Origin of the sequence: Janthinobacterium sp. BJB301, assembly GCF_002735685.1 — a bacterium.
Taxonomy (GTDB): domain Bacteria; phylum Pseudomonadota; class Gammaproteobacteria; order Burkholderiales; family Burkholderiaceae_D; genus Janthinobacterium; species Janthinobacterium lividum.
In genome coordinates, this window is the sequence record NZ_PDZJ01000003.1 from 170,387 (window position 1) to 226,282 (window position 55,896).

A 55,896-nucleotide genomic window follows, 5' to 3' on the forward strand; every position below is an offset into this window, starting at 1 on the left:
GCCTGGCGGGCGGACCGTGCCACTCGTCGCTGATCCACGTGCCGTTTCCCGTGGCCCGCAAGCTGCTTGCCGTGCAGGCGCGCTCGGGCGAACGCACGCTGGACATCCGCGTCACGGAAGACCGGCAGCGCTATGTGCCGCCGCTGCATGACGTGAACTGGGACGACAATACCCTGCTGACCCTGACCTACGCCGACGATGGCAAAATGGCCGGAGCCGCCCCGGCTGCGCCCTTGCAGGCGGCGCAGCGCCAGTAAGGCGTGCCCGGAAATCTAGGTCAATTATTTCCACATGGATTTTTATATTTACTGAAAGAAACAAAAAAGTATGCTCTAATATCGCCTCTTAAATGAAAAGCAATTATTTCCAGGCTGGCTCCCGCCAGGGAAATATGCGATGGGGATAGTTCGATATGATGATGGAACACACGGGCACGGCGCCCAAGCGCGTGCCGCGCAATGACTGGAAGAAAGAATGCCGGCAATTGCAGGGACAAGTGGCGCAGCTGGAAGAACGGTTGAAGCGCCAGAGCGCCGACAGCTATGGCTTGCAAGTGCTGTATGACCAGCTGGTCAATGAAATCAAGCACCACCGCGACATGTCGCAGCTCGACAGCTTCGACGCGGATAAATCATCGCTCGTCTACACGCAAGCCTGGCGCCGCTTCATGGCTGGCGACGCGCTCGACTACCAGACGCACCGCCACACGAATTCCCGCAGCCGGCCCACCTTGCTGTAGTAACCCCGCACCCTTACAGCTCCGCCAGCGCCTTCACGTGCGCGGCCACGCTGCGGCCCAGGGACGACAGGTTGTAGCCCCCTTCCAGGCAGCTGACGATGCGGCCCTTGCCATACTGCCTGGCCACGGCCATCATTTGCTGCGTCATCCACGTGTAGTCGGCCTCCACCAGGCCCATGCCGCCCACGTCGTCTTCGCGGTGGGCATCGAAACCGGCGGAAATGAAAATCATCTGCGGTTGCTGCCGGTGCAGCGCGGGCAGCCAATGGTCGAGTACCAGCTGGCGCACGGCATCGCCTTTCGAGCGGGCCGGCACGGGCACGTTGACGCGCGTGTCCGTATACGATTCCACGTCGCTGTACGGATAGAACGGGTGCTGGAAAAAGCTGACCATCAGGATGCGCGGGTCGTGCGCCACGGACTCGGCCGTGCCATTGCCATGGTGCACATCGAAGTCGACGATGGCGACCCGTTCCAGCCCGCGCACGTCGAGCGCATGCTTGGCGGCGATGGCGATATTATTGAACAGGCAAAAACCCATGGGTTCGCTGGGACGCGCATGGTGACCAGGCGGGCGGATCGCGCAAAAGGCGTTGCTGATCTCGCCGTCGATGACGGCATCGGTGGCTGCCACGGCCGAGCCAGCTGCCGCCAGCGCCGCGTCGTAGCTGTGCGCGTTGAGCAGGGTGTCGCCATCGAGCGGGTAATAGTCGCCCGCCGGCGGCACGTTGTCGCGCACGAGGCCGATGGCCGTGGCGCTGTGGTTGCGCTCGATATCGGACAATTGCGCGCGCACGCCGTCGCGGTGCTCGACCAGGTCGCTGATATGCGCCAGGATCAATTGATCGTTGATGGCCTGCAAGCGGGCCGGCGATTCGGGATGCCAGTCGCCCATTTCATGGCGCTGGCAATCGGGATGGGTATAAATGGCTGTGCTCATGCGCTGTACTGGTTACCTCTGTCTCTGTCCATTCTCTGTGCATACTGGAACACTGCATGGCATTCCTGTTCGCCCTGCGCGTTCTCGCATAAAATCACTGGCTGGTCTGTGCCGCCGCTGTACTAATCTACCACGTGCGCGGCACGGGCGGGCGGCACGGCTTGACCTGGCCAAAGCGATTGTAAATTAAATAATCCGTCTTACTGTGATAGAAATAGCATGTTTTCGAAAATACACCAGGCCGCACGGCAGATCGGCGAAGTTCTCGTCGGCAAACACTTGCAGATCCGCCAGACCCTCGCCTGCGTGCTGGCAGGCGGCCACCTGCTGATCGAAGACGTGCCCGGCGTGGGCAAGACGACCCTCGCCCACGCGCTGGCCATCTCGCTGGGCCTGCAATGGAAGCGCCAGCAATTTACCAGCGACCTGTTGCCTGCCGACGTGGCCGGCATGAGCGTGTATGACCGGGGCAGTGGCAGTTTCATCTTCCACCCTGGCCCCCTGTTTACCCAGGTGCTGCTGGCCGACGAGATCAACCGCGCCACGCCGAAGACGCAATCGGGCTTGCTCGAAGCGATGGAAGAGCGGCAAGTGAGTCTCGATGGCGTCACGCGCGCCCTGCCGCAGCCGTTTTTCGTCATCGCCACGCAGAACTGCGCGCACCAGCTGGGCACCTTCCCCCTGCCCGAGTCGCAGCTCGACCGTTTTCTCATGTGCGTCACCCTGGGCTACCCCGATGCGGCCGCCGAACGGGAACTGCTGCTGGGCGCCGACCGCCGCGCCATGCTGCAAACCTTGCCGGCCGTGATGAACGCGGAAGAATTGCTGCAGGCGCAAGCGAACCTGCGCGCCATCCACGCCTCGCCTGCCGTCGTCGACTACGTGCTGGCCCTCGTGCATGCCACCCGTGCGCCGGGCGTGTTTGCCGATGGCCTGAGCCCGCGCGCCGCGCTGGCCTTGCTGCAGGCGGCACGCGCCTGGGCCGCCTTGGCCGGACGCGACCACGTCACGCCCGACGATGTGCAAGCCGTACTCATTCCCGTCTGCGCCCACCGCCTGCATGCCGCGCAAGGGTCCACGGACAGCCGCAGCCTGCTGCAGCAATTGCTGCTGGCGACACCCGTCTGACAGCCGTGCGCCTGCGCGATATCCGATGGTTGCCGGCGCGCCCCTGGCTGGGCGCGCAGCGCGTGCACATCCGTCCCTCGCGCGCGGGCCTGGCCTTTGCCGCGCTGCTGCTGGCGCTGTGGATCGCCGCCGTCAATTACCATCTGGGCCTGGGCTACGCGCTGACGTATTTCGCGGCCGCCTGCGCCATCGCCGACATGCTGTTTGCCAGCCGCAACCTGGCGGGCCTGGCGCTGGCCGCCATGCCGGGCGAGCCCGTGTTCGCGGGCAGCCAGGCCATGTTCACCTTGCGCCTGATCAACCGCAGCACGCGCCCGCGCCATGCGATCCGGCTGGCCGTGATCAATTCCACTGCAGCGCCCGGCCAGGCAGATATCGCCGCCCACGGGGAAACGGCCGTCAGCATCGTCGTGGCGGCGCGGCAACGCGGCTGGCTCGATGCGCCCTCCATGCGCCTGTCCGGCAGTTTCCCGCTGGGCCTGTTTATTGCCTGGTGCCATTGGCAACCCGAAGCGCGCTTGCTCGTATATCCGCAGCCCGAGCAGAACGCGCCGCCGCTGCCCTTGCCGGCCGGCACGGTGCAACAGGCGCAGCAAACACAACAATCACGCTCGTCCGGCGGCGCCCTGGAACTGGCGGGCGTACACGCCTACCAGCCCGGCGATCCCTTGCACCGCCTGGCCTGGCGCCAGATCGCCCGGCATGACGGCGAGCATTTATTCAGCAAGCAATTCCAGCCTGCCGCCGACGCACAGATGGGCGCAGCCCGTGGCAGCATCGTGTTCGATCATGCCGCCCTGCATGCGCTGACGCCGGAAGCGCGCCTGTCGCGCCTGGCCGCCTGGGTGTTGCAGGCGGAACGCACGGGCTTGCCGTATGGTTTGCGCCTGGGCACGCTGACTCTGGCGCCTGCCTTGGGCGCCAGCCAGCGCGACGCCTGCCTGCGCGCGCTGGCCCTGCATGATATGCCGCACGATTTGCCACAGGATGAGGCCATGGCATGAGGCAATGGCTGGCCAACTTGCCGCGTGACAAGGCCGACATTCTGCTGCTGTTGCTGGCCGCCGCCATGGTGCTGGCGCCGCACGCGCTGCACCTGCCCCCGTGGCTGTCGGCCGCCGCTGCCGCGCCGCTGCTGTGGCGCGCCGTCATCACCGTGCGGGGCCGGCGCCAGCCGCAGCTGGCCATGCTCGCGCCGCTGGCTTTGCTGGGCATCGCCGCCGTCTACGCCAGCTATGGCACGCTGCTGGGACGCGATGCGGGCGTGGCCATGCTGGTCCTGCTGTTGGCCTTGAAATCGCTGGAAATGCATGGCCGGCGCGACATCTTCGTCTTTGTCTTCCTCGGTTTTTTCCTCCTGCTGGCAAACTTCTTTCATGCGCAAGGCATCCTCAGCGCCGCCTGGATGCTGGCCACCGTCATCGTCTTGCTGGCCTGCCTGCTGTCGGCCCAGTACGGCGCCATGCAGCCGCGCCTGGCGCAAAGGCTGGGCTTGCTGGGACGCATGCTGGCGCTGGCCATTCCCCTGTCGGCCGTGATGTTTCTTGCCGTGCCACGCATCGACGGCCCCCTGTGGGGGACGGCACAAGAAGGCGCGCAAGCGCGCACGGGCTTGTCCGACAGCATGCAGCCGGGCGCCATCGCCTCGCTGGCCCTGTCAAGCGAACCCGTCTTTACTGCCGATTTCAGCACAGCTATCCCGCCACAGGACCAGCTGTATTGGCGCGGCGTGGTGCTGGGCGACTACGATGGCGCCACCTGGACGCGCAGGGGCGCCGGCCGGCGCACGCCTGCCGGCGACAGCCGGATAGACATCGCGCTGGAAGGCCAGCCCAGCCAGTACGAAGTGACGTTGCAAGCGAGCGGCCAGCGGCGCATCTTCGCGCTCGACGTGCCGCGCAGCATTGAACGCTTGCCCGGCAATCCGTATGTCGTGTCGTCCGCGCTGGAAGTGCTGACCGTACAACCCATTACTTCGACCGTGCGTTACCGCGCCAGTTCCCAGCCCAGCTACCGGCTGCAGGCAGGCTTGTCGGTCGCGCAGCAACAGCCATGGCTGGCCTTGCCTGCTGGCAGCAATCCGCGCAGCGTGGCCTGGGCCCGCGCATTGCGCGGCCATGGCGCGCAGGCGCTGGCGCCCGCCGACGCCATCGCCGCCGTGTTGCAGCACTTCCGCCGTGCGCCCTTCCGCTACACCTTGCAGCCACCGCTGCTGGGCAAGCATGGCGTCGATGACTTCCTGTTCACCACGCAGGCGGGCTTTTGCGAACATTACGCCAGCAGCTTTGTCGTGCTGATGCGTGCCATGGGCATACCCGCGCGCGTCGTCACGGGCTACCAGGGCGGCCTGCGCAACGGGACAGGCAACAGCTTGAGCGTGCGCCAGTCAGACGCCCATGCCTGGAGCGAAGTGTGGCTGGCGGGCCGGGGCTGGGTGCGCATCGATCCCACCAGCGCCGTCGCGCCCCTGCGCACGGAGCGCAACCTTGATGCCGCCCTGCCGCCGGCCCCGTCGCCACTGACGGCATGGCGCGCCCTGGCAGGGCTCGATGGCGGCGCGCACGGGGCACTTGCCGCGTGGCGCCAGCAATGGCAGCAAGCCGAGCACGCCTGGAGCAGCTGGGTGCTCGACACCTCGCCGCAACGCCAGCGCGCCATCCTCAATGGCTTGAAAAACGTGCCAGCGAAAAAGCTGGCACTCGCTTGTGCCGTATTGGCCCTGCTGTGCGCCGTGGCGGGCGTACTGGTCTGGTGGCGGCAAGCCCGGCAAGGCGATCCGCTCGACATCCTGTACGCGCAATTTTGCCGCCAGCAGGCGCGGCGCGGCTACAGCCGTGCGCCGCATGAAGGCCCGCACGGTTATGCTGCCCGGCTGGCGGCGGGCAAGGCCACACAAGAGGCGCACGCCGCCATCGCACAGTTTCTGGCAATCTATGCCGCGATGAAGTATGGTAATGCCAACCCAGACGAACAACTCCGCGCGCGGCGCAGCTTGCGCCGCCTGTTAACCCAATGCCGATGAGACGCTCCTTGTTACCGATCAAAACCTCCGCCCTGTCCCTGCTCCTCTCCCTTCCCCTGTGCCTGTCCACCGCGCATGCTGGCGAAAACAGCAACATTTCCGCTGCCGACCGCGCCCGTGCCATGCGCGCAGCCAAGGCCCAGCCCGTCAAAAAGGTGGCTGGCAAGCCGGCGGCGAAGAAAGCACCGGCGAAATTCGACTTCGAAGGCGAATTTGTCGACTATGCCAATTGGAAAGAAGTACGCGCCTTCCTCGACGACATGTCCGCCAAGCACGGCTTTGACCGCGCCGAACTCGATACCCTGATCGGCAAGGTGCGCTATGTTGAGTCGACCGTGCAACTGATGAAGCCAGCCCCGCCGGGCAAGCCAAAGAACTGGCAAGCGTACAGCGCCCGCTTCATCGAGCCGGTGCGCATCAATGCGGGCGTGAAATTCTGGGAAGAGAACGCGGAAGCACTGGCGCGCGCCGAACGCGAATATGGCGTGCCGGCCGAGATCATCGTCGGCATCATCGGCGTGGAAACCGTGTACGGCCGCAATACGGGCCGCTTCCGCGTGCTCGACGCGCTGACCACCCTGGCGTTTTCCTATCCGGAAAGCCCGACGCGGGCCGCGCGCATGGAGTTTTTCAAGGGAGAACTGGAAAACGCGCTGCTGTACGCGCGCAAGGATGGCATCGATCCCTTGACCCTGCTCGGCTCGTATGCGGGCGCCATCGGCCTGCCCCAGTTCATGCCTAGCAGCATCATGAAATATGCGGTGGACTTCGATGGCGATAGTCACATCGACCTGCGCAATTCGACGGCCGACGCCATCGGCAGCGTTGCGCATTTCCTCGTCGAACACGGCTGGCGGCGCGACGATCCGGCCATCAGCACCTATCCCGTCGCCGTTTCGGCCAGCCGCGCGTGGGAAAAGTTCATCGGCCAAGGCTTGCAGGCGAAGTACCGGCTGGCGGAATTGCAGGAAGCTGGCGTGAGTGCCGCCCCGTCCACGCCCCAGAACATGTTGTTTGGCTTGATCGACTTGCAAAATGGTTCAGAAGCAACTGAGTATCACTTGGCAACCAATAACTTCTTTGCTATAACTCAGTACAACAGAAGTTATTTTTATGCCATGTCAGTGATTGACTTGGGCAAGGCCATCAGTCAAGTGCGCGCACGCTAACCGAAAGTCAGTGTAAAGTTATAATATTACTTGTAAGAAAGCGTAAGCGATATTGAAGCGACCAGAAAACAGGTCTATGGTAAGGGCCGATAACATGTGCCAGCCTTGCTCGCCAGCCTTTGTGCGGCACGGAATACGGAAATGGTTTTATACTTAACTTTTGTCAAAGTACAATTTTTGTTCTATCATAGAGCATAATAAAGAATAAATAGGTGTTGCAGCTAGACAACACCGATTCTGTACCAGGCAAGATTATCGGGCTTTCCCGCCTGAAATTGAATCCTGTTGTACAATTGTGTATATATCATGAAAAACTGTATCCCGGATCGTACCGTGTGTGAATTCGTTCCTTTTAGTAAAGAATGAACATGAACGCAGCAAGAGCGAGCTCCGAGTGTTTTTTACTTTGCAGTGCAACTACAGAAGGAACAATAACATCATGACAAACCAAGTCGGCATTGATATGAACAGCGATTCGGACTCCGACGATCTGCTTCAATACAACCCAAACAGATTGCTCGATACCCTGATCGAAAACCTGCGCCTGAAAAACGATGCAGCCCTGTCCCGCGCGCTGGAAGTAGCGCCACCAGTCATCAGCAAAATCCGCCACCACCGCCTGCCGGTCGGCGCATCGCTGCTGATCCGCATGCACGAAGTCAGCGACCTGAGCATCCGCGACCTGCGTTACCTGATGGGTGACCGCCGCAACAAATTCCGCATCAGCGACAAGCAATTCAAGCCAAAAGAAGGCGAAACGCCACAAGGCTGATCCTGCCAGTTTCGCAGGTTTTCCCTCCCCGCCATGGGGAGGGGGTATTTCCAGCAGTTCTCAGGCCGTTCTGGCCGATATCAATTCAATTACACCATTACGCAGGGAAAACACCTGTGGACAGATAGCGGTCGCCACGGTCGCAGACGACAAACACGATCGTCGCGTTTTCCACCGTTTGCGAGATGCGCAGCGCGATTTCGCAGGCGCCGGCTGCCGAGATGCCGCAGAACAAGCCCTCTTCCGCGGCCAGGCTGCGCGCCATGCGCTCGGCCACGCCCTGGCTCACGTATTCCACCTGGTCGACGCGCGACTTGTCGTAGATTTTCGGCAAGTACGCTTCCGGCCACTTGCGGATGCCGGGGATCTGCGAACCTTCCTCGGGCTGGGCGCCGATGATCTGGATGGCGGGATTCTGCTCTTTCAAATAGCGCGACACGCCCATGATGGTGCCCGTCGTGCCCATGGCGCTGACGAAGTGCGTGATCCGGCCTTCCGTGTCGCGCCAGATTTCCGGTCCCGTGCTTTCATAGTGGGCGCGCGAATTGTCTTCGTTGGCGAACTGGTCGAGGATCACGCCGCGGCCATCCTTCTGCATCTGCTCGGCCAGGTCGCGCGCATATTCCATGCCGCCCGTCCTCGGCGTCAATAAAATATCGGCGCCGTAGGCCGCCATGCTCTGGCGGCGCTCCACGCTGAGGTTATCCGGCATCAGCAATAGCATCTTGTAGCCGCGCAAGGCGGCGGCCATGGCCAGTGCGATGCCCGTATTGCCGCTGGTCGCCTCGATCAGGGTATCGCCCGGCTTGATGACGCCGCGCTCTTCGGCGCGCTTGAGCATGGACATGGCAGCGCGGTCCTTTACGGAGCCGGCCGGATTATTACCCTCCAGCTTGCCAAGGATGACGTTGTTGCGCGCAAGCGCATCGGCACCCGGCAAGCGCGTCAGCTGCACCAGCGGGGTATTGCCTATCGTATCTTCAAGTGTCTTGTAAGCCATCGTGTCTGTTTGAGTGGATTCAACAAAGACCCATTCTAATATGAGATGCTGGACGGTGTATCGCTCATCGGCGCCGGCATCCGGGCCCGCGGGCGCGTCCGGCTGCGCCGCCACATGCCGCATGACGCCTGCCGCGCCGCCATTTTCGGGCGTGCGCCAGGGATATTGCGGCAGGCGCGCGCCGCATGCGCTAGACTCGTCACTGTTAGTTATTTTTGTTATTTGCTTATTCAGTCTTCGAACGGACTCGCCATGGCCAGCAGCACACCCGAATTCATTCCCGAAACGACGCAGGACGATCCCGTCCAGTTCGCCACGCTCGACTTGCAGGGCCGCAGCCACCAGATCTCGCCCGTCTTCAATGCGCCCGAACTGCAGCGCTTGCAGCGCTATGGCACGCGGCAGCACTTTGCCGATGGCGATACGCTGTTCGAGGCGGGCAGCAGCAGTTTCGGCATGCTGGTGATACTGTCGGGGCGGGTCAGCATCAAGCGCCACGAGGTGCTGGGGCAGGCGTCGCAGCTGCGCGAAGTGGGTGTCGGCCACTTCATTGCCGAGGTGGCGCAATTGTCCGGCCGCCCTACCCTCGTCAACGGCAGCGCCGTGGGCGCGGTGGAATTGCTCGACATCAGTTCGGAATCCTTGCGCGCGCTGATCGTGGCCGAGGCGGAGATGGGCGAACGCATCGTGCGCGCCCTGATCCTGCGCCGCGTGGCGCTGATCGAGTCCAATTCGGGCGGCCCCGTGCTGGTGGGACCGCGCGGCAATGGCAATCTGTTCCATCTGCAAAGCTTTTTATCGAGCAATGGCCATCCGCACACAGTACTCGACCCGGCCACCGATGCGGCCGCCGCCGCGCTGGCCGAGCGCTACCAGCCCACGCCGCAGGAATGGCCGCTGGTGGTCTGTCCTGATGGCAAGATCATGAAGAATCCCGGCAATGCGGAACTGGGACGCTGCCTGGGCATGCTGCCCGATTTGTCCGGCGACAAAATTTTTGACGTGCTGGTGGTGGGCGCCGGTCCTGCCGGTCTGGCCACGGCCGTGTATGCGGCATCCGAAGGCTTGAGCGTGCTGGCGTTGGAACAGCGCGCGTATGGCGGCCAGGCGGGCGCCAGCGCGCGCATCGAAAATTACCTGGGCTTTCCCACCGGTATTTCCGGCCGTGCACTGGCAGGACGCGCCTACGTACAGGCGCAAAAATTCGGCGTCGAGATCGCCACTCCGGCCAGCGCCGCCAACTTGCTCTGCGACACCTGGCCGCTGCGCGTCAATCTGTGCGACGGCACGCAGGTGCGCGCCCGCACGGTGGTGCTGTCCTGCGGCGCGCGCTACCGCCGTCCCTCGCTGGCGAACCTGAAAACGTATGAGGGACGGGGCGTGTATTACTGGGCCTCGCCCATCGAAGCCAAGCTGTGCCGACAGGAAGAGATCATCCTGGTCGGCGGCGGCAATTCGGCCGGCCAGGCGGCCGTGTTTCTCTCCGGCCACGCCGCCAAGGTCCACATGGTGATCCGCGGCGAAGGGCTGGCGGCCAGCATGTCGAGCTACCTGATCGAGCGCATCGCCGCCACGCCCAACATCACCCTGCATACGCACACGGAAATCATCGCCCTCGAAGGCGACGACGATGGCTTGACGGAGGTGCGCTGGCGCAACAACCGTACGGGCGAGGAAGCCGATTGCGCCGTGCGCCGCGTGTTTCTCTTCGTCGGCGCCGATCCGAACACGGACTGGCTGCACGACTGCGCCGTGGCCGTCGATGAGCAGGGTTTCATCCGCACGGGCTTCGACGTCACGCGCGCCGAATGCCGCGCCCATGGCCACGGCCACGTGGTGTATCCCCCCGACTTGCCGGACCGGGCCGCGCTGGAAACGAGCGTGCCGGGCGTGTTCGCCATCGGCGACGTGCGGGCCGGCTCGACCAAGCGCGTGGCCGCCGCCGTCGGCGAAGGGGCGGCCGTGGTGTCGCAGATTCACGGCTTCCTGGCGCGGCTGCCGGCAGGCTCGGCCTGAAAATCGTGCATTGTAGAAACTGCTACAATCGGCTGTTGCCATCCAGCTGAAAGAGTCCGCATGCCCCACACCGCCAAGCTTTCCTCGCGCCGCAGCATGTCCGCGGCCCGCTGACGGTGCGCCGCATGTTCATCAAGTTGCTGCTGCTGGCCACCATGTTTGCCGTGCTCAGCATCGCCGCCCTGTACAGCTATGGGCGTTTCGCCGAGCGGTCGCTGGGCGCGCCTGGCACGGCCCTGCCGGTGGCGGCAGACGCCACCCTGCTCGACCGCGTGCTGGCGCCGCAACTGGCGCAACGCCCGGGCCACAGCGGCACGGCCCTGATCGACGACAATCTGGAAGCGTTCGCCCTGCGCGCACTGAGCGCGCGCGAAGCGGGACGCAGCCTCGACCTGCAGTACTACATCTGGCATAACGACGTCACGGGACGGTTGCTGGTGCGCGAACTGCTGCGCGCGGCCGACCGCGGCGTGCGCGTGCGCGTGTTGCTCGACGATATCAATGCGCGCGGCCAGGACGCCGCCATCCTCGCACTCGACAGCCACCCGCTGATCGACGTGCGCATCTTCAATCCGAGCCGCAACCGCGACGGCATCTGGCTGCGCGCCGTGGAAATGGCCTTGCGCGCCGTCAGCCTGAACCGGCGCATGCACAACAAGGCATGGATCGTCGATGGCAGGGTGGCCCTCGTCGGCGGGCGCAATATCGGCGATGAATACTTTGATGCCGCCGAGCAAGTCAATTTCCAGGATGCAGACTTGCTGCTGGTGGGACCCGCCGTGCAGCAGACGAGCGATATCTTCGACCGCTTCTGGAACAGCCGCGCCGTCATCCCCATCAGCGCCTTGCATGCTGGCAAGGACGCGGGCGCGCCGGAATTGCAGGCTGTGCGCGCCCGCCTCGACGCGCTCACGGGCGAACTGGGCGCCTCGCCCTACCTGCGGCAGCTGACGGATACGGGCCAGCTGCAAGCCCACCTCGACGGCCGGATACGCCTGCACTGGAGCGGGCAAGTGCAAGTGCTGTCGGACCCGCCGGAAAAAGCCGCGCCGGTGGCCAGTTTGCAACGCAGCGAACACTGGCTCATGCACAGTTTGCTGCCCCTGTTGACGGACGCGCGCGAAGAAGCGCTGCTGACCTCGCCTTATTTTGTGCCCGGCACGGCGCTGACGCAGACCCTGGGCGAAAAAGTCGCGGCCGGCGTCAAGGTCCAGGTACTGACCAACTCGCTGGCCGCCACCGACGTGGCCCTCGTGCATGCGGGTTATGCGCGCTACCGCCAGGAGCTGCTGGGCGGCGGCATCGAGCTGTATGAATTGAAGACCCTGCACCGCAAGCGCATCAGCCTGATGGGTTCGAGCCGCGCCAGCCTGCATACCAAGGCCGTGGTGGTCGACGGCCAGCGGGGCTTCGTCGGCTCCTTCAACCTCGATCCCCGCTCGGCCCAGCTGAATACGGAGATGGGCGTGCTGTTCAACGACGCCGCACTGGCGGCCGACATGCGCACGCTGTTCCTGCACTCGACGGCTAGCGACACCAGCTATCGTTTGCTCCTTGAGAACGGTGCCCTGCGCTGGTCCGACGCCACAGAAGAGCCAGCCAAGGTGTGGACGCACGACCCGGAAGCAGGCATCTGGCGCCGCATGCTGGTGTGCGTAATGCGCTGGCTGCCGATCGAGTCGCAGCTGTAGGCGCGCATGGCATGTAAAAACTTTAATCCTGGCAAGATTGCCATCTAAAAATATTTGTTGTTTTCAAAACATGTTAGATGCCGTTTTACCAAACGCTGCTATAATCGCTTCAACGAGACACCACCGCTGTCTCCGCAATACCTTTCTCGCCCTTCCGCGATTGAATCCAACGTTGGCCAAAAGCTCGCCGACAGACTGCAACACTACCCTGTCACTTTTGGAGCTTTATCATGCGTAAAACATCTATCTTGCTGGCGCTGGCCGCCGCTTCCCTGTGCGTCACTGCTGCCCAGGCCGCCACAACCAACCTGGTCAAGAATGGCGATTTCGAACTGACCAGCAATGGCACCTCGAAACAGCTGAACGAAGGCAGCTACGCCCGCGCGGACCGCACCTACCTGAGCGACTGGTCCAGCAAGGGCTATAACTTTGTCTTGAACGGTAACAACATCGACGACACCAACGCCGCGACGGCGCTGGCCTTGTGGGGCCCGAATTCGTATAGCGGCGCGGGACCGAAAAACGGCCTGGGTGTCAGCCCCACGGGCGGCAATGTGCTGGCTGCCGACTGGGATTATTTCCCTGGTCCCGTCACGCAGCTGGTCAGCGGTCTGGTGGCCGGCCATGCCTACACCCTGAGTTTTTCGTATGGCGCGGGCCAGCAAGTGGGCTTCCGCGGCGATAACCTCGTCAATTACTGGGACGTTGCGCTGGGCAGCAGCAAGCAGCAGACGGCATCGCTGGCCAACGTCAGCCAGGGCTTCACGGGCTGGCACCAGGCCAGCATGACCTTCACGGCCACGAACAGCAGCGAATTGCTGTCGTTCATGGCCAAGGGCAGCCCGACGGGCGCTCCACCGTTCATGCTGCTCGATGGCGTATCGCTGGTGTCGGCCGTGCCGGAACCATCGACCTGGGGCATGCTGATCGGTGGACTGGGCTTGCTAGGCTTCATGGCGCGCCGCCGCAAGGCTGTTGTTGCAGTCTGAGCCGCCAGCGCACATAACAGAATCCGGACCAGCCCAGCTTTGTCCGGATTTTTTTTGTTCTTACCTGATGGAATGAAATGAGCCTGCTGCACACCTTGCAAACCCACCTGCCCGGCATCGCCATCGATGTGCTGCGCCTGGTCCTGTGGCTGGTGCTCCTGGCCGTGATTTTCGTGCCGCTCGAGCGCTTCTTTGGCGAGCGTCACGCGGGGCGTGCCCGCACGGAACTGTTCAGCGACCTGGGCTTTTATTTCATCAGCAGTCTGCTGCCGGCCGCCTTGCTGGCCGCGCCGCTGGCCCTGATCGCCGTCGCTGGCCAGCGCTTGCTGCCGGATGCCATCCCCGCCGCCCTGTCTGCCCTGCCCCTGTGGGGCAAGATACTGCTGGGCTTGCTGATCGGCGAAGTCGGCACTTACTGGGGCCATCGGCTCAGCCATGAAATTCCATGGCTGTGGCGCTACCATGCCGTGCACCACAGCACGGAACAGCTGTATTTCCTCGCCAATACGCGCACCCATCCAGTCGACATGGTCGTCACGCGCCTGTTCGGCCTGACACCCCTGTATCTGCTGGGCCTGGCCGGCCCAAGTGCGGCAGGCAGCGCTGCCCCCGTACTGCTGTTGCTGATCGGCACCGTATGGGGCTTCTTCATCCACGCCAACCTGCGCTGGCGCTTCGGCCCGCTGGAATGGCTGGTGGCCACGCCCGCCTTCCACCACTGGCATCACAGCAAATTCGAGCACATCAACCGCAACTACGCCTCTACCTTACCCGTGCTGGACCGGCTGTTCGGCACATATCACTTGCCGCGCGCCTGGCCGGCCGCCTGCGGCATCGAGGCCGCCATGCCGCAGACGCTGGCGGGGCAACTGGCTGCGCCATTCAGGCGCACTGGCAAGCCGGAAGTCCAGGCTGCGGAATAAAAAAAACCCCGCGCGGCCGGTACCACGCGGGGTTTTCTTCTCGTGCTGCGCGGCACCACCACGCAACACGCTTCACAACGACACGCTTACTTTTTCTCGGCTTCGGCCTTCTTCGCGTCGGCAGCAGCCAGTTTGGCTTCCTTCTTCGCAGCCGCTTCCGCAGCCTTGGCTTCTTTCTTGGCGGCCGTTGCCGCTTTCTTCGCGGCAGCGGCTTCCTTCTTCGTTTCGGCAGCCGTTTTCACGGGGGCGGCATCGGCCGCCGCTGCAGCAGGAGCAACGGCTGCTGCAGGCACTACCTTGGCGGCGGCGGCTTCTTTTTTCGCGGCAGCGGCGGCGGCCTTGGCTTCTTTCTTGGCGGCAGCAGCTTCCTTCCTCGTTTCAGCAGCTGTCTTGGCTGGCGCCGCAGCGGTGTCGGTCGCAGCAGCTGGTTTCGGTGCGGCTTCTTTCGCTGCAACTTCCTTCACAGCAGCGTCCTTTTTTGCCGGGGCAGCTTTCGCCGCCGGAGCGGGCGCCGCTGGCGCGCCGGACTTGGCCTGGCCATTCACCTGCAAGCCCGCTTCCGACAGCTTCACGGAACTTTTCGGGCCGATGCCCTTCACGCGTGTTTCGAAATCAGCCCAATCCTTGAAGGCGCCGCCCTTGGCGCGTTCATCGATGATGGCTTTCGACGTGACGGGGCCGATGCCCTTGACGCTGTCGAGTGCCGCCTGATCCGCCTTGTTGACATCGACCTGGGCAAAGGCAAAGCCCATCGTCGCGATCAGGGTGGCGATGGCCAGCAGTATTTTTTTGAACATGGGTATCTCTCCGTAATGTGGTTTCAAGATGACTCGAACGCAAAGGAGGAACAGCGCCTTAACGGCTTTAACGGCTGTGGCGTGATACGGTTGACAAGACGGGACAGCGAAACGGTGGGGAAACCTGCGCCAGATCAAACAGACCGGCGCAGGTGATACAGCATATTTACTGCGGGAACAGCTCTTCTCGGGTGACGGTGGCCGTGCCCAGCTTGCCGACGACGATGCCACCGGCGCGGTTGGCCGTGCGCACGGCGTCGCCCAGGCTCATGCCGGCGCCCAGCATGGCCGCCATGGTGGCGATCACCGTGTCGCCGGCGCCCGAGACATCGAACACTTCGCGCGCATCGGTGGGCATGTGCACCACCTCATCGGCCGTGTACAGGCTCATGCCCTCTTCCGAGCGCGTCAGCAGCAAGGCGTCCAGGCCCAGTTGCGCGCGCATCTGCTGCGCGCGCTCCGTGAGTTGCTCTTCCGTGTTCCAGCTGCCGATCACGCGGCGCAGTTCAGACTTGTTCGGAGTGAGTACTGACGCACCAGAATAGCGGCTGAAATCATCGCCTTTCGGGTCGACCATGACGATCTTGCCGGCCTTTCTCGCCGCCTTGATCATCTCGGCCACGTTCACCAGGCTGCCTTTGGCGTAATCGGACAGGACCACCACATCGTAGTGCGGCAAGAGGGCATTAAACTGCGCCAGTTTGTCGCGCAGCACCGTATCGCTGGGCGCATCTTCGAAGTCGATGCGCAGCATCTGCTGCTGGCGGCCGATCACGCGCAGCTTGATGATGGTGGAAATGGCCGCATCGCGCTGCAGATAACTGTGGATGCCGCCGCCTTCGAGCAGGCGCTCGACCTGGCTGCCGGCCTCGTCGTCGCCCACCACGCCCAGCAAGCTCGTCTTCGCGCCCAGCGCGGCCGCGTTGCGCGCCACGTTGGCCGCGCCGCCCAGGCGCTCTTCGCGCTTCTCGATGCGCACGATGGGCACGGGCGCTTCCGGCGAAATGCGGCTGACATCGCCGAACCAGTAGCGGTCCAGCATCACATCGCCCACCACCAGCAGGCGTACCTGGGCCAATGCGGCCGGCGCCGTCAAGGCGACCACCTCTTGGGCGCTCATGCGCGCGTCAGGATCGAGCGACCGATCCCGTGGTATTCGATGCCATTCTCGGCCATGACGGCCGGCTCGAACAGGTTACGCCCGTCAAAGATCACGGCCTGCTTCAGGCGCGCCTTGATCTGCTCGAAATCGGGACTGCGGAAGGCTTTCCATTCGGTCACGATGACCAGCGCATCGGCGTCCTGCAGCGCATCCTTCGGACTGTCGGCAAAGCGCACCTTGGCCAGTTGCTCCGGCGTCAAGTCCAGTTGCAGCACGCGGCGCGCCTCGGCCATGGCGACGGGGTCATACACGGCCACGGTGGCGCCGCGTCCCAGCAAGTCCGCCAGCAGGACACGGGCCGACGCTTCGCGCATGTCGTCCGTATTCGGCTTGAAGGCCAGGCCCCACACGGCGAAATGCCGGCCCGTCAGGTCGGCGCCGAAGCGAGTGACCACTTTGCGGCCCAGCACCTGCTTCTGCTGGTCGTTGACGGCTTCGACGGCGCGCAGGATCAGCAGTTCCTGTCCATGGCCGCGCGCCGTGCGCTCGAGCGCCTGCACGTCTTTCGGGAAACAGGAACCGCCATAGCCGCAGCCGGCGTACAGGAAGCTGTGGCCGATGCGCGGGTCGGAACCGATGCCGTGGCGCACGGCCTCGATGTCGACGCCCACCTTGTCGGCCAGGTTCGCCAGTTCATTCATGAACGAGATGCGCGTGGCCAGCATGGCATTGGCCGCATACTTCGTGAATTCAGCCGAGCGCACATCCATCCAGTAGGTGCGCTCGTGGTTGCGGTTGAACGGCGCATACAGGCTTTTCAGCAATTCGCGCGCGCGCTCGCCGTCTGGCGTCGCATCGACACCGATGACGATGCGGTCGGGGCGCATGAAATCTTCGACGGCAGCGCCTTCCTTGAGGAATTCCGGGTTCGACGCCACCGAGAACGTGGCGGCCACGCCCCGTGCATCGAGTTCGCCCTGGATGGCGGCGCGCACTTTTTCGGCTGTGCCGACGGGCACGGTGGACTTGTCGACGATGACCTTGAAGTCCGTCATGTACTTGCCGATGCCGCGCGCGGCCGCCAGCACGTATTGCAGGTCGGCCGAGCCGTCTTCATCGGGCGGCGTGCCGACGGCGATGAATTGCATCACGCCGTGCGCGGCAGCAGCCTCGACGTCGGTGGAAAAGGTCATGCGGCCGGCGGCGCGGTTGCGCGCCACGACTTCTTCCAGGCCAGGTTCATGGATGGGGATGCCGCCGCTGTTGAGCAAGGCGACCTTCTGTGCGTCCAGGTCGAGGCAAAAGACGTCGTTGCCCAGCTCCGCCAGGCAGGCGCCGGTCACGAGGCCAACATAGCCGGTGCCGATAATGGTGATTTTCATGGATGTACCGTATGGATAAAAAGCAGGTCTTACATAGAAGTACACGCCACATTGCTCAGGGCAAGGTGACGTGTACGAATCAGTTCATGACATTGAGTTCTTCTGTGCGGCGTGGTGGGTAAGTCTCCCACTTGTTGCAGCCAGGGCAGTGCCAGTAGAACTGGCGCGCCTTGAAGCCGCAGTGGCTGCACTGGTAGCGGGCCAGCTTCTGCGTGTAGCCGTGCACGAGGTTTTTCACCATCGACAGCTCGGACCAGATGGCGGCCGGCGCATCCATCATGCGCGCTTCCAGCAGTTTATCCAGGCCCAGCAGGGTCGGCGTGCGGCGCAGCTCGGCGCTGACCAGCTGCTTCGCCGCTTCCACGCCGTCGAGCTCGATGACGGCCTTGAAGACGACTTCGATCAGGTCGATCGACGACGCCTCTTCCAGGTAGGAGCGCAGCAGGTTGACGCCTTCCTGCGCACGGCCGACCTTGGTATACCCGTCCATCAGGCGCTGCGCCACCAGGGCTACGTGCGGCACGCTTTGCTGCTCCACGCGGCGCCAGGTGGTCAGCGCGCCTTCCACGTCGCCGCGCGCCAGCAGCACGTCGCCCGTCAGGATGGTGGCACGCACGCTCTTGCGATCCGTCTGCAAGGCTTTTTCCAGCAGCGGCATGGCGTCGTCCGGCTTCATGTGCACGAGGGCGTCATGTGCCAGTTCGCAATAGAACTGGGCGATTTCCTTCTGGCGCGCGCCGGCGCCCGATTCCTGCAAGCCCACGGCCGCTTCGATGGCGCGCGGCCATTCCTTTTCGCGCTGGTAGATTTCCAGCAGCGCGCGGCGCGCCTGGGCCGCATATTGCGTGTCGACCAGGCTGTTGAAGGTTTCTTCGGCGCGGTCCAGCAAGCCTGCCTTCAGGTAATCCATGCCCAGCTCATAGGCGGCATGGCCCTGCTGTTCCAGCGGCAGGTCCGGGCGCGCCAGCAAATTCTGGTGCACGCGGATGGCGCGTTCCGTTTCGCCGCGGCGGCGGAACAGATTGCCCAGCGCAAAGTGCATATCGGCCGATTCCGGGTCCAGCTTGACGACTTCGATGAAGGCATCGATGGCCTTGTCATGCTGTTCATTGAGCAGGAAATTCAAGCCCTTGAAGTAATTGCGCGGCAGGCTGCGCGATTCGGACACCAGTTGATGAATGTCCACACGCGCGGCAATCCAGCCCAGCGCGAAAAACACCGGGATACCCAAGAGCCACCAGAGTTCAAAATCCATGCGATTGTTTTTATTCGAGTAAGAGAGATAGGAGCGATGGCGCCGCTTACTGCGCGCTCACGCTGTCCGGTTGCGGCTGGACATTGCTGGCCACGCCAACGGTCTGCAGCGCGGCAATGGTGGTTTTTTGCTTGGTCGCTTCGCGGCGGTGACGGAACACGGTCGGCGTCAGCGCCAGTACGCCCAGGCTGGCGCCGGCGACAAAAAAGCCCAGCAGCATCAAGACCAGGGGACCGCGAATTTCATAATTGAGGAAAACATGCAGGTCGACAACCTGCGCATTCTTCAGCGCAAAACTGAAGAACAGGACGAAAAGAACACAGCCAACGATGGTGGAGATGATTTTCATCGATAGGTCCAGAGTGAACAAAAAAAATGCCCGTGCCACATGACACAAACGTAGAGCGCTGATCAAACCGTAGCGAGCGTCAGCGAGGCTCGGCCCCCCCTTTGGTCCGAGAAGCGCAACCGTACTGAAGTACGGTGAGCATCGCAGGCCGCAAAGCGCGACGCGCAGTAGCTGATGTCAGGCATTCTCAGCATATTAACAAAAAAAAGCGGCATCCAAGGACGCCGCTTTCTATGTCGCCTTCCAGCAGACGATTAATCCTCGATAATCGGTTGCCCGACCATCGCGTCCACCCGCTCGCGCAACTGTTTGCCTGGCTTGAAGTGGGGTACCCGTTTTTCGGGAACCATCACCTTGTCGCCGGACTTCGGGTTGCGGCCGATGCGCGGGGGCCTGCTGTTCAGGGCAAAACTGCCAAAACCGCGGATCTCGATACGCTGACCGGTCGCCAGGGCGTTGGTCATCGCATCGAGAATGGTCTTGACGGCATACTCCGCATCTTTCGCCACCAGCTGAGAATAACGCTCAGCGAGGCGGTTGATCAGCTCGGACTTTGTCATCTGCCGTATCCGCAGTCTTAGTTCTTGTTATCGAACTTAGCTTTCAACAAGGCGCCCAGGCTGGTGGTGCCCGAAGCTGCGTTGTTGTCGGTAGCTGCCATTTTTTGCATAGCTTCCTGGGTTTCAACGTTGTCTTTCGCTTTGATCGACAGTTGGATACCACGGGCTTTGCGGTCGATGTTCAACACCATTGCTTCGACGGTGTCGCCGACTTTCAGGTGCGTACCAGCATCTTCAACGCGGTCGCGCGAGATTTCGGAAGCGCGCAGGTAGCCTTCAACTTCTTCGGACAGTTGGATCACGGCGCCTTTAGGCTCAACCGATTTAACGGTACCGGTTACCAGCGAGCCTTTGTCGTTCATGGCTGCGAAGTTGTTGAATGGGTCACCTTCCAGTTGCTTGACGCCCAGGGAAACGCGCTCGCGCTCAACGTCGATGGCCAGAACGATGGCTTCCAGTTCGTCACCTTTCTTGAAGCGACGCACGGCTTCTTCGCCGGTTTCGGTCCAGGACAGGTCGGACAGGTGCACCAGACCGTCGATGTTGCCGGCCAGGCCGATGAACACGCCGAAGTCGGTGATCGATTTGATCGCGCCGCGGACTTTGTCACCTTTCTTATGGGTAACACCGAAGTCGTCCCATGGATTGGCTTTGCACTGTTTCATGCCCAGCGAAATACGACGACGCTCTTCGTCGATTTCCAGAACCATTACTTCTACTTCGTCGCCCAGCTGGACAACTTTGTTAGGAGCAACGTTTTTGTTCGTCCAGTCCATTTCGGAAACGTGTACCAGACCTTCGATACCCTGTTCCACTTCAACGAACGCGCCGTAGTCGGTCAGGTTCGTTACTTTACCGAACAGACGGGTGCTTTGTGGGTAACGACGGGACAGACCGGTCCAAGGATCGTCGCCCAGTTGTTTCACGCCCAGCGAAACACGGTTTTTCTCTTGATCGTATTTCAGGACTTTGGCGGTGATTTCCTGGCCAACCGTCAGTACTTCCGACGGGTGACGTACACGGCGCCATGCCAGGTCGGTGATGTGCAGCAGGCCATCGATACCGCCCAGATCCACGAACGCGCCGTAGTCGGTGATATTTTTGACGACGCCGGTCACGACCGTGCCTTCTTTCAGCGTTTCCATCAGTTTCTGACGCTCTTCGCCCATCGAAGCTTCGATGACGGCGCGGCGGGACAGAACCACGTTGTTGCGCTTGCGATCCAGCTTGATCACTTTGAATTCGAGGGTTTTGCCTTCGAATGGGGTGGTGTCTTTGACAGGACGGGTATCAACCAGCGAGCCCGGCAGGAATGCGCGGATACCGTTGGTCAACACGGTCAGACCGCCTTTGACTTTACCATTGACGGTACCGACGACGATTTCGCCCGATTCCATCGCTTTTTCCAGAGCCAGCCACGAAGCCAGACGCTTGGCTTTATCGCGCGACAGGATGGTATCGCCGAAACCGTTTTCCAGCGATTCGATCGCCACGGAAACGAAGTCACCAACTTTGACTTCCAGTTCGCCGTGGTCGTTCTTGAATTCTTCGACAGGGATGAATGCTTCGGATTTGAGGCCAGCGTTCACGATCACGAAATTGTGGTCGAGGCGCACGACTTCAGCGGAAATAACTTCGCCGGAGCGCATATCTTGACGCGACAACGATTCCTCGAAGAGCGCAGCAAAACTTTCCATACCGGTAGATTCGTTAGTTGTAACAGTAGACATAGGGTTCACACAGGTTATCCAGCAGAGATCGCACAATGCGACTTAAACTGGGTTAGGTTTTTGACACACCCGGACAGGCCAGGAGCCGTCAACGGGCACCACATAGCATGCACTACACATCAATACACGCTATTTTGCTGCTTATTTTGCAACTGCGGCATACCATTTCAACACGGTTTCGACAGCTTCATCAGCTGTCATGGCCGAGGTATCGAGGACATGCGCCCCTTCCGCGGGGACCAGCGGCGCAATCGCACGGTGAGTATCACGTTCGTCCCGCGCCTGCAAATCCATCAGAAGGTCTTCCATATTAGCAGAAAAACCCTTGTCTATCAATTGCTTGTAGCGCCGTTGCGCGCGCGCCTCGACGCTGGCCGTCAGGAAGACCTTCAATTGCGCATGCGGGAAGATCACCGTGCCCATGTCGCGCCCGTCGGCCACCAGGCCCGGCGTCTTGCGAAAGCCCAGCTGCAAGCCCACGAGGGCATGGCGAACCGTTGGCAATACGGCAATCTTCGACGCCGTATTGCCCACCTCTTCGGCACGGATCTGCTCGGTGACGTTTTCATGCGCCAGCAGGATCTCGCCACCCGCAAAATGGCAAGGCAAGTGTTCGGCCAGCTTGGCCAGCGCGTGCTCGTCGCGCAAGTCCGTGCCGCGGCGCAGCGCGCTCAAGGCCGTCAGGCGGTACAGCGCGCCCGAGTCCAGGTAATGAAAGCCCAGCTTGTCGGCCACGCGGTGCGCCACCGTGCCCTTGCCGGAAGCGGTGGGGCCGTCGATGGCGATGACTGGGATGTGGGAGGTCGGCATAGTATGAGCAATCAATTAAATCAGGGTGTCTTTTGCAATCCCCGCAAACGCGGCGAAATACTCGGGGAAGGTCTTGGCCACGCATTTCGGGTCATTGATGCGCATCTCATTGCCGCGGCGCGCGGCGCCGTCCAGCGAGGCGAGCGAGAAGCACATGGCCATGCGGTGGTCGTCATACGTGTCGATGGTGGCGGCAAGAATCTCGGCCGGCGGCGTCACGCGCAGGTAATCGGCGCCCTCTTCCACTTCCGCGCCGAGTTTACGCAATTCCGTTGCCATGGCGGCCAGGCGGTCCGTTTCCTTGACCCTCCAGCTGGCGATATTGCGCAAAGTGCTGGTGCCGTCCGCGTACAGGGCGGCCACGGCGATCGTCATGGCCGCGTCGGGAATATGGTTGAAATCCATGTCGACGGCTTTCAATACGCCGTTCGAACGGGCTTCGATCCAGTTCTCGCCCATGGTGATGGTCGCGCCCATCTGCTGCAAGGCTTCGACGAAGCGCACGTCGCCCTGGATGCTGTCGCGCCCCACGCCTTCCACGCGCACGGGACCGCCGCCGATGGCGCCGGCCGCCAGGAAATACGAGGCCGACGACGCATCGCCTTCCACGTGGATGGTGCCCGGGCTTTGATATTGCTGGCCCGGTTGCACGGTGAACGACTGCCAGCCGTCATGCTCGACCGTCACGCCGAAACGGCGCATCAGGTTCAGCGTGATCTCGATGTACGGCTTCGAAATCAGCTCGCCCGTCACATCGATGGTGACAGCATGGTCGCGCGCCATCAGCGGCGCCACCATCAGGAGGGCCGTCAAAAACTGGCTCGACACGTTGCCGCGCACGGCGATGCGCTGCGCGTGGATGTGGCCACGGCGGATGCGCAGCGGCGGGAAGCCCTGCTCGCCCGTGTATTCGATCTGCGTGCCGACGGCGTTCAGCGCGTCGACCAGGTCGCCGATGGGGCGCTCGTGCATGCGCGATACGCCATGCAGGGTATAGTCGCCGCCGATCACGGCCAGCGCCGCCGTCAGCGGGCGGATCGCCGTGCCGGCGTTCCCCATGAACAGGTCCGCCTCGTGGTGCGGGAACACGCCGCCACAGCCGTCCACGTGGTGGATCTGATGCGCCGTGGCCGGATCGCCCGTCAGCTCGTCCTGCGTCCATTTCACGCCCAGCGACGTCAATGCCGTCAGCATGACGAAGGTGTCGTCGGAGGCGAGCAGGTCGACGATCTTCGTCGTGCCCTTGGCCAGCGCGGCCAGCAGCAACACGCGATTGGAAATGCTTTTCGAGCCGGGCAAGCGCACCGTGCCTTCGGCATGCATCACCGGCTTCAAATCGATATGGTGGGGGTAGTGCTTGGTCTGGGTCATGCTGGAATCCTTGAGTATTTATCGTGAGGGCAAGGCTGGCACTTCCGCCGTTTCAATCGCCTCGATCCATTGCTGCCGCGCGTGCTGGGCGTTCGCATACACGCCTTCGATGGCGGCGCCGTCATTCGCGGCCAGATGGGCGCGCAAGGTCGTCAACTGCGCCAGGTAGGCGTCCAGTTCGTGCAGCAGCGCCGGCTGGTTGGCCAGGCTGATGTCGCGCCACATTTCCGGCGATGAGCCAGCGATGCGCGTAAAGTCGCGAAAGCCGCTGGCCGCGTATTGGAACAGCAGGCCCGCGTGCGGTTTGTTGGCGATGTCGTCGACCAGCGCAAAGGCCAGCAAATGCGGCAGATGGCTGACGGCGGCAAACACCTTGTCATGCTCTTCGGGGCTCAAGGTATGCAGGATGGCGCCGCAGGCGCGCCACGCGGCCGCCACGCGCGCCACGTCGGCCGCGGCGTTTTCCGCCAGCGGCGTGAGCACCACTTTCTTGCCCTGATACAGATCGATGATGGCGGCGTCGGGGCCATTCGTCTCGCGCCCCGCGATCGGGTGGCCCGGCACGAATTGCCCGACTTTTCCACCCAGCGCCGCGCGCGCGGCCGCCACCACGTCGCTTTTCGTGCTGCCCGCATCGGTGACGATGGTGCCCGGCTGCAGGTGCGGCGCGATGGCTGCCAGGATGGCGCCCGTTTGCGCCACGGGCGCGGCCAGCAGCACCAGATCGGCGCCATGCAAGGCTTGCGCCATGTCGCCGCCGATTTCATCGATGATGCCCAGTTCGAGCGCGCGCACCATCGACGCCTGCGAGCGGCCCATGCCGACCACGGTGGCCGCCACGCCCGCATGTTTCAGGGCGCGCGCGAACGAACCGCCGATCAGGCCTACGCCAAAGATGACTACCTTGTTCAGTGCAGGCGTCGTCATATCGTCAGGCCAGCGCTTTCGTCAGCGCGGCGATGAAGATGGCGTTTTCCTGCGGCAGGCCGATGGAAATGCGCAGCCATTGCGGCAAGCCATAGCTGCCCACGGGACGCACGATCACGCCCTGCTTGAGCAGCGCCAGGTTCACGCGCGCGCCGGCGCCATCGTCGTCGCCCACCTTGACCAGCACGAAATTGCCGTGCGACGGCACGTATTCCAGGCCCAGTTGCGTAAACGCTTCCGTAAACTGCTGGTAGCCGGCCGCGTTGTTGCGCGCGCTTTGCTCGAGGAAGGCCTTGTCGTTCAGGGCGGCAATCGCGGCCGCCTGCGCCAGCGAGTTGACGTTGAACGGCTGGCGGATGCGGTTCATCAGGTCCGTCAGCACAGGCTGGGCGATGGCGAAGCCGATGCGCAGGCCGGCCAGGCCGTAGGCCTTCGACAGGGTGCGCGAGACCACCAGGTTCGGATACTGGCGCACCCACGCCGTCGACTCGTACTGGTCGTCGGCCGACAGGAATTCGTTGTAGGCCTCGTCCAGCACGACGACCACATGCGCCGGCACTTTCTGCAGGAAGGCTTCGAGCTGCGCCGCCGTCAGGAAGGTGCCGGTCGGGTTATTCGGGTTGGCGATGAAAACCAGACGCGTGTCGTCGGCAATCGCCGCCGCCATGGCGTCCAGGTCATGGCCGTAGGCTTGCGCCGGGACGACGATGTGGCGCGCGCCCAGGCCTTGCGTGGCCAGCGCGTACACGGCGAACGAATACTGCGAGTACACGACGGATTCGCCATGCTGCACGAAGGCGTGCGCGGCGATTTCCAGGATGTCGTTGCTGCCATTGCCCAGGGTGATCCAGTCGGCCGGCACGTCATAGCGCTTCGACAGCACGGCTTTCAAGTCAAAGCCGTTGGCGTCCGGGTAGCGGCCCAGGTCATCGATGGCGGCGATCATCGCCTGCTTGGCCGATTCCGGCATGCCGTACGGGTTTTCATTCGACGCCAGCTTGACGATGGCTGCCTCGTCGAGGCCGAATTCGCGCGCGACTTCCGCGATCGGTTTGCCGCTCTGGTAAGGGGCGATGGCGCGGACGTATTCTGGACCGATATTTTTAGACATGGTGTTCTTTAAAAAAGTGGGTGATTGTAAGAATAGCTACAGTTTCACAGGCTGACCGGATACGACCCCAGCACCTTGAAAAACGCCGCATTGCTTTGCAGCTCGGCCAGCGCCTGGGCGACGGCCGCGTCGTGCACGTGGCCTTCCACATCGACATAGAAATAATACTCCCAGCTGCCCATGCGCGCCGGGCGCGACTCGAAGCGCGTCATCGACACGCCGTGTTTCGCCAGGGGCGCCAGCAACTGGTACACGGCGCCCGCCTTGTTCGGCACGGCCAGCACCAGCGACGTCTGGTCCTTGCCCGACGGCGCCGTCTGCAAGGTGCCCACGACGGCAAAGCGCGTGCGGTTGTGCGGGTCGTCCTGGATATGGCCCTTGACCACGCCCAGCTTGTACTGCGCGCCGGCCAGTTCGCTGGCAATCGCGGCCACCGTGCCATCTTCGCCGGCCATGCGGGCCGCTTCGGCGTTCGATGCCACGGCGTGGCGCGCGACGTGCGGATAATTCTGGTTCAGCCACACCTGGCACTGCGCCAGCGCCTGCGAATGGGCGCAGATGGAGGTAACGCCGTCCATGTTGCCGCTCTTCGTCATCAGGCTGTGGTGCACGGCGATCGCCACCTCGCCGCTGATGATGAGGCTCGTCTGCAGCATCATGTCGAGCGTGCGGTTGACGGCGCCTTCCGAGGAATTCTCGATCGGCACCACGCCGAAGTCCGCCGTTCCCGCTTCGGCGGAACGGAACACTTCATCGATGGATGCGCACGGCAAGCCTTCGACGGCGCTGCCGAACTGCTGATACACGGCCTGTTCGCTGAAGGTGCCGGCCGGGCCCAGATACGCCACGGTGACCCGCTTTTCCAGCGAGCGGCAGGACGACATGATTTCGCGGAAGATGGTCTGTACTTCGCGGTCGCCCATGGGGCCGGGATTGCGCTCGGCCACGCCGCGCAGCACCTGCGCCTCGCGCTCGGGACGGAACACGGGCGCCTGCGTCTCGGCCTTCACATGGCCCACTTGCTGGGCGATTTGCGCGCGGCGGTTCAGCAGCTCGAGGATTTGCGCGTCGATCGCATCGATCTGTTCGCGCAGCGGTTTCAATTTATCGGTCATGGTGGTTTGTTTCGTCAGCTGTACTTCAATCATGGCCGCGCGGCCTGCGCCGGCGGCGGGCCGGCGCGGTCGTCTAGGCGACTCAGCGTCCGGCAAACTCGTTCAAATAGTTGACCAGGGCTTGCACGCCCTCGATCGGCATCGCGTTATAGATCGATGCACGCATGCCGCCGACGGACTTGTGGCCCTTCAGTTGCAGCAGGCCGCGCTGCTTGGCGCCAGCCAGGAATGCATCGTTCAGACTTTCGTCGCGCAGATAGAACGGGATGGTCATGCGCGAGCGGTATGCGGGGTCGACCCGGTTCTGGTAGAAGTCGTCCGCATCGAGCGCCGCGTACAGCAGCGCCGCTTTCTCAATATTACGCTGTTCCATGGCTGCAACGCCACCCTGGCGTTTGAGCCACTGGAAAACCAGGCCGGCGATATAGATGCCGTAGGTGGGCGGCGTGTTGTACATCGACTCATGTTCGGCAACGATGGTCCAGTCGAAGGCCGACGGGCAGATCGGCAAGGCCTTGCCCAGCAAGTCTTCGCGCACGATGACCAGGGTCAGGCCCGCCGGGCCGATATTTTTCTGCGCGCCGCCGAAGATGACGCCGTATTGCGACACGTCGATCACGCGCGACAGAATGTGCGAGGACATGTCTGCCACGATGGTGGTCCCTGCCGGCACGTCTGGCGCCTGCTGGAATTCCACACCGTCGATGGTTTCATTGGTGCAGATATGCAGGTAGGCGGCGCCTGGCGTCAGCTTCCATTCGGAGACTGGCGGCACGCCCGTGAAACGGGCAGCCTTGGACGACGCGGCCACGTTGACGTTCGCATACTTGGCCGCTTCCTGGATCGACTTGCCCGACCACGAACCCGTGTGCACGAAGTCCACGGTGGCCGGCTGCTGCGCGGCCAGGCCCGCCAGGTTCATCGGGATGATGGCGTTCTCGCCCAGTCCACCGCCCTGCAGGAACAAGATTTTGTAGTTCGCGGGCACGGCCAGCAGCTCGCGCAGGTCGGCCACGGCCTGCTGGTAGATGGAAATGAATTCGGGACCACGGTGGCTCATTTCCATCACCGACATGCCACTGCCATGCCAGTCCTGCATCTCGGCGGCCGCTTGCGCCAGCACTTCCTTGGGCAGGACGGCGGGGCCGGCGGAGAAGTTGTAGATATGGGTCACGATACGGTCCTTAGTAAAATGAAATTATTGGGGCGACTGCGTGGCCGCCCGCATGACCTGGTCAAGCACGGCGTTCACGCGGGGGATCAGCACGCGCTGGCTGATGGCCATCGATTCGGCGGACAGTTGCGGCATGGTGGCCAGCATCTTGCGGCCCAGCGGCGTCTTGTAGAAGGCCGTCAGCTGCTCGACTTCCGGCACCGTGTAAAAGCGCGCGTACAGGGGCACCATTTCATCGCCCAATTCATCGATCAGGGTCGGATCGGCCAGCACCTGCGTCAGGGTGGCGATGGCCAGGGGAATTTCCTCTTCGGCGCTGGCCAGCGCGCGCGCCTTGCGCTGCTCGTCCAGCTTCGGGTTGCCGTTGATTTGCTGCTGCGCCGACTGGCGGATCATGGCGGGCACCGATTGCAGCATCTGGTCGAAGATATTGCGCGTCAGTTGCGGGAACTGCATCGCGTCGAGCATGCGCCGCACTGCCACTTTCATGGCGGGGCTGGGCGCCGCCTGGCGCGAAGGCGTGGCTTGCGTGCTCTGGGCCAGGGCCGGCAGGGTCGCAAGGAAGGCCAGCGAAAACGCGGCAAAGAAGGTGGCAACGATTTTTCTCATGGCATGCGGGACTTTATAAAAGCGGGGAACAAATGGGACACGCAGGCTGGCGCCGCAACTGGCGCGCCAATAGCAATTGGGGCTCCCGAAAGAGCCCCAATCATCTTACTCCGGCTGGGCCGGATCGGCCGGATCGACCGGGTCGGCCGCCGCCGGCGCGGCCTCCGTGCCCGCCTCCGTCGTCAGTTCGACTTCGTCGATATCCGTTTCCACCACGCGCTGCAGGCCGGATAGCTTGGTGCCGTCTTCCACGGCGATCAGGGTCACGCCCTGCGTCGCGCGGCCCATCTCGCGGATTTCCGACACGCGGGTGCGGATCAATACGCCACCGGTGGTGATCAGCATGATTTCATCGCTGGTATCGACCAGGGTCGCGGCAACCACTTTACCGTTGCGTTCGCTGGTCTGGATGGCGATCATGCCTTTCGTGCCACGGCCATGGCGCGTGTACTCGGTGATCGGCGTACGCTTGCCGTAGCCGTTTTCCGTTGCCGTCAGCACCGATTGCTGCTCGTTCTCGGCCACCAGCAGGGCGATCACGTGCTGGCCTTCTTCCAGGTTCATGCCGCGCACGCCGCGCGCCGTACGGCCCATCGGACGCACATCGTTTTCATCGAAGCGCACTGCCTTGCCCGAATCGGAGAACAGCATCACGTCGTGCTGGCCGTCGGTCAGCGCCGCGCCGATCAGGAAGTCGCCGTCGTCCAGGTCGACCGCGATGATGCCGGCCTTGCGTGGATTGCTGAAGTCCTTCAGCGGCGTTTTCTTGACGGTACCGAGGCTGGTCGACATGAACACGTAATGGTCTTCCGGGAACGTGCGGTTCTCGCCCGACAGCGGCAGGATCACGGTGATCTTTTCGTTGTCCTGCAGCGGGAACATGTTGACGATCGGCTTGCCGCGCGAATTGCGCGAGCCTTGCGGCACTTCCCACACCTTCAGCCAGTACATGCGGCCACGATCCGAGAAGCACAGGATGTAGTCGTGCGTGTTGGCGATGAACAGCTGGTCGATCCAGTCTTCCTCTTTCGTCGCCATGGCCTGCTTGCCGCGGCCACCGCGCTTCTGCGCGCGGTATTCGGTGATCGGCTGGGCCTTCATGTAGCCGGTGTGCGACAGGGTCACGACCATGTCCTGCGGCGTGATCAGGTCTTCCGTTTCCAGGTCGGTCGCGTTCAACTCGATCTGCGAGCGGCGCGCGTCCTTGTTGCCAATGCCGTATTCGTTCTTCGCCGCCGTCATTTCATCGGTGATGATGACGGTCACGCGTTCAGGCTTAGCCAGGATGTCGAGCAAGTCGGCGATATGCTCCATCACGTCCTTGTACTCGTTGACGATCTTGTCCTGCTCCAGGCCGGTCAGGCGCTGCAGGCGCATTTGCAGAATTTCCTGCGCCTGGTCGTCCGACAGCTTGTACAGGCCATCCGTTTGCATGCCATAGTGTTTCGGCAGGTTTTCGGGACGGTAGGCATCGATGCCGCCTGGCGTCGTGCCGTCGCCCGTGCGGGCCAGCATTTCGCGCACGACGGACGAATCCCAGGCCTTGGCCATCAGCTCGACCTTGGCGATCGGCGGCGTCGGCGCAGCCTTGATGATGGCGATGAAGTCATCGATGTTGGCCAGCGCGACAGCCAGGCCTTCGAGCACGTGGCCGCGTTCGCGCGCCTTGCGCAGTTCGAACACGGTACGGCGCGTCACCACTTCGCGGCGGTGCGACAGGAAGCACTGCAGCATCTGCTTGAGGTTCAGCAGCTTCGGCTGTCCATCGACCAGGGCCACCATGTTCATGCCGAAGGTATCCTGCAACTGGGTCTGCTTGTACAGATTGTTCAGCACCACTTCCGGCACTTCGCCCCGTTTCAGCTCGATCACCACGCGCATGCCCGACTTGTCGGATTCGTCGCGGATGTCGGAAATGCCGTCGAGCTTCTTGTCGCGCACGTTTTCAGCGATGCGTTCCAGCAAGGACTTCTTGTTGACCTGGAATGGCAGTTCGTCGACGATGATGGCGATGCGGCCGCCATCCTTGCCGTATTCTTCGAAGTGGGTCTTGGCGCGCATGACCACGCGGCCGCGGCCCGTGCGGTAGCCGTCGCGCACGCCGGACACGCCATAGATGATGCCGGCCGTCGGGAAGTCCGGCGCCGGGATCAGCTCGATCAATTCATCGATCGTGCAATCGGGGTTGCGCAGCACGTGCAGCGCGCCGTCGATGACTTCGGTGATGTTGTGTGGCGGAATGTTCGTCGCCATGCCGACGGCGATACCGGACGAGCCATTGATCAGCAGGTTCGGGATACGCGTCGGCAAGACCGTCGGTTCCTTTTCCTTGCCATCGTAGTTGGGCTGGAAGTCGACGGTATCCTTGTCGATATCGGCCAGCAGTTCGCCGGCGATCTTGTCCAGGCGGCACTCGGTGTAACGCATCGCCGCGGCGCCGTCGCCGTCGACGGAACCGAAGTTGCCCTGGCCATCGACGAGCATGTAGCGCAGCGAAAAATCTTGCGCCATGCGCACCAGCGTGTCGTAGATCGAGGCATCGCCGTGGGGATGGTATTTACCCATGGTTTCGCCGACCACGCGGGCGCACTTGACGTAAGGGCGGTTCCACACGTTATTCATTTCATGCATCGCGAACAAGACGCGGCGGTGCACTGGCTTCAAGCCATCGCGCGCATCGGGCAAGGCGCGACCGACGATCACGCTCATGGCGTAATCGAGGTAGCTCTTGCGCATCTCTTCTTCGAGGGAAATAGGAATTGTTTCTTTTGCGAATTGATCCATTGGCGGTTCGACTGATCTCAGGCTGTGGTTAACTTATCTGTTACGCAATGTATGACGCAATACTGCATATCCTGGGTGGCTGTCGTCGTGGACGCCGCGCCGCGCGCTGCTGGCGCGGCCCGGCTTCCATGTCGCAGAGTGCCAGACAAATCGGCGGGCTGGCGGCACGGCCAGTACGGGTACCGCAAGGGTACGTCCTGGCCATGCAGTGCCGCCGTGGGCATTTGCTCGACACTCTTAACAGTCAAGCGCACGATTTTAGCATGCGCGCCCAGCTACCTGTACAAATTGGCCATACCAACAAGATTGGCAGTTTGCACCGGGGACGTGCACGTTGACCTGTCGATAATGCACAATGGCAATATCAGTTCAAGATACCTGCCCTTAAAAGAGGCAAAAAAAGCGATCAATTGTTACAGGCGCGTTACAAATGGGCATTTTCGTTGCGCAAAAACAACGCACGGTCTAAAATCGGGCAAGCTTTGATTTAACCACGGTCGTGTGCCCCTGATGCGTGTGGCAAAATGACTGGGAAGTTAATTGCTAGTTTCGCAATCTGAAACGAGCGCATATGGTCTACATGATAAAATCTTGGCACGTAGCACCAGTAGCGCAGTGTTGTTCTGCGGATATCACCCCCCGAAAGGAAAAAAGAATGAATAAATTTGTAACGCTGTTTTTCGCTGCATCCGCAGTGATTGCTGGCTCGGCTTCGGCCCAAACCCCAACCTCCCCACCATTCGCGCCAGTTACCACTGACATCAAAGCACCAAGCCCAAAAAGCGCTTACGTGCAAGATGCCCGCGGCGTAATCGTGCGTGACCCATTCGGCCTGTGCTGGCGTACCGGCTACTGGACACCTGCTGACGCAGTGCCAGGTTGCGACGTGCCACTGTGCGTAGAGCCAGAAACCCTGCAAGACGGCAAATGCGTGGCTCCTCCAGCACCAGTCGTACCTGCTCCAGCACCAGCACCTGTCGTGCCAGTGCCAGTCGTAGTTGCTCCTACCTCGGAAAAAGTCAGCTTCGCCGCTGATGCATTCTTCGATTTCGACAAAGCTACGCTGAAGCCAGAAGGCAAAGCCAAGCTGGACGAGCTGTCCGCACAACTGGGCGGCATCAACCTGGAAGTCATCATCGCTGTGGGTCACACCGATTCCGTCGGCACCGATGCTTACAACCAAAAACTGTCGGTACGTCGTGCTGATGCTGTCAAAGCCTACCTGGTCACCAAAGGCGTTGAAAGCAACCGCGTGTACACCGAAGGCAAAGGCGAGAAACAACCTGTTGCTGATAACAAAACTGCCGAAGGCCGTGCGAAAAACCGTCGCGTGGAAATCGAAGTTGTTGGTACCCGCAACAAGTAATAGCTGACTCCCTGGACTTGCCGCAAGTCATCGCGCAAGTCAAGAACAGCATGAAAAACCCCGCTACGGCGGGGTTTTTTTTCGTCCGTGGCTGCCCAATTGTAAAATTGCCGCTATTATTCGACCTATGAACGCCGACCCTCTTGAAATCCAAAAATTCAGTGAGCTGGCCCACCGCTGGTGGGACCCCACTTCCGAGTTTCGTCCCCTGCACGAAATTAACCCCCTGCGCCTGGAATGGATCAACGCAAAAGTGCCGCTGGCCGGCAAGCGCGTGATCGACATCGGCTGCGGCGGCGGCATCCTGGCCGAATCGATGGCCCGCAAGGGCGCCGACGTGACGGGCATCGACCTGTCCGACAAGGCATTGAAAGTTGCCGACCTGCACAGCCTGGAATCGGGCGCCAAGGTACGCTACAAGCTGATCGCCGCCGAAGCCATGGCCGAGGAAGAGCCGGGCCAGTACGACGTCGTGACCTGCATGGAAATGCTCGAGCACGTGCCGGACCCCGCCGCCATCGTCAAGGCCTGCGCCGCACTGGTGAAACCGGGCGGCCACGTGTTCCTGTCGACCCTGAACCGCAACCCGAAAGCGTATCTGTTCGCCATCCTGGGCGCCGAATACCTGCTGCGTCTGCTGCCGAAAGGCACGCACGACTATGACAAATTCATCACCCCGGCGGAACTGTCGCAATACCTGCGCAGCGCCGGGCTGGACGTCAACAGCATGCGCGGCATGGGCTACAATCCATTGACCAAGATTTACTCACTTAATAGCGATACCAGCGTCAATTACCTGGTGGCCTGCACCCGGCCGCTGTAACCATCACGCACAATACAAGGCGGCTGCGGCCGCCATTTTTCATTCCCACTTGACACACTTTTCCCGCCATGATCACAGACCATCTGCCAGCACCGCGCGCCATCCTGTTCGACCTCGACGGCACCCTGGCCGACACCGCGCCCGACCTGGCAGCGGCCATCAACCTGTTGCGCGCGCGCGCCGGCCTGGCGCCGACCCCGTATGACATCCTGCGCCCCACGGCCTCGGCCGGCGCGCGCGGCATGATAGGCGCGTCGTATGGCGTCCAACCGGGCGAAAGCGGCTACGAAGCCCTGAAAGACGGCTTCCTGAACAATTACGAAGCGGCCCTGGCCGTGGAAAGCCGTTTATTCGACGGTATCCCCGCCCTGCTGGAAGGCCTGCAAGCCCTGGGCCTGGCCTGGGGCGTGGTCACCAACAAGGCCGCCCGCTTCACCGACCCGCTGGTCGGCCAGATCGGCCTGGGCGCCGCCGGCTGCGTGATTTCGGGCGACACCATGGCGCACCCGAAACCCCACCCTGCCCCCCTGCTGGAAGCGGCGCGCCGCCTGGAGCTGGCGCCGGAGGACTGCTGGTACGTGGGCGACGACCTGCGCGACATCCAGGCCGGCCGCGCCGCCGGCATGCGCACGGTCGCCTGCGCCTGGGGCTACTGCGGCCCCGTCGAGCCGCAGCACTGGAACGCCGACCATTTGCTGGATACGCCGCAAGCGCTGCTCGAGCTGGTCAGCGCCGTGGTGAAGGCGGCGCAGGCGCGGCAGCTGGCAGCATAAACCGGCCTGCGCTTGATCTGGCACGCCGGCAAGCGAATGCATCATGCAAGAGTGGGCAGATTGCGCTACAATGAAGGTTCTGTGGGGACGACCTGGTTTCGACGTGGGTTGCAAAGCAGCGCAGGGCATACCGAGGGCGGGCTACCTCGTAAATACAACCTGAAAAAACTTAACTGCAAACGATAACTCGTACGCACTGGCAGCTTAATCGCTGTTAGCTCTAGAACACCTCGTCCCTGGGGTGGGCCGTCAAAAGCTCTAGAGTCATTTACAGGGACTCGTCGTATGCTGGGTTACTTAGCGTCCGACTAAATAATAGGTAACTCGCTTGCCCATAACGTGCACATCCGTGCTGGCTGAGTTAAATTAAATGATAGTGCTAAGTATGTAGAACTGTCTGTAGAGTGCTTGCGGACGCGGGTTCGATTCCCGCCGTCTCCACCACTGAATAAATAAAAGGGCTTCCCCGTTTTGGCGGGGAGGCCCTTTTTATTTATTCCATGCATGCAGAACGCGGGCGTCAAATCCGCGTCCGGTACGGGCGCGGGGGTTTTGCGGGACTTCGGCGAGCGCAGCTCGGCGCCGCAAAACCGGGTTGCGCTTGCAAGCGCAACCCTCTCCGATTCTTCTGACTAGCTCTTGCGCCGCAGGCGGTTTCCTAGCAACAACATCAGCTGCTCAGGCCGTGTGCCAATGACGGACCTGCCCCTCTATGTGGGAAGCAAAACAGATGAGGCATGCTGACTGGACGATGATTGCCAGAATATACGGGCGTTGGATGCCGGATGCAGATCAGGCGGCCGGATCAACAGCGGAAATTGTGTTCGGTCTTTACTGATTAAATCTGGCGGCTGTCTGTCCTGCAACATCAGGGGCCAATGATATAGTGGCGGGAATGTACTCACTGAAGAAAACTGCCATGAAAAACGACACAAACGCTCGCCCGCAAGCAACCCAAGCGCCTGCCAGGCTCAGCAAAGGGGACTTCGTCACCGCACTGCGCAAGCTGCTGCAAGAAGAAGGAACGGCCGGCAAGTCCAGCGTGGACGTACGCGCTGCGAACCTGCACACCGACGTTGGCGTCTATCCGGCGCGCGGCCACTCGATGCCGACCTGTTGCACGGTAATGTATGAAGAGATGCAGCCGGGTGACGAGATACTGTTGACGCCACCCGGCGGCAAAGGACCTACGCTCCTGGTACGGTATAAATTCCCGCGCTGAGAATCGCGGCCTTAGGCTACTGATGGAGATTCGCAGCGCTAATCGGCTCCGTCCGCTTCCCCCCTGCAGCGGATATGGAGCGTCCGAGCAGGCCGGGTTTCACAACAGCGACCTCGGCAGCCCAGTCTCATTGTGTTTTTGGGGCATGACGATTGATGCCGCCTGGACTGCGGCAGTTTCAGCGTCGTTACCGCCCTCAGTATTACTTGATACGGCCACTTGGACAGAAAAACCCCATGCATCAATGCAGCCGCGCTGAAGGCGTCGAATTGAACGGTTCAGGTCTCTTATGGAACATGAAATACGCAAATGGCACAAAGTAGAACACTAGCCAGTGCCCGGAGAAACCACGCACTTGATTTACCTTGAAAGTGGAATACTCCACGGCGCTCAGTTCGCGAATGAAATTTCCACGGTTCAATAGCACAAATTTCCCGTCAACGATCGAAGGATTGCCGCCCGCCGCGTTCATCATGAAGAGTGCAAAATTCACCAATGCGTAAGCAGCTATACAGAGTCCCAGTCCGACCACCCACTTCGGAAAAGCTGCGCGTAGTTCAGCGAACGTTGGTTTGGGGCCGAGTGACTTTCGACTGGAGAAGACAAACGGAATGAACACAAGGAAAATGCCGCCGTGCAGCCACCAGATCGCAGGAAAATTATCAGATACATTGACTCCCATCAATGCCGCAATGTGCGCAATCAGTGCGGTTGCAAAGCCAATTAGTGAGGCAAAGCCAAGAATTTGGTTCATAGAATCGGATTACATATATCGTAAAGATGTCGGTCTGCAACTAAATTCGTAAGTGATGCAACTTCACAAAGTATATTAACTGTCCGGCTTGCGCCCTGTGAAAAAAGGCCAGGCAAACACCACAATGCCTGCAACGACACATCCGGCCAGGCTAACGGCGACACCAAAAATGTACCACGCCACATCGACTCCGTGACTATAGAGCGTTCCGACAAATAGTCCACTCACCAGCCAGACTAACACCGCTAATTTAAGCAGAAAATATTTTACTTTACCGATGGGACGATTCAGCCGCATTTGTTGAATAGCGGCCATGCCCATGACTAAACACGCCACACCAGCCGCAATTATCAAGCGTGAAACCGAATGCTCCATGTCGCAATCTGACTTGTAGTTGAGCCAGCGGGCCCAGAGATTAAAAGATCGAGGGCTTAAATCCAGCAGCCAATTATCGCTTGCCACGACATCGCCGGCTTGAGTCTGCACTACGGAACCCGTGCGGCCAGAGAGCGGAGGCGCAGCGTTCACTTTACAAATTCCCGTCCTTAGCGCCATGGGTCGACGTACTCGCAAGCAGAAGCCTTGCTTCCCTTATTGGAGTACCAAACCGAAATACGGCACCTGACGTTGACAGCACCACAACCCAGCCAGCCTTGATTGTTATTTGATCAAATGGATTGGATTGATCCGAAACAAACGTCCAAACAGGTTCATGATTTTGCAGCGATTCCAAAACGACTACGCCGATTGAGCCGTGTTCCATAGCCTCGCCGCACTTGACTATGTACTGTCCACCATACAGCTCTTCTTGCGCCAGAATCGCGACATTGAGCCAACTGCCAAGCTCCTGTTCTTCATGTACTTTGGCCATCCAGGTTTCGTGTACTTCGTAGATATCACCGTTGGTGCACACGAGGCCATTGTAGCTTCGCACCTCTTGGTTCTTCCACTTTTTTGCCATCACTGTGATTGATTCCATATTTAGAAATGAGCGACTGCACGCCCTGAATTAAATAACTTGTATTCTTGCCCGTAACGGAATGCAAGAAGCAGCGCAAGCTTATTCCACATCCGCTCTTGGCCGGTTAATTGTCTGCACTTTGCCAGCAAAACTTTCAAGACGCCTAATGCGCTGCAGCGCGGCGGCTCCCCCCAGAATTAAAACCAGCCATACCCGAGCACCAGCTTAACGCTAATGTAATTAGTAAATATGCTATATTTACTAACACTAAAAATCTAGACTCACGTCCGCGTCCGTTGTTATCGGTCACGCAGACCAGGCCAACCCGAACATCAATGGCGGCGGCGAAAAAAATAGCGAGCAGGATTACAGGCATGGCCAGCGAGTTATCTTCAGCAAAGGCAAGATTATCCAAGTCACCAAGCTAAAGCGCCATCTGGCCGAACGCGATCTCGAAGCATTGGCAAAGAAATCCCAACCATGAAAATTGCTCGCCTGCTTTCCTCCAGTTTCCTCGTGCTGGCTGCGGCCCTCGTCGCTTATGGTCTTTTCGGCTTCTCCCGTTTTGCCTGGTACACCGGCGCATACTATGATGAGCGCATGATCTTGTTCGATCACGGCTTCTATCCTTTTGCGTGGGGTATCGCGCTGCTGCTGATGGGGCAAATCGCCCGTTTGCACCATCGTCAACCGGCGATGCTGCTCGCCGCTGGCGCCGCCCTGGTGCTGCTTCTCTGGAAGCGTGCAACAGTGCCCGCTCCTATCACCAATCAGCAAATTTTCCCTGATCCAGCTTTACTGGAGGGACTGATTGTTACCGCTGTCGTGGTCATCGTCCTGGCGCTGATAGACCGTCCCGTCGAGCAGGCCATCCGCAAGGCTCTTGCCCGTACCCCGTGATCCCGGGGGCCAGAGCCACTCGGATACGCTCTCGGCATGAAAGAATCATTGCTGCGATATGAGTTGCTTGATAGCCCTCCGATACTTTGCCACCCGCTCCAAATCCTTCGGCGTCGGATTCTCTATCCTCGACAAGTCGCTATTCTCTGCCAGATCAGCCAGCTTGACGGCCTTGCCGACGGGGTTCAATGCCGCGCGGGCGATGAACGCTTCGTAGGACTCGCCTTCGATCTTGGTCACGGCGCGCACGCCGTCGATGACTTCCCGGGGAAATCCTTCGCGTACCAGGTCGTCGAAGGTGACTTTGCCGTCGCTGTCTTCCACCACATCATGCAGCACAGCGACAATCTGCTGGGCGCCGGGGGCGACGCGCAGCATGACGCGCAAGGGGTGGAGGATGTACGGCGCACCGCCCTTGTCCGTCTGGCCGGCATGGGTGGCGGCGGCAATTTCAATCGCGCGCTCCAGGGTGGCGCGTCTTGCGTTTTCACTCATGTTCACTCCTTTTCATTCCACTTTGATCGATGACCCCGTTGCGCGCCAGCCGCGGCGCTGCAAATGGCAAACGCTGGTGCACAGCACGGCTGGCAAGAATAAATTGAGGACCGGTACGAGCATCAGCAAGCACAGCAACAGTCCCAGGGCAAAAATCGCCGGGCGCTGTTCGCGGCGCAACGCCGCTTGCTGTTCCGCTCCGAGCACCTCTTCAGCTGCCGCGCCGTAGATCATGTGGACATTCCAGGCCAGCAAGTACGAGATCAGCACGCACATGGCCCACACGGGGATCAGCAGGGAAAGCAGCAGCAACAGGCGACGCCGCCAGGCGGGACGCGCGGCGGACAGCTCCAGGCCGGCCGGTGCTTGCCACGCTGCATAGCGGCGCGCCGCCACAGCCTTGGCGCGCTCCAGCAACAGCCAGCGCAGCGGCAAGCGCGCCGTACCGATGGCGCCGACGATAAAAACCACGACATAGAACAAGGCAGCCAGCGCCAGCAAGGCCAGGGCGATCTGGCCGATCGACAGCATGGCCTTGGCGGCACTGCCCATGCCGCCGGCGATATTGCCCATCTGCGAGAGCGTGGCAGGCCCATTGGCCAGTGTCCCGACGCCATCCATCACGCCCAGGCCCAGCAAGCCGGTAACGGATACCAGCGCCAGCATGGCGCTCAGCTCGACAAAGAAGCGGCCGAAATAGCTATACAGCCCCAGCCACAGGGCCCCGACGGCCATGCACCACAGCGCGGAGCGCCACCACAGCCCCGCATGACGCGCATCGCGCAATCCCAAGCCGATGCAGGTGAAGGCTTCCCGCCAGGCCAGCAGCCAGGTTTGCAATGTTTGTGTCACGCTCAGGCGTACTCCGCAATGAAGGGGCGGATACGTCGATCCGGATGTTGCCGATTGTACATGGACTAAACCGGTACCCGCGCCGCCGAGAGCAAAGGACAAGCCTGCGCAATCCCCCATACCCCGCCGCAACGGCGTACACTGGCTTCTCTTCCATCAACGCATTGGTCCACCGTGAAACTATCACGCTTTATTACCGGCCATCTGGAGCCGATCCTGGAAGAGTGGGAACTCTTCGCCAGGTCGCTTCCCATTCCTGGCGCCGCCATCTCGAAGGCAGAATTACGCGATCATGCCAAGCAGATGCTGCAAACCATCGTGCACGACATGGACGTCATCGAGAACGCGGCGCAGCGAAAGAAAAAATCGACCACGGGCGTGTCGGAAATCACGGGCAAGGAAACGGCCGCCGCCACGCATGGCTCGCTGCGCCAGCAGATCGGCTTCACGCTGCCGCAGCTGACGGCGGAATTTCGCGCGATGCGGGCCAGCGTTCTGCGCCTGTGGATGGCACAGGTGTCGGTAGCGTCGAAAACGGCAACGGACGACATCTTGCGCTTCAATGAAGCGATAGACCAAGCGCTGCAGGAATCGGCCATACGCTATTCGCAGCAGAGCGACCGCACCCGCAATACCTTTCTCGCCATCCTCAGCCACGATCTGCGCAGTCCGCTGAGCACCATGACGATGGCTGGTGCGCTGCTGAGCCGGCCGAGCGCGAGCCCTTCTTCCACGGTGCAGATCGGCGCACGGGTTGCCCGCAGTGCAGCGACCATGACAACCATGGTGAACGATCTGCTGGAATTCGCCAGGACGCAGTTGGGGGGACACATGCCCGTTTCACCCACCTTGGGCGACCTGGGGGAAATCTGCAAGACGGCCGTCGAGGATGCCTCGGCGGCTCACCCGCAATGCAAGTTTGAACTGAATACCACGGGTGAGATGATCGGCGACTTCGATGCACCCCGCCTGGCCCAGCTGTTTTCCAATTTGCTCAACAATGCTGCGCAATATCGCACCGACGACCAGCCAGTGACCATCACAGCCTGCGGCGATGCCGATACGACCGTGGTGCAAGTCAAGAATTTCGGCCGCCAGATCCCGGAAGCCTCGCTGAAGAGCATTTTCGATCCCCTGGTGCAACTGGCCATCTCCGACGAACACAAAGCACCGAATGCCACCAGCATCGGGCTGGGTCTGTTTATCGCGCGTGAAATCGCCAGCGCGCACGGCGGCACCATCGGCGCCGAGTCCAGCCTGGAATGCGGCACGGTGTTTACCGTGCGCCTGCCCAGGGTGTCGCTGAACGAGGGAGCGAACGGCGGCTAGCCGTGTCCCCCCGCAGAAGACGACCTCCCCTACCGGGACAAACCCGCCTTACCTGCGGCTGAGCGGCACATACTCGCCCGGCAAGCTGGCCGCCTCCAGCGCATCGGCAAAGGCCAGCAAGAACTTGGCCGGACCATGTTCCGACACCAGCAGGGAGGCCCCCTTGTGGCGCAGCAGTTTCAATACTTCCTGCTGGTGCGCCTGGTATTCCTGCGAATGGCCATAGAAGGTCTGATACATCTCCAGCGTTTCCATGGCTTTCGCGGCCAGGATGAATTCGGCTTTGTCCATCATATCTCCTCTTGATCGGCTCGGAAACACAGAAGACGCATTGCTCCCCTGTGCGCACGGCCATCACCCGCATGGCCGCACTTCCATCATACGCCTCATCGCCTAAGCCCGGTAAGGCTCGTCCGACAGGATGCCCTGGTACTGGCTGAGGGTAGCGCCGATCTTCAAGCCCCCGGCGTCGATATCGTAGAAGCGGATATCCTTGCTGTGGCCGCTGCCGCGCACCTTCACCACCGATACGACGCGCTTGAACTGGCCTTCGAGTTCGATGTAGCGCTGCATGACGATGGCGTCGGCCAGGAAGGCGTTGCCATAGGAGCTGAATCGCAGCATGGTGTACTGGTCTTCCAGCTCGGCCGTCATCAGCACGGACACGCCCATGTCCGTCAAAGCCGCCACCAGGCGGTACAGCGATTCGCGGAAATCCTCGAACATGGACGCCAGCGCCATTTCAAAGCCGGACAGCGAGTCGATGACCACGCGCTTGGCCTTCATGCGCGTGATCATGCTCAGCAGGTCGTGCAGGATTTCATCGAGCGACAGGTCGAGCGTACGCGTGTTGATCACGCCGATCTGGCCGGAATCGACAAGGGCATTCAGCTGATGGCTGAGCAGCTGGTTCGGGCTTTTCTCGAAGGCGGCGATCACGCCGGGCTCGCCGCAGCGCACGCCTTCCTCGAGAAATTGGGTGGCCAGCACGGTCTTGCCGGAACCTGACGGTCCCACCAGCAGCAGCGAATAGCCGGCCGGCAAGCCGCCCCCCATCATCTGGTCGAGCTCCGGCACGCCCAGCGACAGGCGCTCATTACCGGAAATGCTGACCTTTCCCGTGCCACTGGCCTTCAGCACGGCGCGGAAAAAGATTTCCACGCCATCGTCATTGATGCGGAAGGTATGCGCGCCCAGGCTTTGTGACTGGCCGCGCATCTTGACCACCTGGATCTTGCGCACCATGGCGTCGCGGTGCACGAGCTGCGACAGCCACAGGATGCCATCGGCGACCGTGAACACGGCGCTGGACTCAGCCTCGGGCGCCAGGTATTCGCCGATCAGGAAAGTCGTGGCCAGCCAGCTGGTCATTTGCGCGCCCAGCTGCTGCACAAAATTCTGCAGGCCGGCAGCGCCCGTGTCCATGGACTTTGCCGACTGCACCACGGAACGGAAGGAGTCGACGAAGACGAGGCTGGGCGAGAACGCCTCGACCTCTTCGGCGATGCGCGCCAGCACGCGGTCGAAATCGCCCTCCAGCAAGTCAGCCGACAGATTAACGAACTTGATCGACTGGTTGATCTTGTCCACATCGAAGAAAGGAAACTGCTGCTGATAGCGCAGCATCTTCAGCGGTGGTTCGCCCAGGACCGTGAAAAACAGCGCCTTGCGCTCCGGCGCGGCGAGGGAAAACATGATCTGGTGCGCCAGCGTCGTCTTGCCGCTGCCGGGCGTGCCCGCTACCAGATTGAAGGAAAACTCCGGTATTCCGCCGCCCAGCAGTTCGTCCAGCCCCGGCACGCCAGTGGCCAGGCGTTGGATGGTGACTTTGTTCATTCGTTCGGCTCCGTTCCAGCATTATTCACAACGTCATCACCCCAGGCCTTGAGGAGGATGCTATTCGTTAAGAGTTCGCCAATTAATAAAATAAGGGTGTTGATGAAGTGCATCATCATCGCCGTACTCGCCGCGCAGGCGGCGGTGTCCGCCTGTCCCTGCAAGCTGGCGCGCAAGGCTCTCATGGCAGCTTCCAGCGCTTGCGGCGGATGGGGCGTCAGCCAGTTGAACTGTTTTTGACTCTGGTGCAGGCTGCGGGCATACATCGACTCCACGCCCCGCTCACCAATGATCTGATTCAACTCAGTGGCCAGCTGCTCCCAAAGGCGAATACTGACGTTTACCACCGCACCTGGGTCGCGTAACAGCGCGTGCTCTATCTTGCGCTGCCGCTGTTCATGGACTGTGGCCATAATCGGATCTTTTCTCTGCGGTTTTCGGTGCATGGACCATGTTAAAAAAAAGCATCGGGACTCCTTCGCCCGTCAGCGGGGAACCTTTGCCGTGATTATTTTCGACAAGGCGTCGATATTGATGGGTTTTACCAGGTAATGGTCAAACCCTGCCTGGCCGGCACGGTCGAACTCGCCAAGCTGGCTGTATCCGGACGCGGCGACAAAGCACGGCAGCGGCGGCGGCAGGGCCGCGCGTGCAGAACTGATGACTTGAAAGCCATCCATGCCCGGCAAGCCGATATCGCATACGATCACATCGTAGGGCGCATCGAGCGCGGCGCGCAATCCACTGGGGCCGTCATTGCGCACATCGACATGGTGGCCATCCTGCGTCAGCAGCAGCGCCAGCAGTTCCGCCGCATCGGTATTATCCTCGATCAGCAATATGTGGCGTGGCGATGCATGCGCCGCATGCTCCACTTGCAAGTCCTGCGACGGCGGCGCCAGCGACGACAGGGGCAGCTGCAAGACAAACTGGCTGCCGAAGCCGACCCCTGCGCTGAACACGTCCACGGTTCCCCCATGCAGCTGGGTAATGATCCGCACCAGCGACAGGCCGATGCCCAGGCCGCCCTGCGCCCGTTCCAGCGAGCGGAATCCCTGCGTAAACAGGTCAAAAATGAAGGGCTGGATATCGAGGGCGATACCGGCGCCATCGTCGGTGACGGCAATTTCCACCAGATTATCGTGGCGCCTGACGACGATGTCGATGTGGCCAAACTCGTGCGTGAATTTGCTGGCATTGATGAGCAAGTTGGCAAACACCTGTGTCAGACGTACCAGGTCCCCTTCGATCACCAGCGGTTCGTCCGGCAGGCTCACGCTCAGCACTTGCTGGCGTTGGCTGATGCTGGCCTGGCCAACTTCCATGGCGCTGGCGAGGATGTCGCTCAGCAGGATGGGCGCCAGCTGCAAGGTAATCTTTCCGCTGCTGACGCGCGAAGCATCGAGCAAGTCGTCGATCAGCCGCGCCATGTGCGCCACCTGGCGGCCGATCACGCCATGCACGTGCGCCAGTTGGGGATCGAGGTCGACCTTCTTGGCCAGCAAGTCATTGGCCATCGCCAGCGGCTGGAGGGGATTGCGCAACTCATGCGCGAGCATGGCCAGGAATTCCGTCTGGCGCAAGGTGGTCGCCTCGGCGGACGCTTGCATGTCCTGCGCGCCAAACGTTGCCAGCACGAGGTTTTGATTGGCTTCGCGCAACTGCATGATCAGCAGGCCGAAGGCGTCGGATTTATCCTTTTCCTGCACCTGCATCTTGGCCATGATCAACAATTGATTGATCGTCTCGCGCAGCAGCTTGACTTCGCGGCTATGCAAGGCATGCAGATTGTGCTCGGGGGGCAATTGCTGGGCGGGCGCATCCTCAGGATCCGGCGAGAGTGCTGTGTGGTGCATGGTGACGGTGTACGGCCTGTGGGGGCCGGCCTCAAGGACAACTCTTCGCTCCGCGGCGTTCACTCAGACATCGCCGCGCACGCCAGCTCTATTGCTGCATACGGTGTATTGCTTTCTATCCGAACACGATACTCTATTTCCCTTTCCAAATGAAAGCATTAGATTACTTATCGTCAACAGTGCGCAGGGGTAGCACGTAATTGGCCAGCTGCCAGCCCATGGCCAAGGCAGATTGCTCCGCTTCGTGCTGCGTCTCACGATTTTCCAGATTGGCTTGCCTGACATCTTCAAAGCCGCACTTGCTCAGCACCAACTGTCCCTGCCAGCACCCCTCGGGCAGTTCGCAGGCGTAAGCCGAGATCAGGAACCCGTTATGGGTGGTGGGATTCGCATAAGACATGAGGCCTCCGTGGGATTGCCAGCGCTGCCGTGAACCAGAACCACGGCTGTCATTGCAGTATAGCCAGACTTAGTCTAACCGCAATGCGGCCCGAATTTCATTTAAATCAAATACATACGCATCAGTTCGTCTCAAGGGAGGGCCCGCACGCACGCATTGGCAGCGTTTGGCATCCCGTGCAAAAATATGTGCTTCGATACCCTCCCCGCGCATTGCCCTATGGACCAATACCATTTCCTCGTCGGCGAATTCACCAAGGATAGTCCCTTCATTCCCGCCGCGGCCAGCGCGCAGCTGTTCGCCTGGTTCGCGCACATCGGCGAACCCGTCGAGCGCTACGGCAGCAAGAGCGGCAAGGTCGTCAAGTTTTCGCAGCGAAACTACGAGAAAACCCTGTTGGCGCCCGATACCAGCAGCATCGAGTTGTTTTCACCTCGGATCTTGCCGCCCGACGAGGCCGACGAGGTCACGAACTGCGACGCGCTCGCCGTGTATGAGCCGACAGTTTCGCTGCTGCTGGCGATGCGCGCCAGCAAGCTGCCGTTGCAACAGTTGTTCGACGGCGCGGCAAGCATACCCGGCTTGCTGGATCATTGCGAGTATGTGTACGGCTATAGTGAAACCCTGGGCTACGGCACCGGCTACGCACGCGGCTACCGGCAGCTCGATGCAGCCCATCCGATGACCTTTGGCACTCCTTGCCCCGCAAATAACTGGGCCGCCATCAAGCGGCGCGGGTTGCAAGCTTCGCACCTGCGCGATGTATATCCCGTCAATATCTTCAACCACGGAAAACTGGCTGCGCTGCCGCCGCCAAGACTGCAGGCATTGCGCCAGAGCATGCAAGCCCATGGCCGCAGCGAAGAGAAGCATGGGCGGATCCACTGGTTTTTATCGAACGAGGAACTGGACGCCGCCCGCGCCGTACTGAACCCACACGCCATGCTGGGCGCCTACATCAACAATTGATACCCATGACCACACATTTATCGCTGCACTGCTATCTGCAGGACGAAGCCGCAGAACGCCCCAAACGCTGTTCCGACGTCACCATACAGGCCGACCCGGCCACCCTGCGCGCCATCGCCCATTTTCTGCTGGCCAGCGCCGACACCTTTGATCAGGCGCCAGAGCGCGCCGGCATGCACGCCCACCTGCAAGACGAATGGGACGGCTGGCAGGACGACTTCCCCGACCTCGTCGTGGTGGCGGCCTAGGTGGCAACCTAGCCCGGCGCCTGCGTCGGCGCGCGTCGGGTAACATACGCCACCTTTGCCATACAGAGAACACTCGATGCCCCATTCCCGATACGCCCTGCCGTCGCTGCGCACGGCCGTGCTGGCCGCCGCGCTGGCCAACCTGTCCGCCTGTGCCAGTCCCCCCGCGCACGAAACGCTGTTCCTCGCCACCACCTTGACGGCCCCGCACTCCTTCACCAAGGGCATCGAAGGCCCGGCCGTGGATGCGGATGGCAATATCTATGCCGTCAACTTTGCGCGCCAGCAAACCATCGGCAAGGTCAGCCCCGGCGGCATGGGCGAGGTGTACCTGAGCCTGCCCGGCACCAGCATCGCCAACGGCATCCGCTTCGGCAGCCGCGGGCAGATGTATTTGGCCGACTACATGGAACACACGATCTACCTGGTCGATCCGGCCACGCGCGCGCTGACCATCCACGCGCGCGAGCCGCGCATGACGCAGCCGAACGATATCGCCATCACGGCCGACGACGTGCTGTATGCGAGCGACCCGAACTGGAAGGAAAACACGGGCCGCGTGTGGCGCATCGCGCAAGACGGCGCGGTGACCCTGGCGCTCGACACCATGGGTACGGCCAACGGCATCGAGGTCAGCCCAGACGGCAAGATTTTGTATGTGAATGAAAGCGTGCAGCGCAATATCTGGATGTATGACATCGGCGCGGACGGCAGCCTGAGCGGCAAGCGCCTGCTGATCAAGTTCGACGATTTCGGCATGGATGGCATGCGCGTGGATGTCGATGGCAATCTGTACGTGACGCGCTACGGCAAGGGCAGCGTGGTGAAACTGTCGCCACAGGGACGCATCCTGCGCGAGATCAGCGTGCCCGGCGCCAAGCCCAGCAACATCACCTTCGGCGGCCCCGATGGCCGCACGGCGTACGTGACGGAAGTGGTGCAGGGCCGGCTGCTGCAATTTCGCGTCGACCGCCCGGGCCTTGAGTGGCAACGGGCGCAGCAGCATAAGGCAAATGCGGCAAATGCGGCGGCGGCAGCGGCAGCCGCGCCACCGGCCGCAGCGGAGCAGGTCAGCGCGGAATGACGCGCTCCGCCTTCAACTTCTCGAACAGGTTAAAGAAGGCATCCTGCGTATCCTGGAAATCGAGAAAACCCGCCTTGCGGCTCTTGCCCATGTCCGTCATCACTTCCATCGGCCGCCCCAGGTCAGCATCCGTATGCCACCAGGAAGCGAGGCGGCTGATGTCGGCTTCCACCAGGCCGTGCTGCTGCGCGATGGCGCGCCACTGCGCGGGCGCGTCCTGCATGCGCCCGGCCAGCGGCGCCATCGTCCCGGGCAAGTCCGCCGCCTCGACACCGAAGTAGGCGGCCAGGCGCGGCCACAGCCACTTCCAGCGGAACACGTCGCCATTGACGATATTGAAGTCTTCGTTGCGCGCGGCGGGGCTGTCGGCCGCCCACGCCAGGTGGCGCGCGATCTGGCCCGCGTCCGTCATGTCGGACAAGCCGTGCCATTGGGCGCTTGAGCCGGGAAAGACGAAAGGCCGGCCGCCGGCCTTGCACAGGCTGGCATACACGGCCAGGGTCAGGCCCATGTTCATGGCATTGCCCAGCGCGTAGCCGATGATGGTGTGCGGGCGGTGCACGCTCCACGTAAAACCGTACTGCGCGGCCGCGTCGAACAGCCGGTCTTCCTGCTCATAGTAAAAATTGTCAACGTCCTGGCGGCCCTGCTCTTCACGGAACGGCGTGACGGGAACGCTGCCCTTGCCATAGGCATCGAACGGTCCCAGGTAATGCTTGAGGCCCGTCACCAGCGCCGCATGGCGCAAGTGGCCAGTGGGGCCCAGGGCAGCCAGCACATTGGCCACCATGGCGCCATTGACGCGGATGTTTTCCTGCTCGTTTGCCTGGCGTGCCCAGGCCGCGAAGAAGACGTGGCTGGCGTCAAAGCCCGCCAGGGCGGCGGTGACAGCCGCACCGTCCGTGGCGTCCAGGTGCAGCGCGGTGCAGCCGGGGGGCACGGACGTGCGGCCGCGCGAGACGCCCGTCACCTGCCAGCCCTGCGCCAGCAAGTGCGTGGCCAGGCTGCTGCCGATAACGCCGCTGGCGCCAATAATCAATGCGTGCTTGTTCATGCGTACTCCCATGCCTGTATAAAGAAAATCATGATATATCGGACAGGAATTCTTATCCGCGATAGTATTTCACCCTATTCGTGAATAAAATTCCTCAATCATGTTTTCATCGGAACATTTGAAGGGCATCACGCCCTTTCTCGCCACGGCGGATGCTGGCAGCTTTACGAGGGCGGCCGAGCAGCTGCACCTGAGCAGTTCAGCCGTCAGCAAGAGCGTGGCGCGGCTGGAGGAACGGCTGGGCGTGATCCTGTTCGAGCGCAGCACGCGCCGCCTGAAATTGAGCGAGGCGGGCCGCGCCTACTACGCCACCTGCAAGCGCGTGCTGCAGGAACTGGCCGATGCGGAAGACGTCCTGGCCGAACACGCGACGGAACTGGCGGGCAAGGTGCGCATCGGCGTGCCCGCCTCGTACGGCCGCCTGCGCGTCATGCCGGCGCTGCTGGCCCTTTGCGCGCAGTATCCCGGGCTGCAGCCATCGATCGCCTTCAGCGACCGCTTCGTCGACCTGTTCGAGGAGCGCATCGATATCGCCGTGCGCATCGGCGCGCCATCGCACTGGCCCGCCGCGGTGGGCCAGATGCAGCTGGGGGCGGAACGCCTGATCCTGTGCGCGGCGCCCGCCTACCTGGCGCGGCGCGGCACGCCCGCCTCCATCGCGGAACTGGAGCGGCATGACTGCATCGCCTATGGCCGTGGCGACGGCTCGCCCATGCCGTGGCTGTTCCCGGATGAGGACAAGGGCGGCCAGCTGGAATACCGCGTGGCCGCGCCGCGCATGACGGTGGGCGACGCCGAGGCGCGCACGTCCACCGTGCTGGCGGGCCTGGGCGTGGCGCAGCTGGCCACGTGGCTGGTGGAAGAACACCTGGCGTCAGGCGCCATTGTCGCCGTGCTGCCGCAGTTGGCCACGCCAGGCCTGCCGTTGTATCTGGCATGGCCGCTGGCGCGCCAGTTGACGCCGAAGACGGGCACCCTGCTGCAGGAGTTGCGCCAGCGCCTGACGATCTGAGTATCTGAGGATCTGAAGACGTGAAAAATCAGTACAACACGTTCTTCGCTTCCGGCAGTTCGACATTGGCCTTGGTGACGATCACCACGCCCGTGTTGACGAACGGCGCGACCTTCTTGCCCTCGATCAGGCTGACGAGGGTTTTCACGCCCAGCGCGCCCATCGAGTACGAGCCTTGCACGGCCGTCGCATACAGGGTGCCGTCCTTGACGAAGTTTTTCAGGTCTTCATTGCCGTCGAAGCCCACGGCGATCACCTTGCCGGCCTTGCCCGCCTGCGCGATGGCGCGGCCCATGCCCACGGCCGTCGGTTCATTGGCGCCGAAGATGCCCTTCAAGTCCGGGTTCGAGGCCAGCACGTCGGTCGTCTGGTTCAGCGCCGTGGCCATCTGCGACTGCGAGTAATACGTGCCGACGATCTGCAGCTGCGAGTTCTTTTCGATATAGCGCTTGAAGCCGCCCACCCTGCCCGTTTCGGAACCGGCACCCGCCACATACGACATCACGGCGATCTTGCCCGTCTTGCCGACCTGCGAAATGAGGGCCTTGGCGCTTTGCTCGCCGGCCGCTTCATTGTCGGTCGAGAGGAAGGACTGGTAATAGCGCTTGCCGCTGTCGGCCACCAGCGAATCGATCAGCACCACGGGAATCTTCGCTTCCCACGCCTTCTTCAGGGCAGGCACCAGCGCGTCCGGGTCGGACGCGGCCAGCACGATGCCGGCCACTTTGCGCGTGACGGCATTTTCCACCATGCTGACCTGGTCGGCGATGGCCGATTCCGAGGCCGGACCCTGGAAGGTCAGGCTGTAGCCCTTGGCATCGGCGGCGCTGGCCGTGGCGCCCTTCTTGACGTTTTGCCAGTAGTTGGAATTGGTCGTCTTGACGATCACGGCGATTTCGCCCGGGGCGGCGAAGGCGGCGCTGGAGCTCAGGGCAAATACTGCGGTCGACAGACCGAACAGGATGGTATTGAAGGCTTGGATGGTTTTCATTGTCGTCCTCATTTAATTATAGATTTATAGGTAAGACTGCGTTGCTGCACTGCCTCAGGCGCGGTTGCGCTTCTGATCGATCCAGACGGTCAGCAGGATGACCAGTCCGATAATGATTTGCTGGATAAAGCTCGATACCCCGTTCATGTTCAAGCCGTTGCGCAGGATGCCGATGACGAAGGAGCCGATGACGGTGCCGGAAATGGTGCCGATGCCGCCGATCAGCGAGGCGCCGCCGATCACGGCGCTGGCGATCGCATCGAGTTCGTACATCACACCCTCGTTCGGCTGCGCAGTCACCAGGCGCGACATCAGCACGCAGCCCGTCAGGCCCGACAGGGCACCGGACAAGGTGTACACCAGCAGGGTCACGCGCCCCACCTTCACGCCGGACAGGCGCGCCGCTTCCGCATTCGAACCGACGGCATAGATATGCCGGCCAAAGGTGGTGCGGCTGAGCATGATGGACACGGCCACGGCGATCACCACCATCAGCACCACCGGATACGGAATGCCAGGGAAGACGACTTCGGGAAAGGTGCCGCCCGTGTCGCGCTCGATGCGCCACAGCACGCCGTTACCCAGTTCGCCGAACGAGTCGCCCAGGCCGGAAATGGCGCGCGCGCCCGTCACCTGCAGCGCCAGGCCACGGGCGATCAGCATCATGCCCAGGGTGGCGATGAAGGGAGGCAGTTTCAATTGCGTGATGCAAAAGCCATTGACGGCGCCGCACATGGCGCCCACCACGACGCCGCCCAGCATGGCGAGCGGCACGGGCACGTCGCTCTTGACGAGCAGCGCGGCGGCCACGCCGGCCAGCGCCAACACGGAGCCGGAACTCAGGTCGATGCCGCCCGTGATGATGACGCAGGTGGCGGCAATGCCCAGGTAGGCGATCGACGTCACCTGCAAGGCCACGCTCATGCCGTTGCTGACGGAGAAAAAGGCGTTGCTGGTCAGGGAAAACACCAGCAGCAACAGCGACAGGCTGCCCAGCGCGGCAAATTTTTGTATCAGTTCTTTATTCATTTTTTTTAAGCTTTCTGTTTTTAATGGGCTTCCGCCTGGCCATGTGCGGGACTGGCTACGCGCCCCGACGCCAGTTGCATGATCTCTTCCTGCGACGACTCGCGCGTATTGACGATGCCGCTGATGCGCCCTTCATGGAACACGGCCACCCGGTCCGTCATGCCCATGATCTCGGGCAGCTCGGATGTGATCAGCACCACGCCGATGCCTTCCGACGCGAGCTTGTCGAGCAGCTGGTAGATGGCGAACTTGGCCCCCACGTCGATGCCGCGCGTGGGTTCGTCGAAGAAGATGATTTTCGATTCGCGGTACAGCCATTTGCTGATGACGATCTTTTGCTGGTTGCCGCCCGAGAGGTTGCGTGCGATCTGTTTCGAGGTCGGCGTCTTGATGCCCAGCGCCGCGATGTACTGCTGCGCCACCGCTTCTTCCCTGGCGAAATCGATGAAGCCGAAACGGTTCGCCAGCCCCGATACATTCGTCAGTGTCAGGTTGGCCGCCACCGACATGCGGATCGCCAGGCCGTGGCTCTTGCGGTCTTCCGACAGGTAGGCGATGCCGTGTCCGATGGCGTCGATGGGGCTGACGATCGTCACCGCCATGTCGCCCAGGTGGATCGCGCCGCTGGTCAGCGGATCGGCGCCGAAGATGGCGCGCGCCACTTCCGTGCGTCCCGCGCCCATCAGGCCGGAAAAGCCGAGGATCTCGCCGCGCCGCAAATCAAAGCTCAGCGGGCCGAAGACATCCTTGCGGTGCAAATCGGTCACGCGCAGCAGCACGTCAGCGGTCGGCGTCGAGACGCGGTCGGGAAATTTTTCATCGAGGGTGCGGCCCACCATCTTGGCCACGATGGCATCCAGGGTGGTGGCGGCAAAATCGTCGGTGCAGACGAATTTCCCGTCGCGCAGCACCGTCACCCTGTCGATGATGTGCTGCATCTCTTCCAGGCGGTGCGAGATGTAGACCACGCTCACGCCGTTGCGCTTGAGTTCATTGATGATGTCGAACAGCTGGCCCGTCTCGCTTTCCGTCAGCGATGACGTGGGCTCGTCCATGATCAGCACTTCCGTATTGAGCGACAGGGCCTTGGCGATTTCCACCATCTGCTGCTGCGCGCACGACAGGTTCTTGACCAGCTGGCGCGGGTCGATGCGCAGTTTCAAACGGTCCAGCAGCGCCTGCGCATCGGCACGCATTTTTTTGCGGTCGATGAAGATGCCGCGCACCGGTTCGCGCGCGAGGAAAATATTCTCCGCCACGCTCAGGTGGGGGATCAAATTCAGTTCCTGGTGGATGATGGCGATGCCGGCCGCCTCCGCATCCACGCTGCAGGCAAAACTGCATACCTTGCCCTTGTAGACCAGTTCCCCCTCGTCGGCCTGGTACACGCCGCTCATCACCTTCATCAGGGTGGACTTGCCGGCGCCGTTTTCGCCGCACAGCGCATGCGCCTCGCCCTTGCGCAGGCTGAAACTGACGTTGTCGAGCGCCAGCACGCCGGGAAAGCGCTTGCTGACCTTGTTCAGCGCCAGTATCTCTTCGGATTCATTCATGGTGTGTCTCCTCCACTCCACTGCCATAGGCCGGCGCGCCGATGTCTGAGCACCTTGGCGGCACGCCGGTCTGCTACTTCATTAACTGTCGATCAGTTGCGGATTCCAGGCATGCACGGTCTGGTGCTGCTCACCGAGGCCGTTGATCCCCAGGCGCATGGTGTCGCCCGGTTTCAGGTACACGGCCGCGGGTTTCTGGCCCATGCCCACGCCCGGTGGCGTGCCGGTGCTGATGATGTCGCCCGGGTACAGGGTCATGAAGCGGCTGATATAGCTGACCAGATTGGCCACGCCGAAGACCATCGTCCTGGTATTGCCGTCCTGCACACGCTTGCCGTTCACTTCCAGCCACAGGCCCAGGTTTTGCGGGTCCGCCACTTCGTCGGCCGTCACCAGCCAGGGGCCGATCGGGCCGAAGGTATCGCAGCCCTTGCCCTTGTCCCACTGGCCGCCGCGCTCCAGTTGATACTCGCGTTCGGACAAGTCATTGACGACGCAGTAGCCGGCCACGTGCGACAGTGCATCGGCTTCGCTCACATAGCGGGCGGTGGTGCCGATCACCACGCCCAGTTCCACTTCCCAGTCGCTTTTCTGCGAGTCCTGCGGCATCACCACGGCATCGTTGGCGCCGATGATGGCGCTGGTGGCTTTCATGAACAGCACCGGCTCGGCCGGCACGGCCATGCCCGATTCGGCGGCATGGTCGGCATAGTTCAAGCCCACGCACAAAAATTTGCCTACGCCTTTCCACGGCGGCGCGATGCGGCCGGGATGGTCCACCACCGGCAGGCTGGCGATATCGATGGCGGCCAGGGTCGCCAGGCCATCCTTGCCCAGGGTCGCGCCCGTGATATCCGACAGCACGCCGGAGAGGTCGCGCACGGCGCCGTCAGCATCGATCAAGGCAGGTTTTTCAGCGCCCTTGGCGCCATAACGCATCAGTTTCATGGGGTTCTCTCGTTGTAGTGATTAATTTGACCAGCCACCGTCGATCACATGGACCATGCCGGTGGTAAAGGCGGATTCATCGGAAGCCAGATAGACGGCCAGGGCGGCGATTTCTTCTGCCCTGCCCACTCTTCCCATCGGCTGGCGCGCGACAAACGCAGCTTGCACGGTTTCCACGCTGACGCCAGTGGCTTCGGCTTGCGCCGCAATGCGTTCCTTCAGCGAGGGCGATTCGATGGTGCCGGGGCAGATCGCATTGCAGCGAATGCCACGCGTGACAAAGTCCGCCGCCACCGATTTCGTCATGCCCACCACGGCCGCCTTCGAGGTACCGTAGATAAAGCGGTTCGGCGCGCCCTTCACGCTGGACGCCACGGACGACATATTGACGATGGAGCCGGCGCCCCTGGCCAGCATGCCGGGCAGCACGGCGCGCATCAGCCGGTACATGGAGCGCGCGTTGATGTCGAAGGAACGGTCCCAGGCCGCATCGTCGCAGTCGAGGATGGTGCCGCCGTCGACGAAGCCGGCGCAGTTGAACAGGATATCGACGGAGCCGATCTCGTCGGCCAGCGCGGCGATCGCCGCGCCATCGGTCACGTCGAGCCGGCGGATGGCGCAACCAGTCGCCTCCTTCAGCGCGTCGAGCTGGGACTGGTTGATATCGGTGGCGATCACGGTGGCGCCTTCGCGCACGAACGCTTCGGCCGTGGCGCGGCCGATGCCCTGGCCGGCGGCGGTGAGCAGGGCGATTTTGCCTTGTAGTCTGGCGGTCATGTTGTCTCCTTTGTTTTATATTTATTACCCCAACACCTGAACTGCCGGGGTCAGCCCCTCAGGGTCTGCCCCCGGTCTTCGCTTTGGGATCTACGACTAATCCATATGAAAAACCTGTTCCATCATCGCCCAGTGCTCGCCTTCGGCGCGCGAGGCCAGCGGCTGCTGGCACGGGGCGCAAAAGGTCCACCAGCGCTGCGTTTCAGGGTCGGCGGCGATGGCCGCCATGTCGGCTTCGAAGTCCTCGCCGTGGTATTCCCAGTAACCGAACAGCAGGTTTTCCGGCTGGCGCAGGAAGATCGAATAATTGCTGACATGCGCGGCTGCCAGTTTGGCCAGCACCTGCGGCCAGACGGCGGCGTGCAGGGTTTTGTATTCGGCGATACGCTCCGGCGCGATGCCGATGAGCATGCCCATTCTTTTCATGGCGTTTCCTCGTTGATACCGTAAAAGCGCTGTGCGTTGAGGCCGAAGATATCGTTCCTGTCCGCTTGCCCCAGATGCGCCAGCAGCGCTTCACTGGCGGCCAGCCACGCCGCATAGCCGCCGGCCAGGTCCACCACGGGCCAGTCGCTGCCCCAGATCACGCGCTGGGGGCCGAATACTTGCAGCACATGTGCGGCATAGGGACGCAAATCGTCCACGCACCAGCCGGGCCGCGCTTCCGTCACCAGCCCGGACAGCTTGCAATGCACGTTCGGCAGCGCGGCCAGCTGCGCCATGTCTTCGCGCCAGGTGCCGAAGGCGGCATCGGCTATCGGCGGCTTGGCCGCATGGTCGATCACGATGGGAAGCCGCGGATAGTCGCGCGCGCATTGCAGCAGCGCGGGCAGGTGGCGCGGCAGCACCAGCGCGTCCAGCCGCAAACCGTGTTCCACCATGGCGTTCAAAGCTGGCGCCAGCGCGGGATCGGCGATCCATGCATCGTCATCGAGATCCTGCAGCATGGGGCGCAAGCCTTTGAGCTTGCCATGCGACGCCAGGCGGGCGATATTGGCCGGCGCGTCGGGCGCCCGCAGCTCCGTCCAGCCAACGACGGCGCGGATAAAGCTGCTTTCTTCGGAGAGCGCCAGCAGCCAGTGCGTATCGTCTTCGGACGGCAGCGACTGCACCAGCACTGTGCCGGCGATGCCGTGCGCAGCCAGCAGGGGCGCCAGGTCGGCGGGCGCAAAATCGCGGTGGATGGCGGCCAGGGATGG

The 55,896-nt window shown here is 61.9% G+C and carries 56 protein-coding genes and 1 other RNA gene (2 of these 57 only partly in view); 22 read left to right on the forward strand and 35 right to left on the reverse strand.

The features are described 5' to 3' along the window. Positions 1 to 257, forward strand: the final stretch of a protein-coding gene (locus CSQ91_RS20065; protein ID WP_099389411.1) for a hypothetical protein. Its footprint begins 541 nt before the window's first position; the window shows 257 of its 798 coding nt (coding positions 542-798); its start codon lies off the left edge, out of view; it ends in the stop codon at positions 255 to 257. A gap of 155 nt (positions 258 to 412) precedes the next feature. Continuing rightward, on the forward strand, positions 413 to 739 hold the full coding sequence (locus CSQ91_RS20070) for a hypothetical protein (protein WP_099389412.1): 327 nt from the start codon (positions 413 to 415) through the stop codon (positions 737 to 739). A 13-nt stretch (positions 740 to 752) separates the two neighbouring features. Here CSQ91_RS20070 and CSQ91_RS20075 read toward each other — a convergent pair whose 3' ends face one another. Next, positions 753 to 1,679 (reverse strand): histone deacetylase family protein, encoded by a 927-nt coding sequence (locus tag CSQ91_RS20075; protein ID WP_034782036.1) that lies wholly within the window; start codon positions 1,677 to 1,679, stop codon positions 753 to 755. A gap of 219 nt (positions 1,680 to 1,898) precedes the next feature. Here CSQ91_RS20075 and CSQ91_RS20080 point away from each other — a divergent pair, with 219 nt between their 5' ends. The 5 genes from CSQ91_RS20080 to CSQ91_RS20100 all read left to right on the forward strand — a co-directional run bounded on the left by CSQ91_RS20080 (position 1,899) and on the right by CSQ91_RS20100 (position 7,770). After that, positions 1,899 to 2,807 carry an AAA family ATPase gene (locus CSQ91_RS20080; RefSeq protein ID WP_070282660.1) on the forward strand — a complete coding sequence of 303 codons (909 nt, stop codon included), beginning with the start codon at positions 1,899 to 1,901 and terminating at the stop codon, positions 2,805 to 2,807. A gap of 62 nt (positions 2,808 to 2,869) precedes the next feature. Beyond that, positions 2,870 to 3,811, forward strand: coding sequence for a DUF58 domain-containing protein (locus CSQ91_RS20085; RefSeq protein ID WP_180278473.1), 942 nt, complete (start codon positions 2,870 to 2,872; stop codon positions 3,809 to 3,811). Then, positions 3,808 to 5,829 (forward strand): transglutaminase TgpA family protein, encoded by a 2,022-nt coding sequence (locus tag CSQ91_RS20090; RefSeq protein WP_099389414.1) that lies wholly within the window; start codon positions 3,808 to 3,810, stop codon positions 5,827 to 5,829. Before CSQ91_RS20085 ends, CSQ91_RS20090 begins: the two co-directional genes overlap by 4 nt. After that, a complete protein-coding gene (gene mltB / locus CSQ91_RS20095) occupies positions 5,820 to 6,998 on the forward strand; it encodes a lytic murein transglycosylase B (protein ID WP_099389415.1) in 1,179 nt (392 codons plus the stop codon). Before CSQ91_RS20090 ends, mltB begins: the two co-directional genes overlap by 10 nt. 439 nt (positions 6,999 to 7,437) lie before the next feature. Next, positions 7,438 to 7,770 (forward strand): hypothetical protein, encoded by a 333-nt coding sequence (locus CSQ91_RS20100; RefSeq protein WP_034751784.1) that lies wholly within the window; start codon positions 7,438 to 7,440, stop codon positions 7,768 to 7,770. Positions 7,771 to 7,867: 97 nt separating this feature from the next. On the opposite strand, the gene cysM is transcribed toward CSQ91_RS20100, so the two are convergent. Then, on the reverse strand, positions 7,868 to 8,770 hold the full coding sequence (cysM, locus tag CSQ91_RS20105; RefSeq protein ID WP_034782030.1) for a cysteine synthase CysM: 903 nt from the start codon (positions 8,768 to 8,770) through the stop codon (positions 7,868 to 7,870). 252 nt (positions 8,771 to 9,022) lie between these two features. On the opposite strand from cysM, the gene CSQ91_RS20110 reads away from it, so the two are divergent. The 4 genes from CSQ91_RS20110 (at position 9,023) to CSQ91_RS20125 (ending at position 14,389) form a co-directional block, all read left to right on the forward strand. Next, positions 9,023 to 10,786, forward strand: a complete 1,764-nt coding sequence (locus CSQ91_RS20110; RefSeq protein WP_070282653.1) for an FAD-dependent oxidoreductase — start codon at positions 9,023 to 9,025, stop codon at positions 10,784 to 10,786. 125 nt (positions 10,787 to 10,911) lie between these two features. After that, positions 10,912 to 12,477 (forward strand): phospholipase D family protein, encoded by a 1,566-nt coding sequence (locus CSQ91_RS20115; RefSeq protein WP_099389416.1) that lies wholly within the window; start codon positions 10,912 to 10,914, stop codon positions 12,475 to 12,477. Positions 12,478 to 12,707: 230 nt separating this feature from the next. Beyond that, positions 12,708 to 13,466 (forward strand): PEPxxWA-CTERM sorting domain-containing protein, encoded by a 759-nt coding sequence (locus tag CSQ91_RS20120; RefSeq protein WP_034782027.1) that lies wholly within the window; start codon positions 12,708 to 12,710, stop codon positions 13,464 to 13,466. A 77-nt stretch (positions 13,467 to 13,543) separates the two neighbouring features. Beyond that, complete coding sequence (locus CSQ91_RS20125; protein ID WP_099389417.1) at positions 13,544 to 14,389, forward strand: sterol desaturase family protein; 846 nt, start codon at positions 13,544 to 13,546, stop codon at positions 14,387 to 14,389. A gap of 86 nt (positions 14,390 to 14,475) precedes the next feature. On the opposite strand, the gene CSQ91_RS20130 is transcribed toward CSQ91_RS20125, so the two are convergent. From CSQ91_RS20130 to gyrA, 15 genes are all read right to left on the reverse strand, one after another. Continuing rightward, on the reverse strand, positions 14,476 to 15,186 hold the full coding sequence (locus tag CSQ91_RS20130) for a ComEA family DNA-binding protein (protein WP_034782026.1): 711 nt from the start codon (positions 15,184 to 15,186) through the stop codon (positions 14,476 to 14,478). A gap of 166 nt (positions 15,187 to 15,352) precedes the next feature. Then, complete coding sequence (rfaE1, locus tag CSQ91_RS20135; RefSeq protein WP_052140095.1) at positions 15,353 to 16,306, reverse strand: D-glycero-beta-D-manno-heptose-7-phosphate kinase; 954 nt, start codon at positions 16,304 to 16,306, stop codon at positions 15,353 to 15,355. Then, complete coding sequence (locus CSQ91_RS20140) at positions 16,303 to 17,670, reverse strand: UDP-glucose dehydrogenase family protein (RefSeq protein ID WP_070257575.1); 1,368 nt, start codon at positions 17,668 to 17,670, stop codon at positions 16,303 to 16,305. The genes rfaE1 and CSQ91_RS20140 overlap by 4 nt, the downstream gene beginning before the upstream one ends. A 79-nt stretch (positions 17,671 to 17,749) precedes the next feature. Next, positions 17,750 to 18,925, reverse strand: coding sequence for a lipopolysaccharide assembly protein LapB (gene lapB / locus CSQ91_RS20145; RefSeq protein ID WP_034782020.1), 1,176 nt, complete (start codon positions 18,923 to 18,925; stop codon positions 17,750 to 17,752). Between the two features lie 46 nt (positions 18,926 to 18,971). Further along, positions 18,972 to 19,274, reverse strand: a complete 303-nt coding sequence (locus tag CSQ91_RS20150; RefSeq protein ID WP_034751796.1) for a LapA family protein — start codon at positions 19,272 to 19,274, stop codon at positions 18,972 to 18,974. 254 nt (positions 19,275 to 19,528) lie between these two features. Continuing rightward, on the reverse strand, positions 19,529 to 19,834 hold the full coding sequence (locus CSQ91_RS20155; RefSeq protein ID WP_008446215.1) for an integration host factor subunit beta: 306 nt from the start codon (positions 19,832 to 19,834) through the stop codon (positions 19,529 to 19,531). A 17-nt stretch (positions 19,835 to 19,851) separates the two neighbouring features. Beyond that, on the reverse strand, positions 19,852 to 21,564 hold the full coding sequence (gene rpsA / locus CSQ91_RS20160; RefSeq protein WP_071650172.1) for a 30S ribosomal protein S1: 1,713 nt from the start codon (positions 21,562 to 21,564) through the stop codon (positions 19,852 to 19,854). Between the two features lie 141 nt (positions 21,565 to 21,705). Further along, positions 21,706 to 22,374 carry a (d)CMP kinase gene (gene cmk / locus CSQ91_RS20165; protein ID WP_070257574.1) on the reverse strand — a complete coding sequence of 223 codons (669 nt, stop codon included), beginning with the start codon at positions 22,372 to 22,374 and terminating at the stop codon, positions 21,706 to 21,708. Between the two features lie 15 nt (positions 22,375 to 22,389). After that, positions 22,390 to 23,745 carry a 3-phosphoshikimate 1-carboxyvinyltransferase gene (aroA, locus tag CSQ91_RS20170; RefSeq protein ID WP_099389418.1) on the reverse strand — a complete coding sequence of 452 codons (1,356 nt, stop codon included), beginning with the start codon at positions 23,743 to 23,745 and terminating at the stop codon, positions 22,390 to 22,392. Between the two features lie 18 nt (positions 23,746 to 23,763). Further along, positions 23,764 to 24,672, reverse strand: a complete 909-nt coding sequence (locus tag CSQ91_RS20175) for a prephenate dehydrogenase (protein ID WP_170846462.1) — start codon at positions 24,670 to 24,672, stop codon at positions 23,764 to 23,766. A gap of 4 nt (positions 24,673 to 24,676) precedes the next feature. Continuing rightward, a complete protein-coding gene (gene hisC, locus CSQ91_RS20180) occupies positions 24,677 to 25,783 on the reverse strand; it encodes a histidinol-phosphate transaminase (RefSeq protein WP_034782010.1) in 1,107 nt (368 codons plus the stop codon). A 44-nt stretch (positions 25,784 to 25,827) separates the two neighbouring features. Next, the gene (pheA, locus tag CSQ91_RS20185; RefSeq protein ID WP_070257597.1) at positions 25,828 to 26,898 is read right to left on the reverse strand and encodes a prephenate dehydratase; all 1,071 of its coding nucleotides are present in this window, start codon (positions 26,896 to 26,898) and stop codon (positions 25,828 to 25,830) included. 82 nt (positions 26,899 to 26,980) lie between these two features. Continuing rightward, on the reverse strand, positions 26,981 to 28,072 hold the full coding sequence (gene serC, locus CSQ91_RS20190) for a 3-phosphoserine/phosphohydroxythreonine transaminase (RefSeq protein ID WP_092611450.1): 1,092 nt from the start codon (positions 28,070 to 28,072) through the stop codon (positions 26,981 to 26,983). 24 nt (positions 28,073 to 28,096) lie between these two features. After that, on the reverse strand, positions 28,097 to 28,681 hold the full coding sequence (locus CSQ91_RS20195; RefSeq protein ID WP_070257570.1) for a DUF2059 domain-containing protein: 585 nt from the start codon (positions 28,679 to 28,681) through the stop codon (positions 28,097 to 28,099). A gap of 105 nt (positions 28,682 to 28,786) precedes the next feature. Beyond that, complete coding sequence (gene gyrA, locus CSQ91_RS20200) at positions 28,787 to 31,465, reverse strand: DNA gyrase subunit A (protein ID WP_099389419.1); 2,679 nt, start codon at positions 31,463 to 31,465, stop codon at positions 28,787 to 28,789. 655 nt (positions 31,466 to 32,120) lie between these two features. Here gyrA and ompA point away from each other — a divergent pair. The 5 genes from ompA to CSQ91_RS20225 all read left to right on the forward strand — a co-directional run bounded on the left by ompA (position 32,121) and on the right by CSQ91_RS20225 (position 35,649). Then, positions 32,121 to 32,831 (forward strand): outer membrane protein OmpA, encoded by a 711-nt coding sequence (ompA, locus tag CSQ91_RS20205; RefSeq protein WP_035825645.1) that lies wholly within the window; start codon positions 32,121 to 32,123, stop codon positions 32,829 to 32,831. Between the two features lie 127 nt (positions 32,832 to 32,958). Continuing rightward, positions 32,959 to 33,654 carry a bifunctional 2-polyprenyl-6-hydroxyphenol methylase/3-demethylubiquinol 3-O-methyltransferase UbiG gene (gene ubiG, locus CSQ91_RS20210; protein WP_034751812.1) on the forward strand — a complete coding sequence of 232 codons (696 nt, stop codon included), beginning with the start codon at positions 32,959 to 32,961 and terminating at the stop codon, positions 33,652 to 33,654. A 68-nt stretch (positions 33,655 to 33,722) separates the two neighbouring features. After that, on the forward strand, positions 33,723 to 34,427 hold the full coding sequence (locus CSQ91_RS20215) for an HAD family hydrolase (RefSeq protein WP_070257568.1): 705 nt from the start codon (positions 33,723 to 33,725) through the stop codon (positions 34,425 to 34,427). Between the two features lie 83 nt (positions 34,428 to 34,510). Continuing rightward, positions 34,511 to 34,871, forward strand: a transfer-messenger RNA (tmRNA) gene (ssrA, locus tag CSQ91_RS20220). Between the two features lie 475 nt (positions 34,872 to 35,346). Next, a complete protein-coding gene (locus CSQ91_RS20225) occupies positions 35,347 to 35,649 on the forward strand; it encodes an HNH endonuclease (RefSeq protein ID WP_099389620.1) in 303 nt (100 codons plus the stop codon). Between the two features lie 241 nt (positions 35,650 to 35,890). On the opposite strand, the gene CSQ91_RS20230 is transcribed toward CSQ91_RS20225, so the two are convergent. The 3 genes from CSQ91_RS20230 to CSQ91_RS20235 form a co-directional block, all read right to left on the reverse strand. Beyond that, positions 35,891 to 36,403: a hypothetical protein gene (locus CSQ91_RS20230; RefSeq protein WP_099389420.1), complete on the reverse strand. Its 513-nt coding sequence runs from the start codon at positions 36,401 to 36,403 to the stop codon at positions 35,891 to 35,893. Positions 36,404 to 36,478: 75 nt separating this feature from the next. Beyond that, complete coding sequence (locus CSQ91_RS28755) at positions 36,479 to 36,889, reverse strand: hypothetical protein (RefSeq protein WP_180278474.1); 411 nt, start codon at positions 36,887 to 36,889, stop codon at positions 36,479 to 36,481. A 43-nt stretch (positions 36,890 to 36,932) separates the two neighbouring features. Next, complete coding sequence (locus CSQ91_RS20235; protein ID WP_180278475.1) at positions 36,933 to 37,367, reverse strand: hypothetical protein; 435 nt, start codon at positions 37,365 to 37,367, stop codon at positions 36,933 to 36,935. A gap of 477 nt (positions 37,368 to 37,844) precedes the next feature. Here CSQ91_RS20235 and CSQ91_RS20240 point away from each other — a divergent pair, with 477 nt between their 5' ends. Next, the gene (locus CSQ91_RS20240; RefSeq protein WP_099389422.1) at positions 37,845 to 38,264 is read left to right on the forward strand and encodes a hypothetical protein; all 420 of its coding nucleotides are present in this window, start codon (positions 37,845 to 37,847) and stop codon (positions 38,262 to 38,264) included. Between the two features lie 45 nt (positions 38,265 to 38,309). Here CSQ91_RS20240 and CSQ91_RS20245 read toward each other — a convergent pair whose 3' ends face one another. Together CSQ91_RS20245 and CSQ91_RS20250 are read right to left on the reverse strand one after the other, a co-directional pair. Beyond that, positions 38,310 to 38,759, reverse strand: a complete 450-nt coding sequence (locus tag CSQ91_RS20245; RefSeq protein WP_099389423.1) for an HD domain-containing protein — start codon at positions 38,757 to 38,759, stop codon at positions 38,310 to 38,312. Between the two features lie 12 nt (positions 38,760 to 38,771). Further along, positions 38,772 to 39,611, reverse strand: coding sequence for a hypothetical protein (locus CSQ91_RS20250; RefSeq protein ID WP_143451069.1), 840 nt, complete (start codon positions 39,609 to 39,611; stop codon positions 38,772 to 38,774). A 174-nt stretch (positions 39,612 to 39,785) separates the two neighbouring features. Between CSQ91_RS20250 and CSQ91_RS20255 the strand changes: the two genes are divergently transcribed. Continuing rightward, positions 39,786 to 40,940: a sensor histidine kinase gene (locus CSQ91_RS20255; protein WP_099389425.1), complete on the forward strand. Its 1,155-nt coding sequence runs from the start codon at positions 39,786 to 39,788 to the stop codon at positions 40,938 to 40,940. Positions 40,941 to 40,988: 48 nt separating this feature from the next. On the opposite strand, the gene CSQ91_RS20260 is transcribed toward CSQ91_RS20255, so the two are convergent. From CSQ91_RS20260 to CSQ91_RS20280, 5 genes are all read right to left on the reverse strand, one after another. Next, on the reverse strand, positions 40,989 to 41,234 hold the full coding sequence (locus tag CSQ91_RS20260; protein ID WP_143450411.1) for a hypothetical protein: 246 nt from the start codon (positions 41,232 to 41,234) through the stop codon (positions 40,989 to 40,991). Positions 41,235 to 41,333: 99 nt separating this feature from the next. Then, a complete protein-coding gene (locus tag CSQ91_RS20265) occupies positions 41,334 to 42,776 on the reverse strand; it encodes an ATPase domain-containing protein (RefSeq protein WP_099389427.1) in 1,443 nt (480 codons plus the stop codon). Further along, positions 42,773 to 43,189 (reverse strand): hypothetical protein, encoded by a 417-nt coding sequence (locus tag CSQ91_RS20270; RefSeq protein ID WP_099389428.1) that lies wholly within the window; start codon positions 43,187 to 43,189, stop codon positions 42,773 to 42,775. The genes CSQ91_RS20265 and CSQ91_RS20270 overlap by 4 nt, the downstream gene beginning before the upstream one ends. Positions 43,190 to 43,261: 72 nt before the next feature. Further along, a complete protein-coding gene (locus tag CSQ91_RS20275) occupies positions 43,262 to 44,632 on the reverse strand; it encodes a hybrid sensor histidine kinase/response regulator (protein WP_257217420.1) in 1,371 nt (456 codons plus the stop codon). Between the two features lie 163 nt (positions 44,633 to 44,795). Further along, positions 44,796 to 45,032 (reverse strand): hypothetical protein, encoded by a 237-nt coding sequence (locus tag CSQ91_RS20280; protein ID WP_070257555.1) that lies wholly within the window; start codon positions 45,030 to 45,032, stop codon positions 44,796 to 44,798. A gap of 219 nt (positions 45,033 to 45,251) precedes the next feature. Here CSQ91_RS20280 and CSQ91_RS20285 point away from each other — a divergent pair, with 219 nt between their 5' ends. From CSQ91_RS20285 to CSQ91_RS20295, 3 genes are all read left to right on the forward strand, one after another. After that, positions 45,252 to 46,001, forward strand: coding sequence for a hypothetical protein (locus CSQ91_RS20285; RefSeq protein WP_099389429.1), 750 nt, complete (start codon positions 45,252 to 45,254; stop codon positions 45,999 to 46,001). A 5-nt stretch (positions 46,002 to 46,006) separates the two neighbouring features. Beyond that, entirely contained in the window at positions 46,007 to 46,249 is a 243-nt protein-coding gene (locus CSQ91_RS20290) for an Imm32 family immunity protein (protein ID WP_034781978.1), read from the forward strand. A 76-nt stretch (positions 46,250 to 46,325) separates the two neighbouring features. Continuing rightward, a complete protein-coding gene (locus CSQ91_RS20295; RefSeq protein ID WP_257217421.1) occupies positions 46,326 to 47,333 on the forward strand; it encodes an SMP-30/gluconolactonase/LRE family protein in 1,008 nt (335 codons plus the stop codon). On the opposite strand, the gene CSQ91_RS20300 is transcribed toward CSQ91_RS20295, so the two are convergent. Continuing rightward, on the reverse strand, positions 47,320 to 48,387 hold the full coding sequence (locus CSQ91_RS20300) for an SDR family oxidoreductase (RefSeq protein ID WP_099389430.1): 1,068 nt from the start codon (positions 48,385 to 48,387) through the stop codon (positions 47,320 to 47,322). The genes CSQ91_RS20295 and CSQ91_RS20300 overlap by 14 nt on opposite strands. Positions 48,388 to 48,487: 100 nt before the next feature. Here CSQ91_RS20300 and CSQ91_RS20305 point away from each other — a divergent pair, with 100 nt between their 5' ends. Further along, positions 48,488 to 49,399: a LysR family transcriptional regulator gene (locus CSQ91_RS20305; protein WP_099389431.1), complete on the forward strand. Its 912-nt coding sequence runs from the start codon at positions 48,488 to 48,490 to the stop codon at positions 49,397 to 49,399. A 28-nt stretch (positions 49,400 to 49,427) separates the two neighbouring features. Here the strand turns inward: CSQ91_RS20305 and CSQ91_RS20310 are convergent, their stop codons facing one another. The 7 genes from CSQ91_RS20310 to CSQ91_RS20340 all read right to left on the reverse strand — a co-directional run. After that, a complete protein-coding gene (locus tag CSQ91_RS20310) occupies positions 49,428 to 50,390 on the reverse strand; it encodes an ABC transporter substrate-binding protein (protein WP_070257550.1) in 963 nt (320 codons plus the stop codon). Positions 50,391 to 50,444: 54 nt separating this feature from the next. After that, positions 50,445 to 51,419, reverse strand: coding sequence for an ABC transporter permease (locus CSQ91_RS20315; protein ID WP_099389432.1), 975 nt, complete (start codon positions 51,417 to 51,419; stop codon positions 50,445 to 50,447). A 20-nt stretch (positions 51,420 to 51,439) separates the two neighbouring features. Then, on the reverse strand, positions 51,440 to 52,972 hold the full coding sequence (locus CSQ91_RS20320; protein ID WP_257217422.1) for a sugar ABC transporter ATP-binding protein: 1,533 nt from the start codon (positions 52,970 to 52,972) through the stop codon (positions 51,440 to 51,442). 81 nt (positions 52,973 to 53,053) lie between these two features. Then, the gene (locus CSQ91_RS20325) at positions 53,054 to 53,920 is read right to left on the reverse strand and encodes a fumarylacetoacetate hydrolase family protein (RefSeq protein ID WP_099389434.1); all 867 of its coding nucleotides are present in this window, start codon (positions 53,918 to 53,920) and stop codon (positions 53,054 to 53,056) included. Between the two features lie 21 nt (positions 53,921 to 53,941). Beyond that, a complete protein-coding gene (locus CSQ91_RS20330) occupies positions 53,942 to 54,697 on the reverse strand; it encodes an SDR family oxidoreductase (protein ID WP_099389435.1) in 756 nt (251 codons plus the stop codon). Between the two features lie 96 nt (positions 54,698 to 54,793). Then, positions 54,794 to 55,123, reverse strand: a complete 330-nt coding sequence (locus CSQ91_RS20335; RefSeq protein ID WP_099389436.1) for an L-rhamnose mutarotase — start codon at positions 55,121 to 55,123, stop codon at positions 54,794 to 54,796. Next, positions 55,120 to 55,896 carry the 3' portion of an amidohydrolase family protein gene (locus CSQ91_RS20340; protein WP_218963767.1) on the reverse strand. The gene runs 66 nt beyond the window's last position, so 777 of the gene's 843 nt are visible here — the last part of the coding sequence; its start codon lies off the right edge, out of view — the gene reads right to left on this strand; it ends in the stop codon at positions 55,120 to 55,122. Before CSQ91_RS20340 ends, CSQ91_RS20335 begins: the two co-directional genes overlap by 4 nt.

Excerpts from the sequence above, each read along its gene's own strand:
- CSQ91_RS20325 (WP_099389434.1), bottom strand. The coding sequence starts at position 53,920 with ATGAAACTGATGCGTTATGGCGCCAAGGGCGCTGAAAAACCTGCCTTG.
- CSQ91_RS20115 (WP_099389416.1), top strand. The coding sequence starts at position 10,912 with ATGTTCATCAAGTTGCTGCTGCTGGCCACCATGTTTGCCGTGCTCAGC.
- CSQ91_RS20275 (WP_257217420.1), bottom strand. The coding sequence starts at position 44,632 with ATGCACCACACAGCACTCTCGCCGGATCCTGAGGATGCGCCCGCCCAG.
- CSQ91_RS20270 (WP_099389428.1), bottom strand. The coding sequence starts at position 43,189 with ATGGCCACAGTCCATGAACAGCGGCAGCGCAAGATAGAGCACGCGCTG.
- mltB (WP_099389415.1), top strand. The coding sequence starts at position 5,820 with ATGCCGATGAGACGCTCCTTGTTACCGATCAAAACCTCCGCCCTGTCC.
- CSQ91_RS20245 (WP_099389423.1), bottom strand. The coding sequence starts at position 38,759 with ATGAGTGAAAACGCAAGACGCGCCACCCTGGAGCGCGCGATTGAAATT.
- CSQ91_RS20265 (WP_099389427.1), bottom strand. The coding sequence starts at position 42,776 with ATGAACAAAGTCACCATCCAACGCCTGGCCACTGGCGTGCCGGGGCTG.
- CSQ91_RS20125 (WP_099389417.1), top strand. The coding sequence starts at position 13,544 with ATGAGCCTGCTGCACACCTTGCAAACCCACCTGCCCGGCATCGCCATC.
- CSQ91_RS20285 (WP_099389429.1), top strand. The coding sequence starts at position 45,252 with ATGGACCAATACCATTTCCTCGTCGGCGAATTCACCAAGGATAGTCCC.
- CSQ91_RS20080 (WP_070282660.1), top strand. The coding sequence starts at position 1,899 with ATGTTTTCGAAAATACACCAGGCCGCACGGCAGATCGGCGAAGTTCTC.
- CSQ91_RS20195 (WP_070257570.1), bottom strand. The coding sequence starts at position 28,681 with ATGAGAAAAATCGTTGCCACCTTCTTTGCCGCGTTTTCGCTGGCCTTC.
- CSQ91_RS20305 (WP_099389431.1), top strand. The coding sequence starts at position 48,488 with ATGTTTTCATCGGAACATTTGAAGGGCATCACGCCCTTTCTCGCCACG.
- CSQ91_RS20225 (WP_099389620.1), top strand. The coding sequence starts at position 35,347 with ATGAAAAACGACACAAACGCTCGCCCGCAAGCAACCCAAGCGCCTGCC.
- CSQ91_RS20310 (WP_070257550.1), bottom strand. The coding sequence starts at position 50,390 with ATGAAAACCATCCAAGCCTTCAATACCATCCTGTTCGGTCTGTCGACC.
- CSQ91_RS20230 (WP_099389420.1), bottom strand. The coding sequence starts at position 36,403 with ATGAACCAAATTCTTGGCTTTGCCTCACTAATTGGCTTTGCAACCGCA.
- CSQ91_RS20075 (WP_034782036.1), bottom strand. The coding sequence starts at position 1,679 with ATGAGCACAGCCATTTATACCCATCCCGATTGCCAGCGCCATGAAATG.
- CSQ91_RS20070 (WP_099389412.1), top strand. The coding sequence starts at position 413 with ATGATGATGGAACACACGGGCACGGCGCCCAAGCGCGTGCCGCGCAAT.
- CSQ91_RS20320 (WP_257217422.1), bottom strand. The coding sequence starts at position 52,972 with ATGAATGAATCCGAAGAGATACTGGCGCTGAACAAGGTCAGCAAGCGC.
- rfaE1 (WP_052140095.1), bottom strand. The coding sequence starts at position 16,306 with ATGAGCGCCCAAGAGGTGGTCGCCTTGACGGCGCCGGCCGCATTGGCC.
- CSQ91_RS20155 (WP_008446215.1), bottom strand. The coding sequence starts at position 19,834 with ATGACAAAGTCCGAGCTGATCAACCGCCTCGCTGAGCGTTATTCTCAG.
- aroA (WP_099389418.1), bottom strand. The coding sequence starts at position 23,745 with ATGACCCAGACCAAGCACTACCCCCACCATATCGATTTGAAGCCGGTG.
- CSQ91_RS20315 (WP_099389432.1), bottom strand. The coding sequence starts at position 51,419 with ATGAATAAAGAACTGATACAAAAATTTGCCGCGCTGGGCAGCCTGTCG.
- CSQ91_RS20280 (WP_070257555.1), bottom strand. The coding sequence starts at position 45,032 with ATGTCTTATGCGAATCCCACCACCCATAACGGGTTCCTGATCTCGGCT.
- CSQ91_RS20110 (WP_070282653.1), top strand. The coding sequence starts at position 9,023 with ATGGCCAGCAGCACACCCGAATTCATTCCCGAAACGACGCAGGACGAT.
- CSQ91_RS20240 (WP_099389422.1), top strand. The coding sequence starts at position 37,845 with ATGAAAATTGCTCGCCTGCTTTCCTCCAGTTTCCTCGTGCTGGCTGCG.
- gyrA (WP_099389419.1), bottom strand. The coding sequence starts at position 31,465 with ATGGATCAATTCGCAAAAGAAACAATTCCTATTTCCCTCGAAGAAGAG.
- ubiG (WP_034751812.1), top strand. The coding sequence starts at position 32,959 with ATGAACGCCGACCCTCTTGAAATCCAAAAATTCAGTGAGCTGGCCCAC.
- CSQ91_RS20130 (WP_034782026.1), bottom strand. The coding sequence starts at position 15,186 with ATGTTCAAAAAAATACTGCTGGCCATCGCCACCCTGATCGCGACGATG.
- lapB (WP_034782020.1), bottom strand. The coding sequence starts at position 18,925 with ATGGATTTTGAACTCTGGTGGCTCTTGGGTATCCCGGTGTTTTTCGCG.
- CSQ91_RS20330 (WP_099389435.1), bottom strand. The coding sequence starts at position 54,697 with ATGACCGCCAGACTACAAGGCAAAATCGCCCTGCTCACCGCCGCCGGC.
- CSQ91_RS20335 (WP_099389436.1), bottom strand. The coding sequence starts at position 55,123 with ATGAAAAGAATGGGCATGCTCATCGGCATCGCGCCGGAGCGTATCGCC.
- ompA (WP_035825645.1), top strand. The coding sequence starts at position 32,121 with ATGAATAAATTTGTAACGCTGTTTTTCGCTGCATCCGCAGTGATTGCT.
- hisC (WP_034782010.1), bottom strand. The coding sequence starts at position 25,783 with ATGTCTAAAAATATCGGTCCAGAATACGTCCGCGCCATCGCCCCTTAC.
- CSQ91_RS20300 (WP_099389430.1), bottom strand. The coding sequence starts at position 48,387 with ATGAACAAGCACGCATTGATTATTGGCGCCAGCGGCGTTATCGGCAGC.
- CSQ91_RS20215 (WP_070257568.1), top strand. The coding sequence starts at position 33,723 with ATGATCACAGACCATCTGCCAGCACCGCGCGCCATCCTGTTCGACCTC.
- CSQ91_RS20175 (WP_170846462.1), bottom strand. The coding sequence starts at position 24,672 with ATGACGACGCCTGCACTGAACAAGGTAGTCATCTTTGGCGTAGGCCTG.
- CSQ91_RS20295 (WP_257217421.1), top strand. The coding sequence starts at position 46,326 with ATGCCCCATTCCCGATACGCCCTGCCGTCGCTGCGCACGGCCGTGCTG.
- CSQ91_RS20150 (WP_034751796.1), bottom strand. The coding sequence starts at position 19,274 with ATGAAAATCATCTCCACCATCGTTGGCTGTGTTCTTTTCGTCCTGTTC.
- CSQ91_RS20120 (WP_034782027.1), top strand. The coding sequence starts at position 12,708 with ATGCGTAAAACATCTATCTTGCTGGCGCTGGCCGCCGCTTCCCTGTGC.
- cysM (WP_034782030.1), bottom strand. The coding sequence starts at position 8,770 with ATGGCTTACAAGACACTTGAAGATACGATAGGCAATACCCCGCTGGTG.
- CSQ91_RS20100 (WP_034751784.1), top strand. The coding sequence starts at position 7,438 with ATGACAAACCAAGTCGGCATTGATATGAACAGCGATTCGGACTCCGAC.
- cmk (WP_070257574.1), bottom strand. The coding sequence starts at position 22,374 with ATGCCGACCTCCCACATCCCAGTCATCGCCATCGACGGCCCCACCGCT.
- CSQ91_RS20290 (WP_034781978.1), top strand. The coding sequence starts at position 46,007 with ATGACCACACATTTATCGCTGCACTGCTATCTGCAGGACGAAGCCGCA.
- CSQ91_RS20260 (WP_143450411.1), bottom strand. The coding sequence starts at position 41,234 with ATGATGGACAAAGCCGAATTCATCCTGGCCGCGAAAGCCATGGAAACG.
- CSQ91_RS20090 (WP_099389414.1), top strand. The coding sequence starts at position 3,808 with ATGAGGCAATGGCTGGCCAACTTGCCGCGTGACAAGGCCGACATTCTG.
- CSQ91_RS20140 (WP_070257575.1), bottom strand. The coding sequence starts at position 17,670 with ATGAAAATCACCATTATCGGCACCGGCTATGTTGGCCTCGTGACCGGC.
- pheA (WP_070257597.1), bottom strand. The coding sequence starts at position 26,898 with ATGACCGATAAATTGAAACCGCTGCGCGAACAGATCGATGCGATCGAC.
- rpsA (WP_071650172.1), bottom strand. The coding sequence starts at position 21,564 with ATGTCTACTGTTACAACTAACGAATCTACCGGTATGGAAAGTTTTGCT.